This window comes from Pseudomonas sp. WS 5532, assembly GCF_012985445.1.
In the GTDB taxonomy this organism is placed as follows: domain Bacteria; phylum Pseudomonadota; class Gammaproteobacteria; order Pseudomonadales; family Pseudomonadaceae; genus Aquipseudomonas; species Aquipseudomonas edaphica.
Genome location: NZ_JAAQWK010000010.1, coordinates 1 through 57,671, shown reverse-complemented (window position 1 = coordinate 57,671; position 57,671 = coordinate 1). Strand labels below are relative to the sequence as shown.

Here is a 57,671-nt window from a genome sequence, read left to right as displayed (position 1 = left end):
GTGGCACCAGCGACGGTCACGCTTGAGTTCATCCAGCAGGTTCGGCGGCAGTTCTTCGTAGCTGCCCGGCAGGTCATAAGCAATCCACACGCCCCAGCCGGCACGGCGCATCAGCGCGGCTTCAACGAAGTCGTGGGAGAGGATCGCACCGGCAAACGCGCCTTTACCCGGCAACGGCGCCAGGGCGCAGTGCTCGATAAACGGCTTCATACGAATGATGGCGTTGTGACCCCAGTAGTGGGATTCACCCAACTGCCAGAAGTGCAGGCCAGCGGTAAACAGCGGGCCATAAACACGGGTGGCGAACTGCTGCATGCGCGCATACAGGGTGTCCATGCCCGACGCACGTGGCGCGGTCTGGATGATCCCGGCATCCGGCGTGGCTTCCATCAAGCGCACCAGGCTGGTGAGGCATTCACCACTCATCACGCTGTCGGCGTCGAGCACCACCATGTACTTGTATTCACCGCCCCAGCGACGGCAGAAGTCGTCGAGGTTGCCGCTCTTGCGCTTTACGCGACGGCGACGGCGGCGATAGAAGATCTTGCCGAAACCACCGGCTTCGCGGCACACATCAAGCCAGGCTTGCTGTTCAGCGATGCAGATATCGGCTTCGTTACTGTCGCTGAGCACGAAGAAATCGAAACGGTCCAGGTCGCCAGTGGCGGCTACCGATTCGAAAGTAGCGCGCAGGCCGGCAAATACCCGGGGCACGTCTTCGTTGCAGATCGGCATCACCAGCGCGGTGCGGGCATCCTTTGGAATCGGCTCGTCACCAGCACTTTTACCGGAGATCCGGTATTTATCGTGGCCGGTCAGCAGCTCCAGGAAGCCCATCAGCGCGGTCCAGAAACCGGCCGAGACCCAGCAGAACAGAATCCCGAACATGATCAGGATGCTGGTTTGCAAGGCGTAAGGCAGCACCTGGGTGGCCGTTTGCAGCAGGGTCTGGTTGCGGATTTCGTCGAAGTCGACCAGCGACCAGCCCTGGTACGGCATGATGCCTTTCATGTACCAGCCGGCCACAATGGTCTGGCCGAGCATCAGCACCAGCAGGATATAGCGACGGATCGAACCCACGGTACGCCAGCGTGCTGCCGGCAATACGCGCTCATCCTTCGGCGGGGCCGGAGGGTTGGTGCGACCGGTCATCCGGCGCCAACCACGCACCAGGATATTGGTACGCCATGGCTCCGGCACCACTTTGGTCCGACGGATCGGCGGCGTGGCCTTCAGGCAAACCCGGCCGTTGGCGTCAAGCGCCAGCATCTCGGCGTCTTGCAGCTCTTCGGCGGTATTGAGCGTCAACCGGCGGCCGACCGAGGCTTGGGCGGCCTCGGTGGGTGCGTCGAAAGTCTTTGACGACAAGCGTTCGTGCAGCTCGCTGAAGGAGGTGCAGCCCGCCAGTTCGGCGCGCTGCTCTGCGGTCATCGGGAGGTGCGCCAGGTACTCGGACAGGGTCTCTGGCGTGGCTTGAGAATTACTCATCGGCAGGCAACTGATAGCTCCAGGTTTCGGTCAGGACGTGTTCGGTCTTTTCCGGCTCCGGATTGGCGGGGGCAGCCTCTGGCTGCTTGGCGTCCTTGTCTTTCGCTTCCTTGGCGTCTTTCCTGGCCTGTTTTTCGTGTTGCTTGGCCAGCAGCTTGTCGGCCTTGAGCACCTGGGTCGAAACCTTCTCAGGCTCAGGCTTCACGATGTCCTCAACCAGCGCGGCACGCATTTCGGTGGGCTTGCCTGCGTCCTTGATCTTCATGCGCAGGGTCAGGCGCCAGCCTTTGGTGTGCTCGTTGTAGCGCACGCTGTTTTCAACGATTTCGGCGTTGTCGCCCACGCTCACCTGGCTACGTACTGGCGCATCCGGTGGCAGGTTCTTCAGGGACGGGCCTTCGAAGTCCACCAGGTAGGCCACACTGCCGTCAGGCTGGCGGATCAGGTTGGATTGCTTCACGTCACCGGTGGAGCGCAAGGTCTGCTTGACCCAGGCGCTGTCGGCCGGGTGCAGGTCTTTCTCGTCCATGGTCCAGTGCAGGCGGTAGCTGACGTCCAGCGGCTCGCCGACTTTCGGCAGCTCGGCCGGGCTCCAGAACGCAACGATGTTGTCGTTGGTTTCGTCGGCGGTCGGAATCTCTACCAGGTCGACAGAACCCTTGCCCCAGTCGCCTTCAGGTTCGATCCAGGCGCTTGGGCGCTTGTCGTAGTTGTCGTCCAGGTCTTCGTAGTGGCTGAAGTCGCGGCCACGTTGCAGCAGGCCGAAACCACGCGGGTTTTCAACGGCGAAGTTGCTGACCGACAGGTGTTTAGGGTTGTTCAGAGGGCGCCAGATCCACTCGCCATTGCCGGCATGGATCGACAGGCCGCTGGAATCGTGCAATTCACGACGGTAGTTGAGCACCTTGGACGGCTGGTTTGCGCCGAACAAGTACATGCTGGTCAGCGGGGCGATGCCCAGCTTGCTGACCTTGTCACGCAGGAACATCTGGGATTTGACGTCGACAATGGTGTCGGTGCCCGGGCGCAGGGTCAGGCGATAGGCGCCGGTTGCGCGTGGCGAGTCCAGCAGGGCGAAGATCACCAGCTGTTTCTCGCCCGGTTTTGGGCGCTCAATCCAGAACTCGGTGAAACGCGGGAATTCTTCACCGGACGGCAATGCAGTGTCGATCGCCATGCCACGGGCCGACAGGCCATAGGCCTGGCCTTTGCCGACGACGCGGAAGTAGCTGGCGCCGAGCATGGTCATGATTTCGTCTTGCTTGTCGGCCTTGTTGATCGGGTACAGCACACGGAAACCGGCATAACCCAGCTGTTCGGTGGCTTTAGGATCAAATTTCACGTCGCCGAAATCGAAACGATTTGGGTCGTACTTGATTTCCTGGACGCTGTCGGCGGTCACTTCGTTGATTTTCACCGGCGTGTCAAAGTGCATGCCCTGGTGATAGAAGGACAGCTTGAATGGCGTGTTCTGATCGGCCCACTCGGCTTTTTCGTTGCGGAAACGAATCTTCTGATAGTCCGCGAATTTCATTTCGCGAAATTCGTTCGGCAGATTGCTGCGCGGAGCTTCGTATTTCTGCCCGGCCAGCTCTTTTGCCTTGGCCGACACATCATCCAGACTGAATGCCCACAGTTGACCCGCCCCGAACAGGCAAAACAGGGCAGAGCCCGTTACCAGTGCGTTTCGTAACCGTTTGGCAGACAATTTTGGTGCATTACAGGGACTAACAATCACGAGCAACCCTCGCCGAAAACAGATCAAAAAACCAACGGCCAGCTATCTATATGCCAGGTTGGCGAGCATTGTTCCGACTCCTCTGGGTCAAAATGATTCCCCAAAGGCCGTCGGACAAGTCTCTACCTAAGTCAAAAATGGACCAATTTACGCTGATCCCCATAGCGCGCGATTATCTAGTAGCCCGCGAAACAACGCATCAGGGACAACGAAGTATTTGTAGCGAAACCCTGCGTTTTTAGGCATTAAAGTCGTTTTTAATACATTCATGTCTGTAAGAGGAAGGTCACAGGGCCATCATTGACCAAATGCACCTGCATATCAGCGCCAAAACGCCCCGATGCCACCTTGCCATGCAATTGTTGCGCTTGTAACAACAAGTGTTCAAAAAGCGCGGCTCCCAGGGCCGGTGGGGCCGCTGTGGAGAAGCTGGGCCGCAACCCGCTTTTGGTGTCCGCCGCCAGAGTGAACTGCGATACCAGCAGCAAACCACCGCCAATGTCCTTCAAGGACAGGTTCATCTTGCCCTCATCGTCGCTGAACACCCGATAGTTAAGCAGCTTGTGCAACAGTTTGTCGGCACTCTCGGGCGTATCTGAAGGTTCCACGGCGACCAGCACCAGTAATCCCTGGTCTATCGAGCCTACGACTTCACCCGCCACCTCGACCCGGGCGCCACGCACCCGTTGCAACAGGCCCTTCATGCTTCTTCTGGCGGCAGATCAAGCAGGCGCCGTGCCATCTCGCCGGTCGCACGCACCAACGCATCGGTGATGCCCGGCTCGGATGCCGCATGGCCAGCCTCGCGAATCACCTGCAGCTCACTGTTGGGCCAGGCCTGATGCAGCTCCCAGGCGTTGTCCAGCGGGCAGATCATATCGTAGCGGCCATGGATGATGACCCCAGGCAGATGGGCGATCTTGTGCATATCGCGAATCAGCTGGTTGGGCTCCAGGAAAGAGTTATTGGTGAAGTAGTGGCACTCGATACGCGCAATCGACAGGGCGCGCTGCGGCTCGGAAAAACGCTCGACGTGCTGCGGGCTCGGGCACAGGCCGAGCATGCGCCCTTCCCAACCGGACCAGGCTTTGGCTGCGTGCATCTGGGCGATCTGGTCGTTGCCGGTGAGGCGCTTGTGGTAGGCGGCAACCATGTCGTGGCGCTCGTCCGCCGGGATCGGGGCAAGGTAGTCCTGCCAGTAATCCGGGAACATGCGGCTCGCGCCTTCCTGGTAGAACCAGTGAATATCCTGCGGGCGGGCCAGGAAGATGCCGCGCAGGATCAAACCATGCACACGCTCAGGGTGGCTTTGCGCATAGGCCAGCGACAGGGTCGAGCCCCAGGAACCACCAAACAGCACCCATTTGTCGATGCCCAGGTGTTCGCGGATGCGCTCGAGGTCGGCGACCAGATCCCAGGTGGTGTTGTTTTCAAGACTCGCGCGCGGCGTGGAACGCCCGCAGCCACGCTGGTCGAAGGTAACGATGCGGTACAGGTTCGGGTCGAAATAGCAGCGGCTCTGGGCATCGCAACCGGAGCCGGGGCCGCCATGGATGAAGACGACAGGCAAACCTTCGGGGGAGCCACTTTCATCGACGTACAGCGTGTGGGTGTCATCGACTGCCAGATCGTGCCGGGCGTAGGGTTTGATCTGCGGGTACCAAGTCTGCATTGCGCGCTCCATAGGGTGTCGGGTTCATCCCTGAGGGGACGTCTATTATTCTTGCCGTCTGGCATCATAAACCCGAATTGTGCAATGAGCATGTCCTTGAATACTTAGACCTGTGTCAGCCCTTCGCTCCTGAGGTAATGCAGCAGATAGTTATAAAGCTGATCCACCTCCGGGGCTTGGCCGCGTGCGCGCAAGCAACCGTGAACCAGACCTTTGCCGGGATACAGCACGGCGGGCACACCGGCCTGTTGCAGCCGTTCGGCATAGAGCATGCCGTCATCGCGCAACGGGTCGAACTGGGCCACGGCGATCAACGCCTTGGGCAAGCCGCCGAAATACTCGGCCAACAAAGGCATGGCATAGGCCGATGGCGTGCCCGCAGCATGCAGGTACATTGCCAGGTAGCAGTCGGTGTCGGCAGTACTGAGCAGCGGTGCGTCCATGCAGTCACGCCGCGAGGGCAAATCGGCAGGCCCGCCCAGGCCGGGGTAAATCAGCACCTGGGCCACGGGCAGCGGCTGGCCGTCGTCGCGCAGCCCCAGGCACAGCGCCGCCGCCAGATTGCCGCCCGCGCTGTCGCCCATCACCACCAGGCGTTGCAGGTTGATGGCGTGCGGCCCCTGCGCGGCCTGGATTGCCTGCCATACGGCGCGACAGTCTTGGTAGGCTGCCGGGAACGGGTACTCCGGCGCCAGACGGTAGTCGATGGCGATCACCAGGACCTGCAACGCGCTCGCCAGTTCGAAACAGATAAAGTCGTGGGAGTCCAACCCGCCGACCACCCAGCCGCCACCGTGCATATAAAGGAGACAGGGCCAGCCCTCCGTCGGCGCTGGCGCCGTGGGTAGGTAACTGCGCACGCCTACACCGCCCAGGGAAAAGTCCGACAGTTGCAGCCCTTCAGGCTTCGGTGGCGTGAAGGCCTGGCACATACGGTCGTAGTTATGGCGCAAGCCCGCCAGCGAAGAGTCGTCACTGGTGAAGGATTCGGTTTTGGCGATGAAGGCGGCAAGCTGCGCTGAAATCGGATACATGCTCAATATCCCTGAGAATGGAGATCTAAACGTGGGAGCTGGCTTGCCTGCGATAGCAGTGTGTCAGTCACCTCTTCATTCACTGATACACCGCTATCGCAGGCCAGTCGAATCGTCGCACCGCAGCTCCCGCATTTTTTGCCCGGCGGTGTTTTCAGGGTTTGAGGCTGGCCTGCACTGCCGCCACGCCATCGCTGCCATCAAACGCCTTGACCCCGGCCAACCAGCGCTGCAAATCCTCTGGGTGGTCACGCAACCATTGCCTGGCCACCTCCTGCGGCGACTGGCGCTCCATGATCGGCACCATCAACTGGCTTTCCTGGGCGGCGGTGAAGGTCAGGTTTGCCAGCAGGCGGTTGGCGTTAGGGCAGCGTTCGCCAAAGTCCGGCGCGGTGACGGTGGAAACCGTGGCGCGACCTTCGTTCGGGCCGAACACATCTTCACTGCCGGTGAGGTAGGCCATTTTCATATTGATGTTCATCGGGTGCGGGGTCCAGCCGACGAACACCACGAACTCCTTGCGGTTCACCGCTCGCTGCACCGCTGCGAGCATGCCCGCTTCACCGGAAGCTACCAGTTTGAAGCCGCCCAGGCCGAAATGGTTGGTGTCGATCATCTTTTGGATATCGGTATTGGCGCCACTGCCCGGCTCGATGCCGTAGATCTTGCCGCCCAACTTGTCCTTGAAGCGGGCGATGTCGGCAAACGTCTTCAGCCCGGCATCCGCCACGTATTGCGGCACGGCCAGGGTGGCTTGGGCGTCGGCGAGGCTGGGCGTGTCGAACACCTTGACCTGCTTGGCGGCCAGGAACGGCGAGATGTTGTTATCCATCGCCGGTTTCCAGTAGCCGAGGAAGATATCCAGGCGTTTGTCGCGGATGCCGGCAAAAATGATCTGCTGCACCGCGCTGGTCTGCTTGCTGTCGTAGCCCAGGCCATTGAGCAGCACGTCGGCCATGCCTGAGGTAGCGATGACGTCGGTCCAGCTGACCACGCCCATGCGGATGGTTTTACAGGATGCAGGTTCTGCGGCCATGGCGTTGGCGCTGATCAAAGCCGCGCCGGTGAGGATCAACAACAGTCTTTTCATGGATGAGGTCTCACTGGGCAGCTTTTATTGTGGGAAGTGGCGTCTGGTGCGCCGTACCCACAACCTTACCCAGCGGAACCTGTGCTGACACGAACTGTGGCGACCGGCAGTTGCACTGGGGCGACCCGGAAGGCCCCATCGCAGGCAAGCCAGCTCCCACATTTTGATCTGTGAATACATCCAAATGTGGGAGCTGGCTTGCCTGCGATAGCGATATCAGCCGTAGCGCTTCTGCCCCCAGGCTAACAACCCTTCCAGCAACTGCTTCAACACAACCTGGGTCGGCGCAGCCAAATCAGGGCGATACCGGAACGGCTCAACCTCTTCCATATACGTGCTCTGGCACAGTTCCAACTGCACCGCATGAATATCCTGCGCCGGGTCGCCATAGTGGCGAGTGATATGCCCGCCCTTGAAGCGCCCGTTCAGCACATGGGTGAACTGCGGATGCTGAGCGCAGATGCCTTCCAGCTGGCTGGCCAGCTCGGGGTCACACGCCGCGCCGTTGAAGGTGCCGAGGTTGAAGTCCGGCAGCTTGCCGTCGAACAGGTGCGGGATTACCGAGCGGATCGAGTGCGCATCAAACAGCAAGGCGTAGCCGAACTCGGCCTTGAGGCGCGCCAGCTCTTCTTGCAGGGTGCGGTGGTACGGGCCCCAGATTTTTTGCAGGTAGGTTACGCGTTCTTCTTCGGACGGCACCTGCCCTTCACGGAACAACGGCACGCCATCGAACAGGGTCGCCGGGTACAGCCCGGTGGTGGCGCCGGCGTAGAGCGGTTTGTCGTCGGACGGCCGGTTCAGGTCAATCACAAACCGCGAGTACTCGGCCGACAAGGTGCTGGCGCCCAATGCCTCGGCAAAGTCATACAGCGTGGGGATGTGCCAGTCGGTGTCCGGCAGGCTTTGCGCCTCGGGGATCAGCCCGGCTTCGACCGCAGGCGTCAGGCGCAACCCCGCGTGGGGCATGCTGATCAGCAGCGGCACACGGCCTTGTTTGAAACTCAGAACCTTATCCACAACAACACTCCTCAGACGGTGACGTCGACGCCATGGCGCACGACGCGTTTATCCAGCTCGCCGCCCAGCCAGTAAGCCAGGTCGGCGGGGCGATCAATCTGCCAGGCGACGAAATCCGCGACCTTGCCCACTTCCAGCGAACCGTGGGTGTCACCCATGCCCAGCGCGGTGGCCGCATGTTGCGTGGCGCCGGCCAAGGCTTCTTCCGGGGTCATGCGGAACAGGGTGCAGGCCATGTTCAGCATCAGGCGTACCGACAGCGCCGGCGAGGTGCCGGGGTTGAGGTCACTGGCGATGGCGATTTTCACGCCGTGCTTGCGCAGCGCATCCATCGGCGGCAACTGGGTTTCACGCAGGAAGTAGAACGCGCCCGGCAGCAACACCGCGACAGTGCCGGACGCGGCCATGGCGATGGCGTCTTCTTCGGTCATGAACTCCAGGTGGTCCGCCGACAGTGCGTGGTAACGCGCCGCCAGGCTGGAGCCGTGCAAAGAGGACAACTGCTCGGCGTGCAGTTTCACCGGCAAGCCCAACTGCTGGGCGACCTTGAATACACGCTCCACTTGTTCGGTGGAAAACGCCAGGTACTCACAGAAGGCGTCTACCGCATCCACCAGCCCTTCGGCCGCGAGCGCCGGGAGCATCTCGGTGCAGATGTGGTCGATGTAGTCGTCAGCGCGATCCTTGTACTCCGGCGGCAGCGCGTGAGCCGCCAGGCACGTGGCGCGCACGCTCACCGGCAGCATCTGGCCAAGGCGCCGCGCAACCCGCAGCATCTTGCGCTCGTTGGCCAGGTCAAGGCCGTAGCCGGACTTGATCTCCACCGTGGTCACGCCGTCACGCAGCAAACTGCGCAGGCGCTTTTCAGCGCTGGCAAACAATTCATCTTCCGTGGCGGCACGGGTGGCGCGCACGGTGCTGGCAATACCGCCACCCTTGGCGGCGATTTCGGCGTAGCTCACGCCTTCAAGGCGCTGCTCGAATTCACCGCTGCGATTGCCGCCGAACACCGTGTGGGTGTGGCAGTCGATCAGCCCGGGGGTGACCCATGCGCCTTGCAGGTCATGCACCTGGGCGTAATCCGCCACTGGCGCCTGGCTGCGGGGGCCGATCCACTCGATCAGCGAACCCGCGGTGACCATGGCGGCATCCTCGATGATTGAGTATTTGCCCTGGGCCATAGTTGCGACGTGGCAGTGTTGCCAAAGCGTTTTCATCAACGCCTCCCTAAGTTATCGATGAGACAAAGCCGGGTCGTAATGGACCTTGGCCCCCTGCCCGGCAGCGGGCTTGACCCACAGCAGGTAGGCGAGGACCAGCAACACGATCCAGACGGCGCCGACCAGCAAAGCGGCCTGGGTGTCCGGGAAGTAACCCAGCACGCCAAACACGAACAGCATGAACACAATGGCGGCCGCTGGCGCGTAGGGCCAGAACGGTACCGGGAACTTCAGCTCAGCGACCTGCGCCTTGGTCATCGAACGACGCATCGCGACCTGAGTGAACAAAATCATCAACCACACCCACACGGTGGCGAAAGTGGCAATCGAGGCGATCAACAGGAACACGTTTTCCGGGATCAGGTAGTTGAGCACCACGCCGCCGAGCAACGACGCGCCCATTACCAGTACGGTCATCCACGGCACGCCTTGCTTGGACAGCTGCGCAAAACCCTTGGGCGCCTGCCCTTGCTGGGCCAGGCCATACATCATGCGGCCGGCGCCAAAAATGTCGCTGTTGATGGCCGAGACGGCGGCCGAGATCACCACGATATTGAGGATGGTCGCTGCCGAGCCGATGCCAAGGTTGCTGAAGATCTGCACGAACGGACTGCCCTGGCTGCCAATCTGTGGCCACGGGTAGATGGCCATCAGCACAAACAGGGTCAGCACGTAGAACAGCAGGATGCGCAGCGGCACCGCATTGATCGCCTTGGGGATCACGCGCTGCGGGTCTTTGGCTTCACCGGCGGTGATGCCGATGATTTCGATGCCGCCAAACGCAAACATCACCACCGCGAACGAGGCGATCAGGCCGCCAATGCCGTTAGGCATGAAGCCGCCGTGGGCCCACAGGTTGCTCAAGCCGCTGGCCTGGGTTTCGCCAGCAGAATGAATGCCAAACAGCATGATGCCAAAGCCGCCGAGGATCATCGCCACAATCGCGCCGACCTTGAGCAGCGACAGCCAGAACTCCATTTCGCCAAACACTTTGACGTTGCACAGGTTCAGGCCGCCGATCAAAAACACGATGCCGAGCACCCAGACCCAACGTGCGACCTCGGGAAACCAGAAGCCCATGTAGATGCCAAAGGCGGTGACGTCGGCGAGGCAGACGATGATCATTTCAAATGCGTAGGTCCAGCCGAGCACAAACCCGGCCATAGGCCCCAGGTAGGTGCTGGCGTACTGGCCGAAGGAGCCTGACACCGGGTTGTGCACGGCCATTTCACCGAGAGCACGCATCACCATGAACACGGCGGCGCCGCCGATCAGGTAGGCCAGCAGCACGGCAGGGCCGGCCATTTGGATGGCAGAGGCGGAACCATAGAACAACCCGGTGCCGATCGCGGAACCGAGTGCCATGAAGCGAATATGTCGGGCGCTCAGCCCGCGTTTCAAACCCTTTTCTTGCTGGTGCATTTCTCGCCCCTATTATTTTTATGAGGAGAAGATCGTTCCCACGCTCCGCGTGGGAACACATCCTGTGACGCTCCGCGTCACGACTCTTAAAGCGGACGCGGAGCGTCCAGGGCAACATTCCCACGCAGAGCGTGGGAACGATCGTATGTCAGTCACACATGTTTCAACTGACAGATAGCTATCGCAGGCAAGCCAGCTCCCACACTGGGTTGCGTTGCGGTTACAAGCTCGGCAGGAGCTTGGCCGGCACCAGCTCATTCAGGCAGCGGCTGGCGAGCAGTTCGCTGGCGGCATTGATGTCCGGGGCAAAGAAGCGGTCCTTCTCATAAAACGCCACTTTGTCGCGCAGGATCCCGCGGGCTTTTTCCAGCTTGGTCGAAGTCTTCAAGCCATCGCGCAGGTCCAGGCCCTGGCATGCCGCCAGCCACTCAACCGCGAGTACACCACGGGTATTTTCAGCCATTTCCCACAAACGCTTGCCCGCAGCCGGGGCCATGGACACGTGGTCTTCCTGGTTGGCCGACGTCGGCAGGCTGTCCACGCTATGGGGATGCGCCAGCGCCTTGTTCTCACTGGCGAGCGCCGCAGCGGTGACCTGGGCGATCATGAAACCGGAGTTCACCCCGCCATTGCCGACCAAAAACGGCGGCAGTTGCGACATGTGCTTGTCCATCATCAACGAGATACGACGCTCGCTCAGCGAGCCGATTTCGGCGATGGCCAGCGCCATGTTGTCGGCAGCCATGGCCACCGGCTCGGCGTGGAAGTTACCGCCGGAAATCACGTCGCCCTCGGCAGCAAATACCAGCGGGTTATCCGACACGGCGTTGGCCTCTACCACCAGCACTTCGGCAGCCTGGCGGAACTGGGTCAGGCAGGCGCCCATGACTTGCGGCTGGCAACGCAGGGAATACGGGTCTTGCACCTTGTCGCAGTTCTGGTGCGACTGGGACACCTGGCTGCTCTCGCCGAGCAGGTCGCGATAAGCCGCGGCCGCGTCGATCTGACCACGCTGGCCACGGGCGGCATGGATACGTGCATCAAACGGCGAGCGCGAGCCCAATACCGCTTCCACGGTGAGGGCACCGCACGCCAGCGCACCGGCGAACAGGTCTTCGCCTTCGAACAGGCCGCGCAAGGCATAAGCGGTGGATACCTGGGTGCCGTTCAGCAGCGCCAGGCCTTCTTTGGCCGCCAGCGTCAGCGGCGTCAGGCCGGCAACTTTCAGCGCTTCGGTGGCTTCCAGCCATTCGCCCTTGTAGCGCGCCTTGCCTTCGCCCAGCAGCACCAGCGACATATGCGCCAATGGCGCCAAGTCGCCGGAAGCACCGACCGAACCTTTGAGCGGAATGTGCGGGTACACCTCGGCGTTGATCAGTGCGATCAGCGCGTCGATCACCTGGCGACGAATGCCGGAGAACCCACGGCTCAGGCTGTTGACCTTAAGCACCATGACCAGCCGCACCAGCGCATCGCTGATCGGCTCACCGACGCCGGCGGCGTGGGACAGCACCAGGGAACGCTGGAGGTTTTCCAGGTCTTCACTGGCAATGCGGGTCGAGGCCAGCAGGCCAAAACCGGTGTTGATGCCGTAGGCGGTGCGGTTCTCGGCGAGAATCTGCTCCACGCAGGCCACACTGGCTTCGATCTGCGCCGTGGCGCTGTCATCCAGAGTGAGGGTTACCGGCTGCTGGTAGATGGCTCGCAGTTGGGCAAGGCTCAGTTGGCCTGGAATCAAATTTAGCGCAGTCACATTCATGCTCCTTTGAATTGTTCTTTTGAATAAGTGTTTAGTGCAAATGGGGAATTGCTGAGCGCAGCAAAGCGGTGTCTTTGAGCAGCGCGGCGGTGGCGGCAATATCTGGCGCCAACCAACGGTCTTGTTCGTAAGGTGCGACCTTTTCGCGTAGCAGACGCCAGGCGCTGTCAGTACCCGCGCCGAAACGCTGGTCCTTCAAAAACTCGAACGCCTGGGCTGCCAGCAGGTACTCGATGGCGAGAATCTGCGTGACGTTGGCCAACAGCTGATGCAGCTTGAGCGCGGCATTGGTGCCCATGCTCAGGTGGTCTTCCTGCAGGCCCGAGGTAACGAAATTGTCGAGCACCGCCGGTTGCGCCAGCTGACGGTTTTGCCCGCACAGCGAGGCGGCGACGTACTGCACGATCATCATCCCGGAGTTGACCCCAGGGTTGCTGACCAGGAACGCCGGCAAACCACTGACGTGCGGGTTGATCAGGCGGTCCAGGCGACGCTCGGCCACCGAGCCGATTTCGGCCATGGCGATGGCGAGCATGTCGGCCGCCAGCGCCACAGACTGCCCATGCGGGTTGGCCTGGGACACCACGCGGTAGTTGTCCGGCGTGCCGAGCACCAGCGGGTTGTCGGTGGCGCTGTTGAGTTCGGTCTCGATCTGGCGTGTGGCGTGTTCCACCTGATCACGCGCCGCACCGTGAATCTGCGGGATCGAGCGGATGCTCAGCGCGTCCTGGGTGCGGATGCCTTTGCTGCTGGCGATCACTTCACTGCCGTCAAGCAAGGCACGCAGGTTGATGCCGACTTGCTGCATGCCTGGGTGTGGCTTGAGGGCGATGATGGCTTCGTCAAAGGCGTCGATCTGACCACGCTGGGCTTCGAAACTCATGGCGCCGATCACGTCGGCCCATTGCAGCAGGTGATGCGCGTCGGCCAGGGCCAGGCAGCTCAGGCCGGTCATGCACGGCGTACCATTGACCAGGCACAGGCCGTCTTTGGCGCCGAGCACCACAGGTTGTAAACCTTCGGCTTTTAAGGCGGCTTGCGCCGTCACGATCTGGCCGCGATAGCTCACATCGCCAACCCCGAGCAAGGCCACGCCAATGTGGGCCATGTGAGTCAGGTAGCCCACCGAGCCCTGGGACGGCACTTGCGGCGTGATGCCATGGTTGAGCAGCGCCAGCAACGAATGCACCACCTGCGGGTGCAGGCCGGATTTGCCGTGGCTGTAGTTGATGATGGCTGCGCAGATGATCGCGCGGGTCTGTTCGTCGCTCAGCAGCGGGCCGACGCCACAGGCGTGGCTCAGCAGTGTGTTGCGCGACAACTGGCTGAGTTGTTCACCCTTGAGCGACACATTGCACAGCGCGCCCAGGCCGGTATTCACACCATAGGCGCGTTCGCCGCTGGTGACGATGCGTTGCACGATAGCCTGGGCATTGTCGATACGCGCCCAGGCGTGGCCCGAGAGTTCGAGCACGGCGCCGTGGCGGGCGACGGCGACCACGTCCTGCCAACGCAGGGGAGCGTCGGCGATGATGATTTTTGTTGCCTGGGACATCTTCATACCTTCTTCAATGCTTGTGCAGCTTCACTGACCCTATCGCAGGCAAGCCAGCTCCCACATTTGAAATGCATTCCCCTGTGGGAGCTGGCTTGCCTGCGATGGCGCCAGCCGGTTCGCCACAAGATCCGGATCAGACCACCGCCGCCCGGCGCTGAACAAACCGGTCCACATACTCATCCGCCGGCGAATGCAGAATCTCGCGCGGCGTGCCGACCTGGATCAGCTTGCCGTCCTTGAGAATCGCAATGCGGTTGCCAATGCGCACCGCCTCGTCGAGGTCGTGGGTGATGAACACGATGGTCTTGTGCAGGGTCTTTTGCAGCTCCAGCAACTGGTCCTGCATCTCGGCGCGGATCAGCGGGTCGAGGGCGCTGAAGGCTTCGTCCATCAGGATGATGTCGGTATCGGCTGCCAAGGCGCGGGCCAGGCCTACACGTTGGCGCATGCCACCGGAAAGCTGGTGCGGGTATTTGTTTTCGTAGCCTTTGAGGCCCACGGTTTCGATCCAGTGCAACGCACGTTCGGCGCACACCTGCTTGGTTTCGCCGCGCACCTTGAGGCCGTAGGCGACGTTGTCGAGCACGCTCTTGTGGGGCAGCAGGCCGAAGCTCTGGAACACCATGCTGATCTTGTGGCGACGGAATTGGCGCAGGGCTTCCATGTCCAGTTGCAGGATGTCTTCGCCGTCCACCAGGATCGCGCCGCTGGTTGGATCGATCAGGCGGTTGAAGTGACGCACCAACGTGGACTTGCCCGAACCCGAAAGACCCATGATCACAAAGATCTCGCCCGTGCCGATGCTCAGTGACAGGTCGTTCACGCCGACCACGCAACCGGTCTCGGCCAGCACCTGGTCCTTGGTCTTGCCCTGACCAACCAGCGCCAGGGCTTCCTTGGAGCGGTTGCCAAAAATCTTGAAGACGTTTTTAACTTCAATTTTGCTGACAGTAGTCATTTGCTCGCCTCATGCCGTGGACGACCATAGGCCTGGGTAATGCGGTCGATGACCACTGCAAGAATCACAATCGCCAGCCCGGCTTCGAGGCCACGGCCGACGTTGAGGGTCTGGATGCCGACGAGCACGTCTTCACCCAGGCCACGGGCGCCGATCATCGAGGCGATCACCACCATCGACAACGCCATCATGGTGGTCTGGTTGATACCGGCCATGATGCTCGGCAGCGCCAACGGCAGTTGTACGCCAAACAGTTGCTGCCAGCGGTTGGCACCGAAGGCATTGATGGCTTCCATGACTTCGCCGTCGACCTGGCGAATGCCCAAGTCGGTGAGGCGAATCAACGGTGGCGCGGCGTAGATCACCGTGGCGAAAATCGCCGGCACCTTGCCCAGGCCAAACAGCATCAGCACCGGGATCAGGTACACAAAGCTGGGCATGGTTTGCATGATGTCGAGCAGCGGCATCAATACCGACCGCAGGCGATTGCTGCGTGCAGACAAAATGCCCAACGGAATGCCGATCAGCACCGAGATCACCGTGGCGACCATCATCAGTGCCAGGGTTTGCATGAGCTTGTCCCACAGGCCAACCGCACCCACCAGGAACAGCAGACCGACGATCACCGCCGTGGTCACCACCTTGCGGGTGGCATGCCAGGCGATGCCGCCGACAATGGCGAGCATCAGCCACCAGGGCGCTGCACGCAGCAAGCCTTCCAGGTTGACGATGGCCCATAACAGCGTGTCGGAGATGTGCCGGAACACATCGCCGTAGTTGGTGACCAGTGAGTCCACCCAACCGTTGACCCAGTCGGCGATGGAAAACGTAAAACTCTCAGGAAACATAGCGTGCTCTCGATCCAGTGGGTTGTGGCCGGGTGCCCGGCTGGCCCTTGAGGGTAGCCGGACACGCTTGACCTACAAGGCCGCGTCGATTTTCTTGGCTGCGTCGTCGCTCACCCATGCGTGCCAGACTTCAGGATGTTCCTTGAGGAAAATTTTCGCCAGTTTTGGCGACTCAATCCGCTCTTTGGCCATGCGACCGAGGTTCTGGTTAAGCAGGTCGATGGGCAGGTTGACCTTCTCCAGCACCGCCACGAGTTCAGGCGCTTGCTCGTGGAAGGTTTTGGACAGGCCGACCTTGATGCTCACGCTTTTATCCACACCGGGCTTTTCCTGCAGCTTGACCAGATCGACCTGGCCCATCAGCGGGGTTGGCGACCAGTAGTAGAACAGGATCGGCTCGCCACGCTTGTAGCTCGACAGCACGGCGGCATCCAGCGCCGGGCCGGTGCCAGGGCGGAAGTTGGTGTAGGTGCTTTCCAGGCCATAGCTTTTCAGCATTTCGCTGTTATCCAGCTCACAGGTCCAGCCGGCCGGGCAGTTGTAGAAGCGGCCCTTGGAGGGCTCTTCCTGGTCCTTGAATACCGAGGCGTATTTGGCCAGGTCGGCGATATTTTTCAGGTCTGGTGCCTTGGGTTCCAGCTTGCGCTTGGCGTCGCCTTCGATCACATAACGCGGCACATACCAGCCTTCCACGGCGCCGACCACCGGCGCACCAACACCGACAACTTTGCCGGCCTTCTCGGCCTTGTTCCAGACCTCGCTGCGGCCTACCCACTCTTCGGCGAAAACCTGGATGTCGTTGCTGCTCAGGGCGTTTTCCATGGTGATGGAGTTACCCGGCAAGCTATCGGTTTTGCAGCCGTAGCCTTTCTCCAGCACGGTTTGCAGGATGTCGGTGAGCAACATGCCGCTTTCCCAGTTCAGCCCGGCGAATTTCACCGGTTTGCCGGACTCGCACCAACCCGCCGCCTGGGCGCCGGCAGAGGCCAGCAAGCCTGCAGATAACACGGTGGCCAGCAAGGTTTTATTCATCTTCATTGTTGTGACGCTCCCAATCTTGAAATGGATTACGGCAGTCAGTAGGCGTCCTGCCCTGTCCACGTCCCATCAGGCTTGTGCAGCCAGCCCGTTTGTCGTTGGTGCAGCGCCCTGCTCTATTGGCAGGATCAGTTGATCGGGCACCGTGCCGTGCCATTTTTTCGCACATACGTAGTACAAGGCCGCTGGCAGTACCAGGCCGATGATCCAGGAGATATCCACATCACCCAGCGCGGCAACCAAAGGGCCGGTGTAGAACTTGGTGGAGATGAACGGCAACTGCACCAGCACACCGAACACATAGACGCTGATACCGAGCAGGTTCCAGCGACCGTAGCGGCCATTCGGGTCGGCCAAGGCCGGGACGTCATAGCGCTCGCGGGTGATGCAGTAGTAATCCACCAGGTTGATTGCACTCCACGGCGTAAAGAACGCCAGCAGAAACAGGATGAAAGACTTGAACGCACCGAGGAACGAGTGCTGGCCGAGCAACGCGATCAGGGTTGCAGTGCCGACAATCACCAGCACGAACACCAGACGCTGCAGGCGGGTGACCTCAAGGCGACCACGGAAGCCGCTGACGATGGTCGCAATGCACATGAAGCTGCCGTAGGAGTTCAGGGTAGAGATGGTGACCTTGCCGAACGCGATGCTGAAGTACAGCAGCGCAGCGGTGGCGCCTGTACCACTCAACCCAACGATGTAGGCGACTTCGTGACCGGCAAATTGCCCGTTGGACATGGCCGCGGCAAACACGCCAAGGACCATCGCCACCTGAGCGCCAATGACCGAACCTGCACCGGCGGCGAGAAAGGTTTTCAGCGAAGATGTCTTGCTTGGCAGGTAACGTGAATAGTCCGCCACGTAAGGGCCGAAGGCGATCTGCCAGGAGGCCGCGAGCGACACCGCCAGCAGGAAACTGCTCCAGCTGAAGTGGCGGATCTGCAAAAGCGCGCCAACGTCGGTCTGGCTCATCAAACGACTGAACAGATAGACAAAGGCAATCACGCCAATGACGCTGGCGACACGCCCAATAAAGTGGATCACCCGGTAGCCCAGCACGGTGACCAGTACGATGACGCTGGCAAAAATCAGGATACCGACGCTGTCGCTGACCCCGAACAACTGGCCCAGTGCCTGCCCCGACAGCACGGTCCCGGTCGCGGTGAAACCGAGGTACATCAAACAGACCAGCACAATCGGGATGGCTGCACCGTAAACGCCGAACTGCACCCGGCTGGAGATCATCTGTGGCAGGCCAAGCTTTGGCCCTTGCGCCGCATGCAACGCCATGACGCCGCCGCCGATGAGTTGGCCGATCAACAGACCGATCAACGACCAGAACACATCACCGCCGAGCACCACGGCCAAGGCCCCGGTGACAATCGCGGTGATTTGCAGGTTGGCACCCATCCACAGGGTGAACTGGCTCAATAGACGACCGTGTCTTTCCGCTTCCGGGATGTAGTCGATCGAACGCCTTTCGATCAACGGTGTGGTGTCATTTGCAGCCATGTTGGTCAACCTCTGATGGATTGTTCTGGGTGTGCAGATTGCGGGTTCTACTGTGGGAGCTGGCTCCCACAGGAACCAGGCCAGCCGTTATTTGATCATCGGCAGGTTCAGGCCCTGCTCCTTGGCGCAATCGATGGCGATCTGGTAACCGGCATCGGCGTGACGCATCACCCCGGTGGCCGGGTCGTTGTGCAGTACGCGGGCGATCCGCTCAGCCGCTTCATCGGTGCCGTCGCAGACGATCACCATGCCCGAGTGCTGGGAGAAGCCCATGCCCACGCCGCCGCCGTGGTGCAGCGAAACCCAGGTCGCGCCGCTCGCGGTGTTGAGCAAGGCGTTGAGCAGTGGCCAGTCGGACACGGCGTCGGAGCCGTCCTGCATGGCTTCGGTTTCGCGGTTCGGGCTTGCGACCGAGCCGGAGTCGAGGTGGTCACGGCCGATCACTACGGGTGCCGACAGCTCACCGCTGCGCACCATTTCGTTGAATGCCAGGCCGAGCTTGGCGCGTTGGCCCAGGCCAACCCAGCAGATACGTGCTGGCAGGCCCTGGAAGCTGATGCGTTCGCGCGCCATGTCCAGCCAGTTGTGCAGGTGCGCGTCGTCCGGGATCAGCTCTTTGACTTTGGCGTCGGTCTTGTAGATGTCTTGCGGGTCACCCGACAGCGCAGCCCAGCGGAACGGGCCGATGCCACGGCAGAACAGCGGGCGGATGTAGGCCGGTACGAAGCCTGGGAAGTCGAAGGCGTTTTCTACGCCTTCTTCCTGGGCCATCTGGCGGATATTGTTGCCGTAGTCGAAAGTCGGGATGCCTTGTTTCTGGAATTCCAGCATGGCTTTGACGTGCACGGCCATCGACTGCTTGGCGGCCTTGATCACGGCAGCCGGCTCGGTTTTGGCGCGGGCGCGGTATTCGTCCCAGGTCCAGCCGGCAGGCAGGTAACCATTGAGTGGGTCGTGGGCGCTGGTCTGGTCGGTGACCATGTCCGGGCGCACGCCGCGCTTGATCAGTTCCGGCAGGATTTCGGCCGCGTTGCCCAGCAAGGCAATGGAGATGGCCTTGCCTTCCTTAGTGTATTTGGCGATGCGGGCCAGGGCATCGTCGAGGTCGGTGGCTTGCTCGTCGACATAACGGCTGGCCAGGCGGAAATCGATGCTGACCTGCTGGCACTCGATGTTCAGCGAGCAGGCGCCAGCCAGCGTCGCGGCCAACGGCTGAGCGCCGCCCATGCCGCCGAGGCCGGCGGTAAGTACCCAACGGCCGGTCAGGTCGCTGTTGTAATGCTGGCGGCCGGCTTCTACGAAGGTTTCGTAGGTGCCCTGCACGATGCCCTGGCTACCGATGTAGATCCAGCTGCCGGCGGTCATCTGGCCGTACATGGCCAGGCCCTTGGCATCCAGTTCGTTGAAGTGTTCCCAACTGGCCCAGTGCGGCACCAGGTTGGAGTTGGCGATCAGCACGCGCGGGGCGTTGCTGTGGGTCTTGAACACGCCGACCGGCTTGCCGGATTGCACCAGCAGGGTCTCGTCGTCATTCAGGTTGGTGAGGCTCTCGACGATCTGGTCGTAGCACTCCCAGTTGCGCGCCGCACGGCCGATACCGCCGTACACCACCAATTCTTTCGGGTTCTCGGCCACTTGCGGGTCGAGGTTGTTCATCAGCATGCGCAGCGGTGCTTCAGTCAGCCAGCTTTTGGCGGTGAGCTTGTTACCGCGGGCGGCACGGATTTCGACGTCACGGTATTTTGTAGGCTTAGCTTTCGAAAAATCGGTCACAGCTGGACTCCTCGGCATGGTGCGCGAACATTGATGGTGCGAAGGAGAGTCTTACGCACACATCTTTACTTGTATGTACAAGCATATGCAATCAAGCGGCCAACTTGGTGAGAGAGCGGGTGAGATTTTTTTGGGAGGTGCGTGAAAGCCTCAGAAATTAAGGCTTTGAGGCTTGGTGAATTTTCTTACAGAGGGAGTTTGCGGACGAGGACATTGTTCAGGACGGCCTGGCATCGCGCCAAGCTGGGGCGTTCGGTAACAAATTGGTGCGCGGCTGGAAACAGCTCTTATGAGCAATGAAAAGCAAATGTGGGAGCTGGCTTGCCTGCTCCCACAGTTTTTTAACCGCGTGCGGTCAGTTCGATTACGCAGCAGCGGCCGGTGACAGAAATATCCAGCAGGTCATTGTTACCGTCGATTTGCAGGCAATCGTGATGGCCGAGCTTTTCACCCAGCACCTTCACTTCATCCGCCACACTGAACACCAACACCGTGTGCGCCGTGCTGAAAAACCGCTGCACACCATCCATCCACTGCAACCGTGCGTGGTAACGCTCGGGCGAATAAATCAGGTTGAAATCGCGGATCGGCCCGGTGATCAAGCGGCAGGACACTTCACTTTCACCCTTGAACGCAAACGGCTGCAGCGGTAACAGCCCGCGCTGTTCCTCGCCATCCACGGTCAGAACCATGCCCGCACCTTTGATCACGGTGATCACACGCTGGTAGCCGGCAAAGGTAGAAAACCCACCCGATTCGGCTATATCGGCAATCGACAAGCGCCAGCCAAAGCCATCCAGGCCAATGCCTGCGTCACGGGTGATTTCTTCGGTGCTGCCGCCGCCGTTTTTCCATGGCATGCGGATGTAGTCGGCGGCGCGCCAGACTTTCACTTCACTCATTTACTGAAACGTCCTTCCAGGCTATGACGGGAACCGGGGTGGATCAAACGCGCGGCGGTCACCGGCTGGCGGCCGGACCAGGTGCGGCGGCGAATCAACAGGCAAGGCTCGCTTGGCTCGATCTGCAACAGCTTGCACTCGGCAGCGTCGGCGAGGATGGCTTCAACCACATGCTCGCCCTCGGTCAGTGGTGCGACCTGGTTGAGGTAGGCGTACGGCGTTTGCTGGGTGAAATCCTGTTGCAAGTATTCCGGCGCGACCAGAGCGTTGACGAAGCGGTCTTCGATTTGTACGGGAATGTCGTTTTCAAAGTGCACGATCAACGAGTGAAACACGCGGCCGCCTTCGCGCATTTCCAGGGCCACAGCACGTTCGGAGCCGGCGGCCTCTTCGCCCAGGTGAATAACCTGGCAGGTATGCCGATGACCGCGGGAGGCGATCTCATCGGCAATGTTGTGCACTTCAAACAGCGCCGATTGGCTCTTGGGCTCGGCGACGAAAGTGCCAACGCCCTGCATGCGCACCAGCAACCCTTCGGCGGTGAGCTCACGCAGGGCGCGGTTGATGGTCATGCGGCTGAAGCCTAACTGGCTGACCAGTTCGCTCTCGGACGGCACGCGGTAATGGGGCGGCCAGTTGCCGTTGAGAATCTGCTGGCTGATCATCTGTTTGACGCGGGCATACAAGGGCGCCGGACTTTCGTCCATGTGGGCAGCCAGCGAAGACTTGGCGGGCGGAGTCGGCACAGGGAATCCTTGCAGGGGGAAAAGATGCATAGATTGCCGGAGTTTACCGAGCAGGCAAACGTCTGTATATGTATATACAAATAAACACACGACCGGGGTGCCTTGATCATGTCCGCTTTCTTTGCCGAACGCGCGCTGCTGCCTAATGGATGGGCCAACGATGTACGCTTTGAAGTCAGCGCCGATGGCGTGCTGACCCAGGTTGAGCCCAATGCCAGCGCAGACAACGCCGAACGGCTCAGAGGCCCGGTTTTGGCGGGCATGCCCAACCTGCACTCCCATGCGTTCCAGCGCGCCATGGCCGGGTTGGCCGAAATGGCCGGCAACCCGAATGACAGCTTCTGGACCTGGCGCGACTTGATGTACCGCATGGTCGGCAAGATCACCCCGGAACAACTGCAGGTCATCGCCCGCCAGCTTTATATCGAGATGCTCAAGGCCGGTTACACCTCGGTGGCCGAGTTTCATTATGTGCACCACGACGTCAGCGGCCAGGCGTATGCCGATCGCACGGAGCTGTCGCGGCAGATCAGCCAGGCGGCCGCCAACAGTGGGATTGGCCTGACATTGCTGCCAGTGCTCTACACCCATTCCGGCTTTGGTGGCCAGGCGCCGAATGAAGGCCAGCGGCGCTTTATCAACAGCACCGAAGATTACCTGGACCTGCAAGCACGCCTGAAGCCCATTCTGGCGGCGCAGCCAGCGCAGCAACTGGGCCTGTGTTTCCACTCATTGCGTGCCGTCACACCCGAACAGATCAATGAGGTGCTGGCCGCCAGCGACAAGGCATGCCCGGTACACATCCACATCGCCGAGCAGCAAAAAGAAGTCGATGATTGCCTGGCCTGGAGCGGCAAACGCCCGCTGCAATGGCTGTATGACAATGTTGAAGTGGATGAACGTTGGTGCCTGGTACACGCCACCCATGCTGACGCCGATGAAGTCACGCGTATGGCCAAGAGCCGGGCAATCGCCGGCTTGTGCCTGACCACCGAAGCCAACCTGGGCGACGGGATTTTCCCGGCGGTGGATTTCCTCGCTCAAGGCGGGCGTATGGGTATCGGTTCCGACAGCAATGTGTCACTGAGCGTGGTGGAGGAGTTGCGTTGGCTCGAATATGGCCAGCGCCTGCGGGACCAGCGACGCAACCGCCTGTATCGCAGTGATCAACCGATGGTTGGCCGCACATTGTTCGATGCTGCGCTGGACGGCGGCGCCCAAGCGTTGGGGCAGCCGATTGGTCGATTGGAAGTCGGCAAGCGGGCAGATTGGATTGTGCTGGATGGCAATGACCCGTACCTGGCGACGGCGACCGAGGATGGCATTCTCAACCGTTGGTTGTTCGCCGGTGGTGATCGCCAAGTGCGCGATGTGCTGGTCAACGGCAAATGGGTGGTGCGCGATGGGCATCATGCTGGCGAAGAAGAAAGCAGCCGGGCGTTCACCCACGTTCTGAGAGACTTGCTGGGCTAACAGCCGACACAAAACAAATGTGGGAGCTGGCTTGCCTGCGATAGCATCACCTGGGTGTAACGGATACACCCAGGTGTCTGCATCGCAGGCAAGCCAGCTCCCACACAAGCCAGCTCCCAATTCAAGCCAGCTCCCACATTAGATTGAGGGTGACCTCAGGTTACTGCGAGGTCTTCGCCATCTGCTTGTCCGACGTGCGGAAGATCAGTCGCGTCGTGTCATACCCTTGCTGGCGCGCCCTGCTCAGCAGGTCTTCGCGGGTGTCGGCGCTCACCGTCGGTGTGCGCGACAAGATCCACATATAACGCCGGCTCGGGCTACCGACGATGGCGGTCTTGTAATCATCACTCACGTACAGCACCCAATAATCGCCCTTGGCGACGCCTGGCAGCAGCGCGGTGAACCAGTTATTGAATTCCACCCAGAGCTTGTCGGTCTTGCCCGGCACTTGCGGCGTGGCCGTGCCCTTGGCTTCTTCCCACTTCCACTCTGTGGTCAGGCAGCGGTTAAACACCGACATATCGCCATCCGGCAGCAGGGTGTAGCGAGCCTCGGACTGCGCGCAGTTACGCTGGAAGTACATCGGCAATCGGGCCAACTCATACCAGGTGCCCTGGTAACGCTTGAGGTTGACGTTGCTCGCGGTCTTGGGTTGCAGATCATCGCCAGAATGGCTGGCGCAGCCCGCCAAAAACAGACTGGCGCAAAGAAACAAAACAAAACGCATCATTCTTCTTCTCCCGCAGGCTCGCGCCCCGGTTTACTTCAGGCCTTGCCCGGAAAACATCAGAACTTTGTCACCGGCGTACTGCACGCTGATAAAGCTGTTTTTATCGCCCCACGTGCAACTGGACATGCCCAGCGCACCGGAACAATCGGTCGGCTTACCCAGCAACGACTCCACCTCGGCCTTGGCCATGCCAGCCGACAGCTTCGCGTAGTTTTCTTGATTGACCTTGCTGCACGCGGCTAACAGCACGCAAAAAGCCAGCAGGGAGAGACGGCGTAAAGACATGGAAAAGCTCCTGGAGAGACAAAGCAGCTGGGGTATCTGCCAGAAGCTTAGAAGGGAAAAGAGGTGTCTGGTTCCCGATGGGCAAAAACAAAAAAACCCCGAAAACGCTGAAACGTTTCGGGGCTTCTTCTCATTCAAAACTTCAAGTCTTGAATGCTTCTGTGGCGAGGGAGCTTGCTCCCGTTCGGGTGCGCAGCGCCCGCAAGCTTTTTGGGGCCGCTTCGCAGCCCAACGGGAGCAAGCTCCCTCGCCACAGAGGTTTACTTCTTGTGATAAGCCGTCACACGCTCAACTTCTTCCTTCGAGCCCAGGAACACTGCCACACGCTGGTGCAGGCCTTCCGGCTGGATGTCGAGGATGCGCTGGTGGCCGTCAGTGGACGCGCCGCCTGCTTGCTCAACCAGGAACGACATCGGGTTGGCTTCGTACATCAAGCGCAGCTTGCCCGGTTTGGAAGGTTCTCGGCTGTCACGTGGGTACATGAACAGGCCACCACGGGTCAGGATGCGGTGCACGTCGGCAACCATCGCAGCGACCCAGCGCATGTTGAAGTTCTTCTTCAACGGGCCTTCTTCGCCGGCCATCAACTCGCCCACGTAGCGGGTCACAGGCTCTTCCCAGTGACGCTGGTTGGACATGTTGATCGCAAATTCCTGGGTGGAAGCAGGAATGGTGATGTCTTCGTGGGTCAGTACGAAGCTGCCCATTTCGCGGTCCAGGGTAAAGCCTTTGACGCCGTCACCCAGGGTCAGCACCAGCATGGTCTGCGGGCCGTAGATGGCGTAACCGGCAGCAACCTGTTCGGTGCCTGGCTGCAGGAAGGCCTTTTCGTTCAGGGCTTCGTTCTGGCTCAGGTATTCGTTAGGGCAACGCAGTACCGAGAAGATAGTGCCGACCGGTGCGTTGATGTCGATGTTGGACGAGCCGTCGAGTGGGTCGAACACCAGCAGGTACGCGCCTTTCGGGTATTTGCCCGGGATCTGGTAGGCATTGTCCATTTCTTCGGACGCCATGCCGGCCAGGTGGCCACCCCATTCGTTGGCTTCGAGCAGGATTTCGTTGGAAATCACGTCGAGCTTCTTCTGCACTTCGCCTTGGACGTTTTCAGTGCCCATGCTGCCCAGAACACCACCCAGTGCGCCTTTGGACACGGCGTGGCTGATTTCCTTGCAAGCACGCGCCACCACTTCGATAAGGAAGCGCAGATCGGCAGGCGTGTTGTTGCTGCGGGTCTGCTCGATCAAATAGCGACTCAGGGTAACGCGGGACATGGAAGGCTCCGGAAAATGGGGGGCTTAAAAACCCGCGCAGTTTAACGCGAGTCGAGGGTTATTTCCTCTAATCAGAGGATTTAACCCCAATAGAGTTCACGGCTTGGCCGCCGGTGCACGCAACAAACTGTAGGCCATCGCCCCTAGCGCCGCTACACCCAGCAGGAGCACGGCCCACAGGCCGAGTTTCTTCCAGTCGGTGCCCGCTTCGGGTGAAACGGCAATCGCAGGCGATTTGACCGTCACGTCGCCTGTGACCGTGGCCTGCCCCAAGGTCTTGATACGCTCGGCGCTGTAGTCGGGAATCAGCGTCGACAGCGGCAAGTTAGCGGCCTTTACCGACGGGTTGCCCAACGCCAGGGTAAACGGCGGCTCGCCCCGCGCCAGGAACACCAACTGCGTGGCGCGCACAGCAAAACGCAATGCCGGCGCTTCCACGCCCAGGCCGCCGCCGCGCTCGTCCACCTGCAACTTGAGTTCGCCCACGGCCACGCCTGGCAATTGCAATTCATCCTGCACCACGTCCTGGCCGTTCTGGGCCAGGCGATACAACAAGCCATTGCTCAAAGGCTGCCAAGCTTGATTGGCTTCCCGCCGCCCCGCCAACGTCACGGGCGCCAGCGTGTTGGGCTGCTTGAGCTCGACGCGCAAGCGCTCCACATGCAGCCCCGTCGGCAACTGCCAGCTGTATTCACCCGCCTTGAGCCGCGTACCCGCCAACGGCTGCGACCACACCAAGGGCATTGGCAGGCTGCTGCTGGTGGCGCTCACAAGCTTGGCCGAGGTCAGCGTCGGCGCGGCCTGGCCTTGCCACAGCAGGCGCAGGTAACGCGCCGATTGCCCCGGCAGGCTCACGTCATGTTGCTCAACCCGCTCATCGGCAAACGATAGGCGCGCCACCTGGCCATCGCCCCAGGGTTCCCAGTGCTGCAGGTCATCGCTGGCTTCAATGCTGAAACGCTGGAAGCCATCCTGTTCGCGACTCCAGTCCAGGCTCAGTTGCTGCAGCGGCGCCTTGATCGCGCTGGCGTCCAGTACCCAGCCACGCAGCACCTGTTTGCCGGCCTTGGACGGGCGCACTTCCAGCAGCGTGCCTTCGGCGGTGGATTTCATCACCACGTCCGGCACACTTTGGCGGGTGTCGGCGGCGTACAACGGGAACCACTTCACGTCGGCCACCGTGCGGCTTTCGGTGCGTTGCGCTGATTGGCGCGACAACGCGTAAGCCTGGGGCTCGCCGGCGGCGTTGAACACGCGCACATCACCAAGATCTGCCTGGCGCGCGCTCAATTGCACCGACAGCGGCAACTCCAGGCGATACCAAGGCCCGTTGCCACTTACCGCCAACGGCACCTGTGTGGTGAAGTCGGCGGGCGTTTCTTGCGCCCACGCCGACAACGTCGAACACATGCCCAACGCGATCACGCTCAACTTACCGATCAAGAGGATGCTCCTTCAGTTTCCAACACCGGCTCGGCGCGTTTGGGCGGCAGCGGTGCGAAGTAACCCACCACCAGCAACAGCCCGCCCACACCAATAAACGATACGATCCGCGCCAGCCCGCCACGGTTGCTCAGCTCGACAAAGAACAGCTTGGCGACCACCACCGCAATCAACGCCGCGCCGATCAGCCACACTTCGCGACGAAGGCGCAGGTGGCCGCCGATCATCAGGCCCAGGGCGATCAGGGTCCAGACCAGCGACAGGCCAGCCTGCACCCACATGGACGCCAGCAAGGCATCCAGTTGGAACGGCACGCCCGCCCAATGGTGGGCGGTGCGCATCACCAAGGCCGTGAAGAAGGCAAACAGCGAAGCACCTGCGACACCTTGGGCGATCAGTTCAGCACGCGGCCCGCGCTGCGGCGCCACGCTGCGCGACCACAGGTAAATACCCAGCAATGCGAACAGCAGGCCCACGTCCAACGGGTTGAGCAATGGCACGTACGGCAGTGGTTTCGCCGTGCCGTCGCTGAAGATGTTCGCCAACCAGAACCAGCCGAGCATCAATACCGCCAGCGGCAACGCGGCCAGCACACGGTATTCACGCGGGTTTGCCGACACCGGCCACGGCCAACTGCGCGGTGCCGCCGCCAGCACCAGGTACAGGCTTGGCAGAATCGCCCAACCCAGCCAACGCCAGGCGTTGTACTCACTCGACAGCAGCAACAGGCCGTAACGCAGCTCCAGCGCCAACACACCGATCAACATCCAGCAGCCGAACACATGAGCGATGCTCAATACCTTGCCCGGCACCACCGCCGCCAAACGGCGCAGCGCGATAAAATGCACCACAAACACCGCCAACCACGCCAGCCAGCCGTAATGCGCTGCCGGGTGATAGTAATCATGGGCAGACACCAGCAACACCACGCCCGCCGCCGGCATCAGCAAGGCGCACAGCATGCCCAGAGATGCCCAGCGTAAACGTGCGGCCAACAGCGCCCAGATCGCCACGCTCACCGCAGCGATGCCAAGCAAAAATGCGCCTTGCAGCGCTTGCGGGATAAACCGCAGCACTTCGCCGATCAACGCCAATGCCCACCAGGCCGCGCCCCACACCAGCAGCAGGTCGGACAGGCGTTGCAATTTCAACACGGCAAACACCGGCGCCTGCGGCTCACGTTGCAAGCGCCAGGCGCCCACCATTGCCGCCAGGCCCAGCACCATCGGCGTCCAGAAAGCGCTGTGCGCCAAGGGCCGCAAGCCCTCGCTGTTCAACGGCCCGAGCAACTGCGGCACCGCCAACAAGAACGAAGCACCACCGATCAGTTGCAGCAGCAAACCAAACACGAAACTCACGCGTTGTTGCAGGTACAGGCTCAACCAGATGATCAGCAAGCCACTGGCCGCCCACACGCCGCTGGCGCTTTCCCATGGCAGCACAAACAGCACCGCAAGGTTGATCAGCACCAGACCCGCGAGCAGCACCACCGACAAGCCGCGCAGTAGCCGCACATCGCTGCGCACCATGTCATCGCGCGCCGCCATCAGCATGCCGCCGACCAACGCCAGGCCGATCAGCGAGGCGGTCAACAAGCCGGTCCAACCGGCACTGAATACCGCGGCCCCATCACCGCCCTGCAAGCGCAGGAGGAACAACACCCCACCGAGCAATTGCACAGCAAAGGCAGTGAACAGGAAGGTGCGCGAGCCAATGCGCAGGCCGACAAACAGCGTCAGCAGCCCGGCGATTGCCCAACTGATGGCGGTGCCTTGGGTCAGCAACAACAAGGGTGCAAGCAGGTACAAAAAGGTCAATCCCAGGCTCGCCAGCACGGGCAGGCCGGTGCGCTCCCATTGCGCCGCTTGTTCGGTCGATGCCTTGCGCAACTGATCGAAGCTGAACAACAGGGCCGCGCCCAGCAACAGCGCGCCCAGTGGTGCACCGTTGAGCAAGGTCAACTCGCCAACGCGCAGTTCGCTGAGGAACGCCAGCGCTGACCCCAACTGTAACAACAGGCCAAACGCACGAGCCAACGGCCGCTGCTGACGCAAGCCAAGCCAGAAGATCCCGGCGCCCTCCACTGCCCAGGCCGCCGCCGTCCAGCGCGCGTCGAGGCCCAGCGGAATCGCCAGGCTGGCAAAGATCACGCCCAGCGCCAGGCAAGTTTCGGCCAGCAGCAAGGCGCGCCCGCCACTCAGCAGCCGCGCCAAGCCCATGTAGATAAGGCCTAAACCGAGTGCACTGAAGGCGGCGGCAAACTCCAGGTGCTGCACCACGGCGAACTGCAAGCCAAAGCCTACCAACGGCGGGCCGAACAGCATGCTGCCATCAACATAATCACCCTTGGCCGCCGACCAGCGCAGCAGTGCCTCACGGCCTTCAGGCGCATCGCCCACCTCCTGCAGCTTGCGGCGGGCGAACAACAGGCCGATGGCCAGGTACATCAGGAAAAACAGGATCAGGAACGGCTCGGTGCTCCACAGCAGTTCCGGTGTGTAGGAGCGCATGCCCCAGGCGAAGCCTATGCCGAAGGTGCCGACAAACCCGATCAGGTTGAGCAGACGCCAGGCCTTGAACCACGCGATGGCCAGAATGCCGGCGTTGAGCAATGCAAAGTAACTGAACAGCGCCACATGATTACCGGCGCCGGTTGAGGTCAGAATCGGCGCGGCAAACCCACCCAGCGCCGCTGCGCAGGCCAGGCCGAGGGCATCCTGGGTGATCGCCAGGATGGCCGAGAACACCGTGACCGCCACCAGCAGGCCGAGTGCCGCGCCTGGGTCGATCAACGGGTGCAGGCGCATCGCAGCAAACACCGTCAGGTACAACACGGCAATCCCGGTACCCTGCAGCATCAGCCCGTAATTGCTGTTGCGCAGCCGTAACCACCAACCCAGGCCCAGCAGGCCGATGGCGGCAGCGGCAACCCCGGCGTAACGCAGTTCAATCGGCACCACCACGCCTTCGGTGGCATAACGCAGCAAGAAGGCCAGGCCAAGGAACAGCAGCACCACGCCAACGCGCAGCACGGTGTTGCCGCCGAACAGCCAATTACGGGCGCCGCCGATGGCGCGCTCGATCAGGTTGGGGCCACGGGGGATGGCAGGTTCTTTCGGTTTTGGTGCTGGGGTCCAGACGTCCTCCGGCAGTGGCTGTCTCGCCTCGGCCATCACGGCGACGGGCGCCAGTTCGGCGGGCAGCTCCCAAACAAGTTCGGGCTTGGCAACGGCAGGTGCAGGTTCAGGGATGGGGGCTTCGACAATCACGCTGTTTGTAGGCGCGGGCACTTCCAGTTGCCGCAGGCGCTCACCCAGGGCTATCAATGCCTTCTGCGTGGTCTCTAACTGAAGCGCTTGCTGGTCTGCCTGGGCGGACAGCCTCGACAGGCGAATCGCCTGACCAATGCCCAAGCCCAATAGCGCACCGAAGCCGGCATCGGTGAACGACTCATCGAGTGTCCAGCCGAGCACCAGGCCAATCAGCATGAAAATCCATTGCATGGTCGATATCCCTAAGCAGCCCGAGGCGGGCAAACCGAGGCCTAGTATATCGACGCAAAGCTAATGTGGGAGCTGCTTTTGTGGCGAGGGAGCTTGCTCCCGTTCGGGTGCGAAGCGCCCGCAATAGCCGGCGGCTGCTACGCAACCGAACGGGAGCAAGCTCCCTCGCCACAGAGGCCTGCTACCACTTGGAGGCCTGCGGTGTTTAGTCGAGGGCTTTCCAGATCTCGGTGGCGTATTCGCGGATGGTGCGGTCCGAGCTGAACCAGCCCATGCGCGCCGTATTGAGCACAGCCGAACGCCACCAGGCCTTGGAATCGTGCCAATGCGCTTCGACCCGCGCCTGGGCGTCCCAGTAGGCGTCAAAGTCGGCGCACACCAGGAAACGGTCGTAGTCGATCAACCCGTCGATCAAGCCCACATAGCGGCCCGGATCGTCCGGCGAGAACACCCCGCCACGGATCGCTTGCAACACATCGTTGAGACGATGGGAGGCTGCCACATCCGGCCCGGCGTGGAATTCACCGGCGTGCTTGCGGGCTTCCACTTGTTCGGCGCTGAGGCCGAAGATAAACATATGCTCGGCGCCCACGCGCTCGTGCATCTCCACGTTGGCGCCGTCCATGGTGCCGATGGTCAGCGCGCCATTGAGGCCGAACTTCATGTTGCTGGTGCCAGAGGCTTCAAAACCGGCCGTGGAAATCTGCTCGGACAAGTCCGCCGCCGGGATGATGCTTTCCGCCAGGCTCACGTTGTAGTTGGGCAGGAACACCACCTTGAGCAAGCCGCGCACGGTCGGGTCGTTGTTCACGGTGCGGGCGATGTCGTTGGTCAGCTTGATGATCAACTTGGCCTGGTGATAGCTGGCCGCCGCCTTGCCCGCGAAGATTTTCACGCGCGGCACCCAATCGGTGCCTGGCTCGGCGCGGATTGCCTGGTACAAGGCCACGGTGTGCAGCAGGTTGAGCAGTTGGCGTTTGTATTCGTGGATCCGCTTGACCTGCACGTCGAACATCGCCGCCGGGTTCACCGAAATGCCCAGGCGCTCGTGGATGATCTCGGCCAGTGCCCTCTTGCTGTGCAGGCGCTGTTCGGCGAAGGCTTTGCGGAACACCTGCTTCTCGGCGAAGGTCTCCAGCTCCGTCAGGCGGGTTTCCATGGTGTCGAGGATGTCCGGCCCCAGAGCCTCCACCAGCATCTCGGTGAGCTTGGGGTTGGCCTGGTACAGCCAGCGGCGGAAGGTGATGCCGTTGGTTTTGTTGTTGATGCGCTCCGGGTACAGCTTGTGCAGTTCGGAGAACACCGTGCTGCGCATCAGCTGGGTGTGCAAACCGGACACACCGTTAACGCTATGGGAGCCAAGGAACGCCAGGTTACCCATGCGCACGCGGCGGCCGTTGTCTTCTTCGATCAGCGACACGGCACGCAATACGTCGAAATCGTGGATGCCCTTGGCGCGCAGCGAGTCGATGTGCTGGGCGTTGATCAGATAGATGATCTGCATATGCCGAGGCAGCATGCGTTCCATCAAACCGACAGGCCAGGTTTCCAACGCCTCGGGCAACAAGGTGTGGTTGGTGTAGGAAAGGGTTTCGACGGTGACATCCCACGCGGCTTCCCACGGAATGTCATGCAGGTCCACCAGTTGGCGCATCAATTCAGCCACGGCGATGGACGGGTGGGTGTCGTTGAGCTGGATCGCGGCGTGTTCACCCAGGCTGAGTACCGAGCCGTGCATGTTCTTGTGGCGGCGTAGCAGGTCTTGCAGCGAGGCCGAAACAAAGAAGTATTCCTGGCGCAGACGCAATTCCTGCCCCGCTTCGGTGCTGTCGGCCGGGTAAAGCACTCGGGAGATGCTTTCGGCGCGAGCCACTTCGGCGACGGCACCCAAGTGGTCACCGGCGTTGAAGCGTTCCAGGTGCAGGTCTTCTACCGCTCGGGCACGCCACAGGCGCAAGGTGTTGACGCTGGCACCGCGCCAGCCGACCACCGGCGTGTCGTACGCCACCGCGCGCACGGTTTCGTTGGGCGTCCATACCTGGATCATCTTGCCGGAGGCATCCGCCAGGGTTTCGACGCTGCCGCCAAAGCCGATCGGGTAAATCACCTCGGCCCGCTCGAACTCCCACGGGTTGCCGAAATCCAGCCAACGTTCGGTCTGTTCCTGCTGCCAGCCGTCGACAATCGCCTGGCGAAACAGGCCGTGTTCATAGCGGATGCCATAGCCGTGGCCGGCAATGCCCAGGGTCGACATGCTTTCCATAAAGCACGCGGCCAGGCGGCCCAGGCCACCGTTGCCGAGCGCCGCGTCGGGCTCCAGCAGGCGGATGCGCTCCAGGTCCACGCCCAGTTCGGACAGGGCTTCGCGGGCAATCTCCAACACGCCGAGGTTGCTCAGGCTGTCGTAGAGCAAACGGCCGATCAGGAATTCCAGCGAGAGGTAATACACCCGCTTCTGGCCTTTGCGGTAGATGCGCCGCGTGTGGTTCATCCAGTGGTCGACCATCTGGTCGCGGGCGGCCAGGGCGATGGCTTCGAACCAGTCGTGGTCGAAGGCGTGATCCGGGTCCTTGCCCACCGCGTAGGTAAGTTTGGTCAAGACAGCATCGCGGAATGCGGCTACCTCTGCTTCTCGTGCAAGCGGTTCCTGAGACATCGGTGCGACCTCGGGCGAGATTGAAGGAGTTGCTAGAGCCTAGTCGGTCTGACAGACGGTAGACGTGCTGGTTCGGCAGTTTTTTAACTCATTCACCATTGCTGGAAATTGATGCAGGGGCCGTGCCTGCTTTTCTCCCCTGCACCGTTGGAGATGAAATCTGCAAAATATTGTTCAAAAAACCACCAATCCCGGTATGATCGCGCGCCCGGATACAGCCCCACCTTGGAACCTTGATGAAGCCTCAACTGATCGCCGCCGCTGAACTCGACCGTCTCGAGACCTGGCAGAAATATTCCGCCCACATGTGCGGTGGCTGCGTGTCCAGCTGCTGCACGCTGCCGGTCGAGGTGAAGATCAAGGACCTGATCCGCATTGGCATCGTCGATGAGTTCGAGCGCGGCGACCCGCCGAAGAACATCGCCAAGCGTTTGCAGAAGGAAGGCATCGTCGAGCGCTACAATTCCAAATCCGAAATTTTCACCCTGCAGCGCATGAGCAATAACGACTGCCTGTACCTGGATCGTAAGACGCGCTTCTGCACTATTTATGACAAGCGCCCGGATACCTGCCGCAACCATCCGAAAATCGGGCCGCGGCCGGGGTATTGTGCGTACAAGCCGAAGGAAGTGGTGCGCGAGACCAATTTCCGGACTCTCGACAAGTTCTGATGATCATGATGATCGTTCCCACGCTCCGCGTGGTAACGCAGCCCTGGACGCTCTGCGTCCGCCCTTAAAAGCGGGACGCGGAGCGTCCCAAGCGGCATTCCCACGCAGAGCGTGGGAACGATCAGGCATAAAAAAACGCCCCCGGCCTTTCGACCGGGGGCGTTTTTCATTCAGCCTGAGTTAACTCAGTTCTTGGCTTTCTTGGCAGCGCGGGTACGCTCGCCTTCGTCCAGGATCTTCTTACGCAGGCGGATCGACTTAGGCGTAACTTCGCACAGCTCGTCGTCCTGGATGAATTCCAGGGCCTGTTCCAGGGTGAAGCGAACAGGTGGGACCAGAGCGATGGTTTCGTCTTTGCCCGAAGCACGCATGTTGTCGAGCTTCTTGCCTTTGGTTGGGTTGACGCCCATGTCGTTGTCACGGCTGTTCAGACCAACGATCTGACCGTTGTAGATCTCTTGACCGTGTTCAACGAACAGCTTGCCACGCGCCTGCAGAGTTTCCAGGGAGTAGGTCAGCGCCTTGCCGGTTTCTACCGATACCAGAACACCGTTCTGACGGCCGGACATGTCGCCGGACTTCATGGTGTCGTAGCGATCGAAGATCGAGGTCAGGATGCCAGCACCGTTGGTCAGGGTCAGGAACTGGTTACGGAAACCGATCAGACCACGCGCAGGGATGTTGTATTCCAGACGTACACGGCCTTTGCCATCCGGCACCATGTTGGTCAGGTCGCCCTTACGCAGGCCCATCTCTTCCATGACCTTGCCCTGGGATTCTTCAGGGGTGTCGATGGTCACGTTTTCGAACGGTTCCTGCTTCACGCCGTCAACCTGACGGATGATCACTTCTGGACGACCAACGCCCATTTCGAAGCCTTCGCGACGCATGGTTTCGATCAGTACCGAGAGGTGCAGCTCACCACGGCCGGAAACCTTGAACTTGTCAGCCGAGTCGCCTTCTTCAACGCGCAGTGCAACGTTGTACAGCAGCTCTTTGTCCAGACGTTCCTTGATGTTACGGGAAGTCACGAACTTGCCTTCTTTACCGCAGAAAGGCGAGTCGTTTACCTGGAAGGTCATGGAAACGGTTGGCTCGTCAACGGTCAGAGGCTTCATCGCCTCAACGTTGTCTGGCTGGCACAGGGTGTCGGAGATGAACAGCGAGTCCATACCGCTCACGCACACGATGTCGCCGGCGAAAGCTTCTTCAACGTCGATGCGGTGCAGGCCGTGGTGACCCATCAGCTTCAGGATACGACCGTTACGCTTTTTGCCGTCGGCGCCGATGGCGACAACCGGAGTGTTCGGCTTGACGCTACCACGCGCGATACGGCCAACACCGATAACACCCAGGAAGCTGTTGTAGTCCAGTGCCGAGATTTGCATCTGGAACGGGCCTTCACGGTCAACTTTTGGTGCCGGTACGTTGTCGACGATCGACTGGTACAGCGGGGTCATGTCTTCAGCCATGTCGGTGTGTTCCAGACCGGCAATACCGTTCAGGGCCGAGGCGTAGACCACTTTGAAGTCCAGCTGTTCTTCGGTAGCACCCAGGTTGTCGAACAGGTCGAAGATCTGGTCCAGAACCCAGTCCGGACGCGCGCCTGGACGGTCAACCTTGTTGATGCACACGATCGGACGCAGGCCGGCTTCGAAAGCCTTCTTGGTCACGAAACGAGTTTGCGGCATAGGGCCGTCTTGAGCGTCAACCAGCAGCAGAACGGAGTCAACCATCGACATTACGCGTTCTACTTCGCCGCCGAAGTCGGCGTGGCCCGGGGTGTCCACGATGTTGATGTGGTAGCCGTTCCAGTTGATAGCGGTGTTTTTAGCCAGGATGGTAATACCGCGCTCTTTTTCCTGGTCGTTGGAGTCCATCACGCGCTCGTCGTTGAGCTCGTTGCGCTCCAGGGTGCCGGATTGACGCAGGAGTTTGTCTACCAGGGTGGTTTTACCATGGTCAACGTGAGCAATGATGGCGATGTTACGTAGATTTTCGATCACTTGTGTATCTCGATCAGAGGATTCGGTGTGCTGACAGGTCGTGGCAGCGATTAACAGTAGAGTCAGGCCTTGCCGTTACAGCTTGACGGCAGAGTCGGGGGGCCGGTGACGCAGGCCACAGGCAAACAGCCCCGGGCTCTTAGCTCGGTCGATAAACGCGCACATTGGCATACCCCTCACTGAGCAAATGGTGGGCATGCAGGCGACTCATCACGCCTTTGTCGCAATACAGCAGGTACTGACGGCTGTTATCCAGTTCCTTGAAGCGCGCGTTCAATGCGTAGAACGGCAGCGCTTGCACGTCGATGCCAGCGATTTCCAGCGGCTCATCCTCGGCGGCATCCGGGTGACGGATATCGACGACGATCTGGCCGGCCAGCGCTTCGCTGACTTCTTCGATTTGCACATCCTGGCCCAATTCATCGATGACACGATCGATCGGGACCAGCTTGGCGTTCTCGAGCGCACGCTCCAGAATCGCCATATCAAACTGTTGTTCTTCATACTCCACGCGGTTGCGCTTGGCGTGGGTCTTGGGGTTCACCGAAATGACCCCGCAATATTCAGGCATGTGCTTGGCAAAGTCGGCCGTGCCGATTTCTTCTGCCAGGTCGATGATGTCCTGTTTGTGGCTGGCGATCAGCGGGCGCAAGACCAGCTTCTCGGTGACGCAATCAATCAGCGACAGGTTGGGCAGCGTCTGGCTGGACACCTGGGAGATCGCCTCACCGGTCACCAACGCGTCGATCTGCAACTGATCGGCGATTCGCGACGCAGCGCGCAACATCATACGCTTCAATACTACGCCCATATGACTGTTATCGACTTTGCCGAGAATTTCGCCCAGCACTTCCTCGAACGGCACGCTTACAAATAGCACGCGCTGGGAGCTGCCGTACTTCTTCCAGATAAAGTGCGCGACTTCCATCACGCCCAATTCGTGTGCACGCCCGCCCAGGTTAAAGAAGCAGAAGTGGCTCATCAGGCCGCGACGCATGATCTGGTAGGCCGCCACCGTGGAATCGAAACCGCCGGACATGAGTACCAGGGTCTGTTCCAGTGCGCCCAGCGGGTAGCCGCCGATACTGTTGTGCTGGCTGTGGATCACAAACAACCGTTGGTCGCGAATTTCCATGCGCACTTCAATTTGCGGCGCTTTGAGGGAAATTCCGGCGGCGCCGCACTCGCGACGCAGCTTGCTGCCGACGTATTTCTCCACATCCATGGAGCTGAAGGTGTGCTTGCCGGCGCGCTTGCAGCGCACCGAAAAGATCTTGCCTTCAAGCGACTCGCCGTAGTGCTGCTTGCACTTTTCGGTGATGTCATCGAAGTCGCCCAACGGGTACTCATCGACCTGCAGGAAATGCGCGATGCCCGGCATGCAACTCAGGCGCTCGGTCATGTCCTTCAAGGCTTTGGCGTCGGTTATGCGGGTTTCCAGCTCGAGGTTGTCCCACACACCGTTCACCACCACAGCCGGGTCCAGGTCTCGGAGCACGGCACGGATGTTCTTGGCCAACTGACGGATGAAACGCGTCCGTACCGGTCGGCTTTTGATGGTGATCTCGGGGAAGACTTTTACGATTAATTTCATGGAAACAGCGCGCGCCGGGCCTGCTGAAAAAGGGGGGCGCGGATTATAGCGGAAATCGCTCAAGGTTTAACCAGTTAATATGCATCACAGACGCAACGCACCAAAACGGGTCATTTGCGCAAATTAACGCTACATTGCAGTGCGTTATTTATTCCGCTTCAGCGGATTGCACCGTTATAGGGGCCATTTTGAGGCAAAAAGGCCATGTTGGCGCACTGGCATGCAATTTGCTCTCTTGTGAGGCAGGTTGCCTTGGTCGAGTATTCGCGCCGGCATCACCCACATTCTAAGGGCTAACTCCACTACCCCAGCCCGAAGCCACCCGGAGGACACCATGTCGAAGTCGGTTCAACTCATCAAAGATCATGACGTTAAATGGATTGATCTGCGCTTCACGGACACTAAAGGTACTCAGCACCACGTGACCATGCCGGCTCGCGACGCGCTGGATGATGCGTTCTTCGAAGAAGGCAAAATGTTCGACGGTTCCTCCATTGCCGGCTGGAAAGGCATCGAAGCTTCCGACATGATCCTGATGCCGGACGACAGCACTGCCGTACTCGACCCGTTCACCGAAGACCCAACCCTGATCATCGTCTGCGACGTGATCGAGCCTTCGACCATGCAAGGCTACGACCGCGACCCACGTGCGATCGCCAAGCGCGCTGAGGAATACCTGAAGTCGACCGGTATCGGCGACACCGTATTCGTAGGCCCGGAGCCAGAGTTCTTCATCTTTGATTCGGTCAAGTTCAAGTCCGACATCTCCGGCTCCATGTTCAAGATCTTCTCCGAACAAGGTTCGTGGATGTCTGACCAGGACATCGAAGGCGGCAACAAAGGCCACCGTCCAGGTATCAAAGGTGGTTACTTCCCGGTTCCGCCGTTCGACCACGACCACGAAATCCGTACCTCCATGTGCAACGCCATGGAAGAGATGGGCCTGGTCATCGAAGTTCACCACCACGAAGTGGCGACTGCCGGCCAGAACGAAATCGGCGTGAAGTTCAACACCCTGGTAGCCAAGGCTGACGAAGTTCAGACCCTGAAGTACTGCGTACACAACGTGGCTGATGCCTACGGCCGTACCGCTACCTTCATGCCTAAGCCACTGTACGGCGATAACGGTTCGGGTATGCACGTTCACCTGTCCATCGCCAAAGATGGCAAGAACACCTTCGCTGGCGAAGGTTATGCCGGCCTGTCCGACACTGCCCTGTACTTCATCGGCGGTATCATCAAGCACGGTAAGGCCCTGAACGGCTTCACCAACCCGTCGACCAACTCCTACAAGCGTCTGGTGCCAGGTTTCGAAGCACCGGTAATGCTGGCCTACTCGGCGCGTAACCGTTCCGCTTCGATCCGTATTCCTTACGTGTCCAGCCCTCGCGCTCGCCGTATCGAAGCGCGCTTCCCGGACCCGGCAGCTAACCCATACCTGGCCTTCGCTGCGCTGGTAATGGCTGGCCTGGACGGTATCCAGAACAAGATCCACCCAGGCGACGCCGCCGACAAAAACTTGTACGACCTGCCGCCTGAAGAGGCCAAAGAGATCCCACAAGTGTGCGGCAGCCTGAAAGAAGCCCTGGAAGAGCTGGACAAGGGCCGTGCGTTCCTGACCAAAGGCGGCGTATTCAGCGACGACTTCATCGATGCCTACATCGAGCTGAAAAGCGAAGAAGAAATCAAAGTACGCACCTTCGTACACCCACTGGAATACGAGCTGTACTACAGCTGCTGATCCGGTAGCGCTGCTTAACGCGGCGTAACGAAAAAGACCTCCTTCGGGAGGTCTTTTTTTTGCCTGGCGTTTAGCGAGCCGGGGCGTGGCGGTCGAGCATGTTGCCCACCATCAAGGTGCCGAGGGCACTGAGCTGGTGAATGGCCAGGACGGTATCGCGGTGTTTGCCTTCCAGCGCCTCGGACAAATCAAGCAACAAGGTGCTGACCGAGGAGAAGGCTTCGAAGCTGTTGATCAGCAGGGATTCGTCGTCGCTGCCAGGGTCGATGGTGAAGACGGATGGAGGCGGATTTGGCGTTGGTTTGAACATTTTCTACATTCCTCTAATGAGGCCGCCTTCGCTTCGCTACTAAACGAAAGGGTGGCGGCTGTGCGCAGGTTAGTAGACCGGTGAATGTAGAAGCCCGGCGCATCCGAGGATGCCCTGCGCACAGCCACCATCAAGCACAGATTTGGGAAATCTGATTGATGGAGAATGCACGGCCTACAATTCGAATCCAGGCTACTAAACCTGATCGCTGATGAGCAGCGACCGAGCAACCTTAGAGACGACAAGCCAGCCGTACAAGCCGGCGGATTCTGGCGCACCTGTAGGCAAGCACGCAAGCTAAGGTAGCCTCTGGCTGACACTGCCCAAAATCTGCAAACCCAATCAAAATGTGGGAGCGGGCTTGCTCGCGAAGGCGGCGTATCAGTTAATGCATCGGGTGACTGACACACCGCCTTCGCGAGCAAGCCCGCTCCCACAAGGAGATCTACGTTGAAACATAGATTTGCATTCGCCCTGTTATTCGCCTGCGCCACAGCCAGCGCAGCGCCGCCCACTCTGGAGCCTTTGCTCAACAGCATCGCCGAGCGCCTGGAGATTGCCGATCAGGTAGCCCTGAGCAAATGGGACAGCCACAAGCCCGTAGAGGACAAAAAGCGCGAACAAGAGGTGATCGCCAGCGTCGCCGCCCAAGCGCCCAACTACAAACTCGACCCTTCTGCCGCCGAGCAGTTTTTCTCGGCGCAGATCGAGGCCAATAAGCTGGTGCAGTACACCCACCTGTCCGACTGGCAGTTCCAGGGCAAAGCCCCGGACGACCCGCGCCCGGACTTGGTAAAACAGATCCGACCACGGCTGGACCAACTGCAAAAAACCCTGCTGCAGCAACTGGCCGACTTCACCCCGCAGCGCACCGACCCGCAATGCCCGCAGTGGCTGGCCACCGCCGTGCATGAGCCGCTGAATGATCCGCTGCGCCAACTGGCAATGATCCGCGCCACCGCCGAGCTGTGCATCTTCAAAGGTTAAAGCCTGCAAACCCAATCAAAAACTTTGGGAGCTGGCTTGCCTGCGATAGCGGTGTTGAATGTGCCACCGCTATCGCAGGCAAGCCAGCTCCCACATTGACCCCGCTCCTCCAGACAATCTTTTCGCCAGCCATCACTTCCTGAACAACCTTCACAAAACCGCACTATATTGGTGCGACAGCCTGCACACTTCCCACCCTCCCAGCCCATTTTGGTTCGATTCTTCTCGATCAAGCTGGCAGAACGCCACAGTTTCGCGCCTAAAACCCTTATTTCAGGGGTTTAACGCTTCTTTTCGGAGCCTTGGTTTGGTTTTTGCATTTTCCTTGTATCAGCGTGTGCCTCAAGCCCGCGCCTTGCTCCAAAAGAGGTCCCGATGACCATCAGCGATGCACTGCACCGTTTGTTACTCGACAACCTGACCACCGCGACCATCCTGCTCAATGACGACCTGCGTCTTGAGTACATGAACCCGGCGGCGGAGATGCTCCTGGCCATCAGTGGTCAGCGCAGCCATGGGCAGTTCATCAGCGAATTGTTCACCGAGTCGGCCGAGGCCTTGAGTTCGTTGCGCCAGGCCGTGGAGCAGGCGCACCCGTTTACCAAGCGCGAAGCGATGCTCACCGCCCTCACCGGCCAGACCCTGACCGTCGACTACGCCGTGACCCCGATTTTGAGCAACGGCGCGACCCTGCTGTTGCTCGAAGTGCACCCGCGCGACCGTCTGCTGCGCATCACCAAAGAAGAAGCGCAGCTGTCCAAACAGGAAACCAGCAAAATGCTGGTGCGCGGCCTGGCCCACGAGATCAAGAACCCGCTCGGCGGCATTCGCGGCGCGGCGCAGTTGCTGGCCCGTGAGCTGCCGGAGGAACACCTCAAGGACTACACCAACGTCATCATCGAGGAGGCCGACCGCCTGCGTAACCTGGTGGACCGCATGCTCGGCTCCAACAAGCTGCCGTCCCTGGCGATGACCAACGTGCACGAAGTGCTGGAGCGCGTGTGCCAGCTGGTCGAGGCCGAGAGCCAGGGCTGCATCACCCTGGTGCGCGACTACGACCCAAGCATTCCCGACGTATTGATCGACCGCGAGCAGATGATCCAGGCGGTGCTCAATATCGTGCGCAACGCCATGCAGGCCATCAGCAGCCAGAACGAGCTGCGCCTGGGCCGCATCAGCCTGCGCACCCGCGCTCTGCGCCAGTTCACCATCGGCCATGTGCGCCACCGCCTGGTTACCAAGGTCGAGATCATCGACAACGGCCCCGGCATTCCTGCGGAACTGCAGGAAACCATCTTCTTTCCCATGGTCAGCGGCCGCCCGGACGGTACCGGGCTGGGCCTGGCCATTACCCAGAACATCATCAGCCAGCACCAGGGCCTGATCGAATGTGAAAGCCATCCCGGCCACACCACGTTCTCGATCTTCCTGCCATTGGAACAAGGAGCCCCCACGACATGAGCCGTAGTGAAACTGTCTGGATCGTCGATGACGACCGTTCTATCCGCTGGGTCCTCGAGAAAGCCTTGCAACAGGAAGGCATGACCACCCAGAGCTTCGACAGCGCCGACGGGGTGATGAGCCGCCTGGCGCGTCAGCAGCCGGACGTGATCATCTCCGACATCCGCATGCCCGGCGCCAGTGGCCTGGACTTGCTGGCGCGGATCCGCGAGCAGCACCCGCGTTTGCCGGTGATCATCATGACCGCGCACTCGGACCTGGACAGCGCTGTCGCGTCCTACCAGGGCGGCGCCTTTGAATACCTGCCTAAACCGTTCGATGTGGACGAGGCCGTGGCGCTGGTCAAGCGCGCCAACCAGCACGCCCAGGAACAACAAAGCCAGGAAGCCCCGCCAGCCCTGACCCGCACCCCGGAAATCATCGGTGAAGCACCGGCGATGCAGGAAGTGTTTCGCGCCATCGGGCGTTTGAGCCACTCCAACATCACCGTGTTGATCAACGGCGAGTCGGGCACCGGTAAAGAGTTGGTGGCCCACGCGCTGCACCGTCACAGCCCACGGGCGGCTTCGCCGTTTATCGCGCTGAACATGGCGGCGATTCCGAAGGACTTGATGGAGTCCGAGCTGTTTGGCCATGAAAAAGGCGCGTTCACCGGCGCGGCCAACCTGCGTCGCGGGCGCTTTGAACAGGCTGACGGCGGCACGCTGTTCCTGGATGAAATCGGCGATATGCCGGCCGATACTCAGACACGCTTGCTGCGTGTATTGGCAGATGGCGAGTTCTACCGCGTTGGCGGGCACACGCCGGTCAAGGTCGATGTGCGCATCATTGCGGCGACCCACCAGAACCTCGAAACCCTGGTACACGCGGGCAAGTTCCGTGAGGACTTGTTTCACCGCCTCAACGTAATCCGCATCCACATCCCACGCATGTCGGACCGCCGCGAAGACATCCCGACCCTCGCCCGCCACTTCCTCAGCCGCGCCGCGCAAGAATTGGCGGTGGAGCCGAAGCTGCTCAAAAGCGAGACCGAGGAATACCTCAAGAACCTGCCGTGGCCGGGCAACGTGCGTCAGTTGGAGAACACCTGCCGCTGGATCACGGTGATGGCGTCCGGGCGCGAAGTACACATCAGCGACCTACCGCCGGAGCTGTTGAGCCTGCCGCAGGATTCGGCTCCTGTGACCAACTGGGAGCAGGCGCTGCGCCAGTGGGCCGACCAGGCTTTGGCACGCGGCCAGTCGAACCTGCTGGACAGCGCCGTACCGGCCTTCGAGCGCATCATGATCGAAACCGCCTTGAAGCATACCGCCGGCCGCCGCCGCGATGCCGCCGTGTTGCTCGGCTGGGGCCGTAACACCTTGACGCGCAAGATCAAGGAGTTGGGGATGAAGGTCGATGGCGGGGATGATGATGAGGGAGATGAAGCCTAACTGCTGATCGTTCCCACGCTCGGCGTGGGAACGCCTCCCCGGACGCTCCGCGTCCGAGGCTCACCGCAAGTTCAGATCTGTGCACTGGTGACGCGGAGCGTCACACGATGCATTCCCACGCGGAGCGTGGGAACGATCAGGTGGAGTGCACCGCTTCAATGCACCATGAACTAGCATCGCGCACATCCAGCCAGCCTGAAACACCCGCCGAATCAAGAAAACATCAAACCGCAAAAACACCAAAGCCCCGTATTCCGGGGCTTTGCGCTTTCTGGCGAAATTTTTTGGCACACATTGCAACTTCTGGCACGCGCCCTGCAATAACCCTTACATCACCCAGTTTCGGGGACCTTGGTACAGGCAGGCCGAGAATCCCCTCTTTACACCCGGAGTGCTTGATGCGGATCGCGTCGCGCCCCACACCCGTTTCGGGAACCTCGGTACAGGCAGGCCGGGGATTCCCTCTTTAACACCGAAGCCTTGCAAGGCTTCACCCCGTTTTGGGAGCCCTGGTACAGGCAGGCCGGGAACTCCCTCTTTTATTCCTCGCGCAGATGGATCTGCAGCCGCCAGCGACCCTCGGCCTTCTCCCCTTTCCATTCCCCGCGCAACGGCCGAGCCGCCACCAGGTTCAGCAGCAGGCCGCCATCGGTCTTGCGAACGCGCCAATTCACGTCCTTGTCGTTGACCTTGAGTTGCCCGCTGGCAGCTTTGCCTTGCGCGCCGAACAGCAGCGCCACGGTGCCGTCGATATGTTCGCCGTGCAGCTTGGGTTCGCTGTTGAACCACACCACCACGCCGTCTGCCGCTGTTTCTACCTGCTGCAACTCAACCGGATCCGGCGTGGTCAGGCGACCGATCATCAGCCCGATCATCAAGCCAACAATCGCCAGTGAACCCATCACCCGTGGCAATAGCTTCGGCCTTGGGTCGTCTTCAGGGGTAGAATGCAACGCATCTTTGCCTTCGGAGCCGTGCATGTTTCACGTCATCCTTTTTCAACCAGAAATTCCGCCGAATACCGGCAACGTTATCAGGCTGTGCGCCAACAGTGGCTGCCACCTGCATTTGATCGAGCCGCTGGGCTTTGACATGGACGACAAACGCCTGCGCCGCGCCGGGCTGGACTACCACGAGTACGCCACGCTCAAGCGCCATGCCGACCTCGCAAGCTGCCTGGAAAGCCTGGGCCACCCACGGCTGTTCGCGTTCACCACCAAGGGCTCGCGACCGTTTCATGATGCCAGCTTTGCCGAAGGCGACGCCTTCCTGTTCGGCCCGGAAAGTCGTGGCCTGCCGGCGGAGGTGCTTGATGCTTTGCCCGATGGCCATCGTCTGCGTTTGCCGATGCGCGAGGGTTGCCGCAGCTTGAACTTGTCCAACACTGTAGCCGTCGCGGTTTACGAAGGCTGGCGCCAGCTCGGCTTCAAGTAACGCATAAACGAAATGTGGGAGGAGGTCTGTGTGGGAGCTGGCTTGCCTGCGATAGCATCACCTCGGTCATTCAGATAAACCGAGGTGATGCTATCGCAGGCAAGCCAGCTCCCACACAAGCCAGCTCCCACATTTTTTTACCGCATCGACTTATTGAACAGTCGACGAACCTTCCTGTTGCATGCGCTGCAGCTCTTGCGCGTACAGGGCATCGAAGTTCACCGGCGCCAGCATCAGCGCAGGGAACGAGCCACGGGTGACCAGGCTGTCCAGGGTCTCACGGGCATACGGGAACAGGATGTTCGGGCAGAACGCGCCCAGGGTGTGGCTCATGGACGCTTCGTCCAGGCCCTGGATCAGGAAGATACCAGCCTGTTGCACTTCAGCGATGAAGGCTACTTCTTCGCCGTTCTTAACAGTCACGGACAAGGTCAGCACGACTTCGTGGAAGTCGCCTTCCAAAGCCTTTTGACGGGTGTTCAGGTCCAGCGCAACGCTTGGGGTCCATTCCTGACGGAAGATGGCCGGGCTTTTCGGCGCTTCGAACGACAGGTCACGCACGTAGATCCGCTGCAGCGAAAACTGTGGGCCTTGAGCTTCTGCTGCTTCGGTGTTCTGTTGGTCAGTCATCGCAGATCCTTCTTGATCTTGGGGTCTTTTAGGGTTTAGGAGTCAGACGAGCAGCAGCGCATCGAGTTTACCGGCGCGCTCCAGAGCGAACAGGTCATCGCATCCACCGACATGCTTGTCACCGATCCAGATCTGCGGCACGGACGTGCGTCCCGCTTTCTTGGTCATTTCGGCGCGCACCTGGGGTTTGCCGTCGACCTTGATCTCTTCGAAGGCAATGCCCTTCTTCTCAAGCAGGGCCTTGGCCCGCATGCAGTAGGGGCACCAATCGCTGGAGTAAACGACAACCTGGCTCATATCACTTCACCAGCGGCAGGTTATCGGCCTTCCAGCTGCCAATACCGCCGGACAGTTTGGCGGCGGTGAAACCGGCTTTGAGCATCTCGCGGGCGTGGGTGCCGGCGTGCTGGCCTTGGGCGTCGACCAGAATAATGGTCTTGGCCTTGTGTTTTTCCAGCTCGGGCAAGCGTGCGATCAGCTTGTCCTGTGGAATGTTCAGGGCGCCGACGATATGGCCGGCGGCGAAATCCTTGGCCGGGCGAATATCCACGACAACGGCCTCATCCTTGTTGACCAGCGCGGTCAGCTCCGACGTGCTCAGGCTGCGGCCACCGCGGCTCATTTCATGAGCGATCAGCAGCGCCAGCAGGATGACGAAGGCACCCGCGAGCAGGTAGTGGGCAGTGGCAAATGCAATCAGGTGATCAACCATCAAGGAGGTTCCAGGGCGTTAAAATGGCGGTAAGTATACACAGCCGTCAGGGGCGGCCAACCCCCGTAAAGCGGTGACGTGGTCGGAACTTCGCTTTAAACTGCTACTCCCTTTTAGATTGCCTTCCTTTATTACCGCCGCGAGAGGATCTATGACTACTACGCCTAAACCTTTGGTCCTGATAATTCTCGATGGCTTCGGACACAGTGAAAGCCACCACGACAACGCCGTGTACTCGGCCAACAAGCCGGTACTCGACCGCCTGACCGCCACCGTGCCCAACGGCCTGATCTCCGGTTCCGGCATGGATGTAGGCTTGCCGGACGGCCAGATGGGCAACTCGGAAGTCGGCCACATGAACCTCGGCGCCGGACGAGTGGTATACCAAGACTTCACACGCGTGACCAAATCGATCCGCGACGGCGAGTTCTTCGAGAACCCGACCATCTGCGCGGCGGTGGATAAAGCCGTAGCCGCCGGCAAAGCCGTGCACTTCATGGGCCTGTTGTCCGACGGCGGCGTTCACAGCCACCAGGATCACTTGGTCGCCATGGCCGAACTGGCCTTCAAGCGCGGCGCCGACAAGATTTACCTGCACGCCTTCCTCGACGGCCGCGACACCCCACCTAAAAGCGCGCAGTCGTCCATCGAACTGCTCGACGCCACCTTCGCCGCGCTTGGCAAGGGCCGTATCGCCAGCCTGGTCGGCCGTTACTTCGCCATGGACCGCGACAACCGTTGGGACCGCGTCTCCCAGGCTTATAACCTGATCGTCGACGGCCAGGCCGAATTCAACGCCGCCACCGCCCAAGAAGGCCTGGAAGCCGCCTATGCGCGTGGCGAGAGCGATGAGTTCGTCAAAGCCACCACCATCGGCGAGCCGGTGAAAGTGGAAGACGGCGACGCCGTAGTGTTCATGAACTTCCGCGCCGACCGTGCCCGCGAACTGAGCCATGTATTCGTTGACGCCGGTTTCAAGGATTTCGAGCGCGCCCGCCAGCCGAAAGCCGAGTTCGTCATGCTCACCCAATACGCCGCCAACATCCCGGCCCCGGCAGCTTTTGCCCCGGGCAGCCTGGAAAACGTGCTGGGCGATTACCTGGCGAAAAACGGCAAGACCCAGCTGCGCATCGCCGAAACCGAGAAATACGCCCACGTGACCTTCTTCTTCTCCGGCGGCCGTGAAGAACCGTTCCCAGGCGAAGAACGCATCCTGATCCCGTCGCCCAAAGTCGCCACCTACGACCTGCAGCCGGAAATGAGCGCGCCTGAAGTCACCGACAAAATCGTCGATGCCATCGACAACCAGCGTTACGACGTGATCGTGGTCAACTACGCCAACGGCGACATGGTCGGCCACAGCGGCAACCTGGAAGCGGCCGTTAAAGCCGTGGAATGCCTGGACCTGTGCGTCGGCCGTATCGTCGACGCCCTGGAGAAAGTCGGCGGCGAGGCACTGATCACCGCCGACCACGGCAACTGCGAGCAGATGTCCGACGAATCCACCGGGCAAGCCCATACCGCCCACACCACCGAGCCGGTGCCGTTCATCTATGTCGGCAAGCGCGACCTGAAAATGCGTGAAGGCGGCGTGCTGGCGGACGTGGCGCCGACCATGCTGAAGCTGATGGGGTTGGAGAAGCCGAAAGAGATGACCGGTACTTCGATTCTGGTCTGAAACAGTTCGGGGGTTGCTCAAAGCGAGTAGCCCGTCAATAATGAAGGTGAGCGCGAAACCAGTTGCCTCCAGCGGCGATAACTGGCGTAGGAACCCCGTTGATGACTGGACATCAGCGTAGGGTGAGACCTCCACACCCCTGCTTGAGGGTGTGTATATGAATATCAAGCGCTCTAACTTAGGGCAGTTCGAGAGAACTGCCCTTTTCTTTGCCTGTTATAAAAGTTGGTAGCGTTTGTAAAGCAGCTCCCCATGGCGATGCTTATTCAGCGCCTTGGCATCGGTCTGCATGAAATTCCACAACACATTGCCTGCCTGGATATTCACCACCACCAGCATTTGTCGCTTGGTTTCATAAGCACCGATGAACGCCAGCCGAGCCGAGCCGTCGCTATAGGCGACACGCCAGATTTCCAGAGGCCCTGTCAGCGTATCCAGCGCGAATTTTACGTATCGTTCTCTGGCATCCTGCCGCTTTTCAACAATGTGCCCCAGCGTCGTGCGCTGGATCAACACCCTGCCCAGAGGGGAATCTATACAAACCTGAGGGCATGTCGAATCGGTAATCCCCAGATTTGAAGCTACGATATCGACAGCATCGGCAATGTCTTTGCCCGCCAACACCTCCTCGAGTGCGCAAGATCGTAGAGCCCGATCAAGGCTACGCAGGTCGGGCAATCCGTAATCGAGCCAGGTTTGCTGGCCTTTTGACTCATGAACACCGGACATTGCCGATCGCGCCAACTGACTGATTAGAGGGCTCGTGAGTCTATTCTCAGCAGCAAAAACCAGTGCAGGTGGAGCGTTTCAAAGCGTTTCTTCGATAGTGTTTAACCTTCAAACCGCCCAATTAAATCGCCCTGAAAGGCTTTTTATGACGAACGCCTCAAAGCAGATGGCGTTGAGGCGTTTTTTTTGCGGCGCTTGGCGGGCATACTAGGCCGTCCATTTCCCTGGTGTCGCCCGCCTCTATGCTTCGCGCCTTGATTTCCCTCGCTCTTGTCTGCCTGCTCCAACCGGCGTTTGCCGATGAGCGCGCACAAACCCAACAACAGTTGGACGCTACGCGTCAGGACATTACCGAGCTGAAAAAGCTGCTCGGCAAGCTCCAGGAAGAAAAATCCGGGGTGCAGAAAGACCTGCGCGGCACGGAAACCGAGATGGGCAAGCTCGAGAAGCAGGTCCAGGAGCTACAAAAAGAATTAAAGAAGAGCGAGTCGGAACTGGAGCGACTCGACGCTGAGAAAAAAAAACTCCAGAGCGCACGCGTTGAACAGCAACGCCTGATCGCGATCCAGGCCCGCGCCGCCTACCAGAGCGGCCGCCAGGAATACCTCAAGCTGCTGCTCAACCAGCAGAACCCGGAGAAATTCGCGCGCACCCTCACTTACTACGACTACCTGAGCAAGGCGCGCCTGGCACAATTAAAGGGTTTTAATGAAACCCTGCGCCAGTTGGCCAATGTCGAGCAGGAAATCGCCGACCAGCAGTCGCAACTGATGGATCAGAAAACCGCCCTCGACACTCAGCGCGACCAGTTGGACAAGGTGCGCAAGGAGCGCCAGCAAGCCCTGGCCAAGCTCAACAATGACGTGAAGGCCCGCGACGCCAAGCTGCAGGCCCGCGAACAAGACCAGGCCGACTTGGGCAAAGTGCTCAAAACCATCGAGGAAACCCTGGCTCGCCAGGCACGTGAGGCTGAAGAAGCGCGGCAAAAGGCGCTGATCGCCCAGCAGGAAGCGGAAAAAAAGCGCCAGCGTGAAGCCGAGCTGGCCGCTACCACTGACGCGCCAGCGCCGCGTAAACCGGCGCGCGCAGCGCCCGGGCCGCTGGTTTCCAGCTCCGGCGAGAACTTCGGCGGCCCTTTTGCTTCAGCCCGCGGCAAACTTCCATGGCCCGTTGATGGTCGACTGCTGGCACGCTTTGGTGAAACCCGTGGCGATGACACCCGCGCCAAGTGGGATGGGGTGATGATCAGCGCCGCCGCCGGCAGCCAGGTCCACGCCGTTCACGGTGGCCGTGTGGTGTTTGCCGATTGGCTGCGCGGGGCCGGTTTGTTGGTGATTCTTGACCACGGCAATGGCTATTTGAGCCTTTACGGCCACAATCAGACATTACTCAAGTCGGCAGGTGATGTTGTAAAAGCCGGTGAGTCCATCTCCACTGTCGGTAACAGTGGTGGCCAGGACACCCCGGCGCTGTACTTCGCTATTCGTCAGCAGGGCCGCCCGAGCGACCCTGCACAATGGTGCCGTTCCCAAGGATAGGGCTGCACCTACATTAGGAGTTCGTTCGACATGCTGCATTTGTCCCGCCTCACTTCGCTGGCCCTGACGATCGCCCTGGTGATCGGCGCGCCGCTGGCTTTTGCCGACCAGGCTGCACCGGCACCCGCCGCCACCGCAGCGACCACCAAGGCACCGCTGCCGCTGGACGAGCTGCGTACCTTTGCCGAGGTCATGGACCGGATCAAGGCAGCCTATGTCGAACCCGTAGACGACAAAACCCTGCTGGAAAATGCCATCAAGGGCATGCTCAGCAACCTCGACCCGCACTCCGCCTACCTGGGGCCGGAAGACTTCGCCGAGCTGCAGGAAAGCACCAGCGGTGAATTCGGCGGCCTGGGCATCGAAGTCGGCTCCGAAGATGGCCAGATCAAAGTGGTCTCGCCGATCGATGACACGCCTGCGTCCAAGGCGGGCATTCAGGCCGGCGACTTGATCGTGAAGATCAACGGCCAACCAACCCGTGGCCAGACCATGACCGAAGCCGTCGACAAGATGCGCGGCAAGCTCGGCCAGAAAATCACCCTGACCCTGGTACGCGACGGCGGCAACCCGTTTGACGTGACCCTGGCCCGCGCGACCATCACGGTCAAGAGCGTTAAGAGCCAGCTGCTGGAGTCGGGCTACGGTTACATCCGTATCACCCAGTTCCAGGTCAAGACCGGCGACGAAGTGGCCAAGGCCTTGGCCAAACTGCGCAAAGACAACGGCAAGAAACTCAACGGCATCGTGCTCGACCTGCGTAACAACCCAGGCGGCGTGCTGCAGTCGGCGGTTGAAGTGGTCGACCACTTCATCACCAAAGGCCTGATTGTTTACACCAAAGGCCGTATCGCCAACTCCGAGTTGCGCTTCTCGGCCACCGGCAACGACCTGAGCGAAGGCGTGCCACTGGCCGTGCTGATCAACGGCGGCAGCGCTTCGGCGTCGGAAATCGTCGCCGGTGCCCTGCAAGACCAGAAACGCGGCGTGCTGATGGGCACCACCAGCTTCGGCAAAGGCTCGGTGCAAACCGTATTGCCGCTGAACAACGACCGCGCCCTGAAGATCACTACGGCGCTGTACTACACGCCGAACGGTCGCTCGATCCAGGCCCAGGGCATCGTGCCGGACATCGAGGTACGCAGGGCCAAGATCACCAACGAGGTCGACAGCGAGTACTACAAAGAGGCCGACCTTCAAGGTCACTTGGGCAATGGCAACGGCGGCGCCGACCAGCCGACCGGCAGCGGCAGCAAAGCCAAGCCGATGCCGCAGGACGACGACTATCAACTGGCCCAGGCGCTGAGCCTGCTTAAAGGCCTGAGCATTACGCGCAGCCGTTGATATGCGTTTTGCCCTGATCATCGCTGTGCTGTGCAGCCTGGCCGGAATCGCCCATGCGACTCCGGCCGACGCGCCTCGCAAAGCCTACCTGACCCTTATCATCGACGACCTGGGACAAAACCTGCCCCGGGACCGTCGTGTGCTGGCCCTGCCTGGGCCGGTGACCACGGCGATCATGCCCGACACGCCCCACGCCGCCGAATTTGCCCGTGAGGCGCACAAGGCCGGCAAGATCGTGATCCTGCATATGCCTATGGACCCGGCCACTGGCCCGTTCGCCTGGCACCCCGACTTGCCTATCGAAGAACTCGGCAAACGCCTGGACGCCGCCTTCAAGGTTGTGCCCTATACCGCCGGCATCAACAACCATATGGGCAGCCGCATGACCGCCCAGCCAGCGGCGATGGCGTGGCTGATGGCCGAGCTGCAACGGCGCAACAAGTTCTTTGTCGACAGCCGCACCAGCGCACAGACCGTCGCCGCCGCCGAGGCGCAGAAGATCGGGCTGGCGCATGTGTCGCGGGATGTATTCCTGGATGACGAACGCACCGAAGCGGCGATTGCCACACAACTGCAAACCGCGATCAAGCTGGCGCACAAGCAGGGCTCGGTGGTGATGATCGGCCACCCTTACCCGCAAACGCTGGCGGTACTGGAGCGTGAGTTGCCCAAGCTCAAGGCCCAGGGCATCGACTGGATTGATATCAAGTTGATGATCAGCGTGCGAAGCAACCTAGCCATGGCTGCACACGGTAAAAACGGGACGTATCTTCCGGCGCGTAGATAGTTACCGCTCGGCGCCGAGTGCACTGCTCGATAGTTGATGCTCCCATCAACTGGAGAGCCCTCCATGAAGCTTCTGCAATTCAATGACCTGCTCATCAGCTTTACCAGCGAGTTTCTGCCGCTGTGGAACGACAAGGGGTCGGGCGCGCACAAAGCCGTCGGCCTCTGGCGGCCGAGCACCGCCTCCGATGCACTGAGACCGTTTTTTACCTTGGGTGATATTGCGGTCGACCACTATCGCAATATCAACCACGGCAACGTTGTCGCTGTCGTCAGCGACGCGAACAACGTCGACGGCACGGCCCTGCGTGCGCCCGTCGATTATCAATTGGTGTGGCAGGATGAAGGCACCGGAGCGCTGAGCAATGCATCTATCTGGCGCCCGCTGCCGCCAGAGGGCTATGTGGCGATGGGGCTGGTGTACGGCGTGGACTACGACAAACCTTCACGCCATGCCGTGCGGTGCGTGCGAAAAGACCTGGTGATGGCCGCTCAAACGGGCGAATTGATCTGGGACGATAAAGGCAGCGGCGCCACCAACGACTTAAGCCTCTGGTCGGTGACACCTCCCAATGCTCCCGCCGGCGAAATATACCTCGCCCCCGGCACCTTCATAGGCCATGGCGACTATGCCAAGCCAAGCCTTGAGGCCTATTCACTGCGCCTGACATTGACAGCGCAACTGCACGACCTGCCGCCACCGCCCGCGCTCAGCGGGTACGAAAGCCCGGGCAATGATGAATCCGTCCACGCGCCTCAGGTGTGTGAGCTGCCATGGTTCTGTGTCAAAGACCCGGAGTTGGCCGTGATCGAACAGTTTCAGGCATCGCCCACCTACCGCCTGGAGCGCACGGACCGCCACCTGTGTGTCGGCTTTGGGCACAACACCGAAGCTACCAGTCAGCCATTCATGTGGACGGCCGCGAAAGGTGAAGTAAGCGGGACTGCCAAGGCACTGGCGGCCAACACCAGTATCGGTCTGGGTAAAGAGTGGCCGGTGGGCGAACACGTCTTCGAATTGAGTTTTTCGGCGCACCTGGATCGCGACTTCACACACACGCAGCGCTCGGCGAAAGGCTGGGACCAGGCTTCGTCGCTGGAAATCATCACTTATGTTCCGCCGAAAAAAGCCGTTGCGGCGTACCTTGTCCAAAGCGAATACCGCCTGCTGCGACAGGACGGCAGTCAGGTTTCAAGCACCGCCAGCTATACCAATGGTGACAACATCTACATGAGCGATTATCCAAACGCCGAGGTGCTGCCTGATGAGCAGCCTCCACTGGTAGAAGCGCCTCAAGCAGAGCCCGAACTAGAGGTAACGGGCCATGATCTGATCGACACCACCCTCACCCCGTAACTGCTCGAGTGCCGCCTGAAGCTTGGCCACCACCTCATCCGGCACGTCTTTGTTCAGCGCCAGGTACAACTGGGCACTGTTGAAGCGCAGCACGGTTTTCAGTTGGGTCACCCCCACTTGGCGAGCCAGGTAACGGCCCGCCGGATCGCCGGTGGCCCACAGGTCGATCTGCCCATCCACCAGTTTTTGCGCGTTGTCCTGGTCACGCAGCGCAACGATGGGGTTAAGGCCCTGTTTTTCCAGGGTCTGCGCAATGGCGTCACCTTTGTAGGCGCCGACCTTGTATCGACGAGCCTGTTCAAGGTCTGTCAGCTCAATCTTGCTGTCGGCCTTGGCCAGCATCACCCAATCATCCGGGCCGATGGGGCCGACCCATTTGAACAGCGCTTCGCGGTCTGGCAGACGCGCCATCACAAAGACACCGTAGCCGGGCTTTTCCAGGGCGAGTTTGTAGATGCGCTCCCAAGGGAAACGCAGAGTCAGGTTGTAGGAAATGCCCGCACGCTTGAACGTCTCGCGCACGATATCGACGGCGATGCCCTCGATGTTTTCTTCCTTGGCGAAGTTCTTGCCGTTTTTCGCCATGTTGTAAGGCGGGAAGTTTTCCGTCAGCAACACCAGGGAGGCGTCAGACGGTTCTTCGGCGTGAGCCGAGCCCGTCAACAGAATGGACGTACTGGCGAGAGCAAGCAGAAGGGTCTTGAACATGAAGGCTACCGGAATCCATGGCAAGCGCAGAGAGTGCCCCGCGCCTGCCAGGGTGTCCAGCAGCGTTTAGCGAACGACGATACCGCGTGCGGCCATATAGGCTTTGGCCTCAGGCACGGTGTATTCGCCAAAGTGGAAAATGCTCGCTGCCAGCACCGCACTGGCGTGGCCTTCGATCACGCCGTCGGCCAGGTGCTGCAGGTTTCCAACGCCGCCGGAGGCGATCACCGGAATACCCAGCGCATCGCTGATGGCGCGGGTTACGCCCAGGTCGAAACCGTTTTTCATGCCGTCCTGGTCCATGCTGGTCAGCAGGATTTCACCGGCGCCCAGGGCTTCCATCTTCATCGCCCATTCCACCGCGTCCAGGCCGGTAGGTTTGCGACCGCCATGGGTGAAGATCTCCCAGCGCGGGGTTTCGCCCGGGCCGGAGACCTTCTTGGCGTCGATGGCGACCACGATGCATTGCGAGCCGAAGTGCTGCGCGGCTTCGCCGACGAACTCCGGGTTGAACACGGCGGCGGTGTTGATCGAGACCTTGTCCGCACCGGCGTTGAGCAGGTTGCGGATGTCTTGCACGGTACGCACGCCACCGCCCACGGTCAGCGGGATAAACACCTGGCTGGCCATGCGCTCGACGGTATGCAGGGTGGTGTCGCGGCCGTCGACGCTGGCGGTGATGTCGAGAAAGGTAATCTCGTCGGCACCTTGCTCATCGTAGCGACGGGCGATTTCCACCGGGTCACCGGCATCGCGGATGTTCTCGAACTTGACGCCCTTGACCACGCGACCGTTGTCGACGTCCAGGCAAGGGATGATGCGTTTGGCCAGCGCCATGGTCAGTCCTCAGCCGTTGTAGGCGTCGCAGTAAGCCTGGGCTTCGGCGACGTCCAAAGTACCTTCGTAGATCGCGCGACCAGTGATGGCGCCGATGATGCCGGGCGCCTTGGCGTCCAGCAGCGACTTGATATCGCCCAGGTTGTGAATGCCACCGGAGGCGATCACCGGGATCCTGGTTGCAGCGGCCAGCGCAGCGGTGAACGGCACGTTGCAGCCCTGCATCATGCCGTCTTTGGCGATGTCGGTATAAACAATGGCGGACACGCCGTCGGCTTCGAACTGCTTGGCCAGGTCGATGACCTGCACGGTGCTGATTTCAGCCCAGCCGTCGGTGGCGACGAAACCGTCTTTGGCGTCCAGGCCCACGATGACTTTGCCCGGAAACGCGCGGCAGGCTTCGGCGACAAAGGCCGGGTCTTTCACGGCCTTGGTGCCGATGATCACGTAGCTCACGCCAGCCCTGACGTAGTGCTCGATGGTTTCCAGGGAGCGAATGCCGCCGCCGATCTGGATCGGCAGGTTCGGGTAGCGCTTGGCGATGGCGGTAACCACTTCGCCATTGACGGGCTGGCCTTCGAAGGCGCCGTTCAAGTCCACCAGATGCAGACGACGGCAGCCCCCTTCTACCCATTTGGCGGCCATGCTCACCGGGTCATCGGAGAACACGGTGGAGTCTTCCATGCGGCCTTGGCGCAGGCGTACACAAGCGCCGTCCTTAAGATCGATAGCGGGGATAATCAGCATCTGGCAAACCTTATTCGATATTCAGCAATGCTTGGGAAATCAGGGTTTCTCAAGCGACCACAGGTCGCTTTCGATGCTTTCGAACCTTTCTTTAAGGAGCGTCTGCGTGTCGAAAATCGCCCTGTTGTAATAGTGCGGCGCCACTTCGGTGGTGAACAGCTCAAGAATCTCGGCGACCTCGAACGAGCCCAACTTGAGCTCGAAGCGGTCCTCCATGAAACGCTTGATCTTGTCGGTCGCCTCACGCTCCTGTTCGGGCGTGAGGTTCAAGATCGGCGGCTTCGGCTTCTTGGCCATTACCAGCGACCATCCCACGCGGCGAAGTTCTGCAGCAATTGCAGGCCATGGGTATGGCTCTTCTCCGGATGGAACTGCACGGCAAAGCGCGAACCGTCGGCCAGCGCTGCGGCGAAGTCGACGCCATAATGCCCGCCACCCACCACTTGGCGCGGGTTGCCAGCATTGATGTAGTAGCTGTGCACAAAGTAGAAACGCGCCAGGTCCGGAATGTCGTGCCACAGCGGGTGATCGACGGTCTGGCTGACTTCATTCCAGCCCATATGCGGCACCTTCAAGTGCGCGCCGTCTTCGTGCAGGTCTTTGCCGAAGAACTTCACCTGGCCGGGGAACAGGCCGATGCAGTCGACGCCGCCGTTCTCTTCACTGCTGTCGAGCAAGGCTTGCATGCCCACGCAGATGCCGAGGAACGGGCGGTCCTGGCTGACTTCGCGCACCAGGCTGTCAAAGCCCAGGCGGCGGATCTCGGCCATGCAATCGCGAATCGCGCCGACGCCGGGGAACACCACGCGGTCGGCTTCGCGAATCACATTGGCGTCGCTGGTGATCAGCACCTTGCCGGCGCCCACGTGCTCGAGCGCCTTGGCCACCGAGTGCAGGTTACCCATGCCGTAATCGATAACCGCGACCGTCTGCATTACAGAACGCCCTTGGTCGACGGCATTTGCCCGGCCATGCGGTCATCCAGCTCTACGGCCATGCGCAGTGCGCGGCCGAATGCCTTGAACACGGTTTCGATCTGGTGGTGGGTGTTGGTGCCGCGCAGGTTGTCGATGTGCAGGCTGACGAGTGCGTGATTGACGAAGCCCTGGAAGAATTCCTGGAACAGGTCGACATCGAAGCCGCCCACGGTGGCGCGGGTATACGGCACATGCATCTGCAGGCCTGGGCGGCCGGAGAAGTCGATGACCACACGCGACAGCGCTTCATCCAACGGGACATAGGCGTGGCCGTAGCGACGGATGCCTTTTTTGTCGCCGATGGCCTTGGCAAACGCCTGGCCGAGGGTGATGCCTACGTCTTCCACCGTGTGGTGGTCGTCGATATGCAGGTCGCCCTTGCTGACGATATCCAGGTCGATCAGCCCATGACGGGCGATCTGGTCCAGCATGTGCTCAAGAAAAGGTACACCGATATCAAATCGGGCCTTTCCGGTGCCATCCAGGTTGATCGAGGCTTTGATCTGGGTTTCCAGAGTGTCGCGCTCGACGGATACCTTACGTTCGGCCATCACCAGCTCCGCAAAATCATTGGGCGAAAAAGGCAGCCATTATAGGGGCGCGGGCGCTAAACAGAAACATCGAAGGGGATAAGACTGATGGAGTGTCGGGGATAGACATGTGCATACAAGCAGGCGCTCCAGGATGGTGCGCCCCGCCGCTGTCTTGAAACAAGTAGAGATCCAGTGTGGGAGCTGGCTTGTGTGGGAGCTGGCTTGTGTGGGAGCTGGCTTGTGTGGGAGCTGGCTTGTGTGGGAGCTGGCTTGTGTGGGAGCTGGCTTGTGTGGGAGCTGGCTTGTGTGGGAGCTGGCT

General features: G+C 60.5%; 49 protein-coding genes and 1 pseudogene (1 of these 50 running past the window's edge). 12 read left to right on the top strand and 38 right to left on the bottom strand.

The window, feature by feature from the left end; all coding sequences use genetic code 11:
• The 18 genes and pseudogenes from mdoH to hutC form a co-directional block, all read right to left on the bottom strand.
• Nucleotides 1-1,488: pseudogene (gene mdoH, locus HBO23_RS18190) on the bottom strand (glucans biosynthesis glucosyltransferase MdoH); it reaches 1,157 nt to the left of the window's first position.
• Nucleotides 1,481-3,226, bottom strand: a complete 1,746-nt coding sequence (locus HBO23_RS18185) for a glucan biosynthesis protein G (RefSeq protein WP_026013804.1) — start codon at nt 3,224-3,226, stop codon at nt 1,481-1,483. The pseudogene mdoH and the gene HBO23_RS18185 overlap by 8 nt, the downstream one beginning before the upstream one ends.
• 266 nt (nt 3,227-3,492) lie before the next feature.
• On the bottom strand, nt 3,493-3,930 hold the full coding sequence (gene dtd / locus HBO23_RS18180; RefSeq protein ID WP_017138603.1) for a D-aminoacyl-tRNA deacylase: 438 nt from the start codon (nt 3,928-3,930) through the stop codon (nt 3,493-3,495).
• Nucleotides 3,927-4,898 (bottom strand): prolyl aminopeptidase, encoded by a 972-nt coding sequence (gene pip / locus HBO23_RS18175; RefSeq protein WP_017138604.1) that lies wholly within the window; start codon nt 4,896-4,898, stop codon nt 3,927-3,929. Before pip ends, dtd begins: the two co-directional genes overlap by 4 nt.
• A gap of 104 nt (nt 4,899-5,002) precedes the next feature.
• The gene (locus tag HBO23_RS18170) at nt 5,003-5,932 is read right to left on the bottom strand and encodes an alpha/beta hydrolase (protein WP_170039047.1); all 930 of its coding nucleotides are present in this window, start codon (nt 5,930-5,932) and stop codon (nt 5,003-5,005) included.
• Between the two features lie 154 nt (nt 5,933-6,086).
• Nucleotides 6,087-7,022 (bottom strand): choline ABC transporter substrate-binding protein, encoded by a 936-nt coding sequence (locus tag HBO23_RS18165; RefSeq protein WP_170039045.1) that lies wholly within the window; start codon nt 7,020-7,022, stop codon nt 6,087-6,089.
• A gap of 216 nt (nt 7,023-7,238) precedes the next feature.
• On the bottom strand, nt 7,239-8,039 hold the full coding sequence (gene hutG, locus HBO23_RS18160) for an N-formylglutamate deformylase (protein WP_017138607.1): 801 nt from the start codon (nt 8,037-8,039) through the stop codon (nt 7,239-7,241).
• A gap of 11 nt (nt 8,040-8,050) precedes the next feature.
• On the bottom strand, nt 8,051-9,256 hold the full coding sequence (gene hutI / locus HBO23_RS18155) for an imidazolonepropionase (protein ID WP_170039043.1): 1,206 nt from the start codon (nt 9,254-9,256) through the stop codon (nt 8,051-8,053).
• A gap of 15 nt (nt 9,257-9,271) precedes the next feature.
• On the bottom strand, nt 9,272-10,681 hold the full coding sequence (locus HBO23_RS18150) for an amino acid permease (protein WP_169986613.1): 1,410 nt from the start codon (nt 10,679-10,681) through the stop codon (nt 9,272-9,274).
• 220 nt (nt 10,682-10,901) lie between these two features.
• The gene (gene hutH / locus HBO23_RS18145; protein ID WP_099549489.1) at nt 10,902-12,440 is read right to left on the bottom strand and encodes a histidine ammonia-lyase; all 1,539 of its coding nucleotides are present in this window, start codon (nt 12,438-12,440) and stop codon (nt 10,902-10,904) included.
• 31 nt (nt 12,441-12,471) lie between these two features.
• Nucleotides 12,472-13,995, bottom strand: coding sequence for a histidine ammonia-lyase (gene hutH, locus HBO23_RS18140; RefSeq protein WP_170039042.1), 1,524 nt, complete (start codon nt 13,993-13,995; stop codon nt 12,472-12,474).
• A gap of 136 nt (nt 13,996-14,131) precedes the next feature.
• Nucleotides 14,132-14,956, bottom strand: a complete 825-nt coding sequence (locus tag HBO23_RS18135; RefSeq protein WP_046034013.1) for a glycine betaine/L-proline ABC transporter ATP-binding protein — start codon at nt 14,954-14,956, stop codon at nt 14,132-14,134.
• Nucleotides 14,953-15,804: a proline/glycine betaine ABC transporter permease gene (locus tag HBO23_RS18130; protein WP_017138613.1), complete on the bottom strand. Its 852-nt coding sequence runs from the start codon at nt 15,802-15,804 to the stop codon at nt 14,953-14,955. Before HBO23_RS18130 ends, HBO23_RS18135 begins: the two co-directional genes overlap by 4 nt.
• A 72-nt stretch (nt 15,805-15,876) precedes the next feature.
• Complete coding sequence (locus HBO23_RS18125; RefSeq protein WP_017138614.1) at nt 15,877-16,842, bottom strand: ABC transporter substrate-binding protein; 966 nt, start codon at nt 16,840-16,842, stop codon at nt 15,877-15,879.
• 69 nt (nt 16,843-16,911) lie between these two features.
• Nucleotides 16,912-18,357: a cytosine permease gene (locus HBO23_RS18120; protein WP_099549490.1), complete on the bottom strand. Its 1,446-nt coding sequence runs from the start codon at nt 18,355-18,357 to the stop codon at nt 16,912-16,914.
• 87 nt (nt 18,358-18,444) lie between these two features.
• Nucleotides 18,445-20,148 (bottom strand): urocanate hydratase, encoded by a 1,704-nt coding sequence (hutU, locus tag HBO23_RS18115; protein WP_050547752.1) that lies wholly within the window; start codon nt 20,146-20,148, stop codon nt 18,445-18,447.
• 323 nt (nt 20,149-20,471) lie between these two features.
• On the bottom strand, nt 20,472-21,032 hold the full coding sequence (locus HBO23_RS18110) for a HutD family protein (protein WP_170039041.1): 561 nt from the start codon (nt 21,030-21,032) through the stop codon (nt 20,472-20,474).
• A complete protein-coding gene (gene hutC, locus HBO23_RS18105) occupies nt 21,029-21,808 on the bottom strand; it encodes a histidine utilization repressor (RefSeq protein ID WP_169986618.1) in 780 nt (259 codons plus the stop codon). The genes HBO23_RS18110 and hutC overlap by 4 nt, the downstream gene beginning before the upstream one ends.
• Nucleotides 21,809-21,886: 78 nt before the next feature.
• Here hutC and HBO23_RS18100 point away from each other — a divergent pair, with 78 nt between their 5' ends.
• A complete protein-coding gene (locus tag HBO23_RS18100) occupies nt 21,887-23,251 on the top strand; it encodes a formimidoylglutamate deiminase (protein WP_170039040.1) in 1,365 nt (454 codons plus the stop codon).
• 160 nt (nt 23,252-23,411) lie between these two features.
• On the opposite strand, the gene HBO23_RS18095 is transcribed toward HBO23_RS18100, so the two are convergent.
• The 6 genes from HBO23_RS18095 to HBO23_RS18070 all read right to left on the bottom strand — a co-directional run bounded on the left by HBO23_RS18095 (nt 23,412) and on the right by HBO23_RS18070 (nt 33,139).
• Nucleotides 23,412-23,981 (bottom strand): lipocalin family protein, encoded by a 570-nt coding sequence (locus tag HBO23_RS18095; RefSeq protein WP_017138620.1) that lies wholly within the window; start codon nt 23,979-23,981, stop codon nt 23,412-23,414.
• 30 nt (nt 23,982-24,011) lie between these two features.
• Nucleotides 24,012-24,266 (bottom strand): hypothetical protein, encoded by a 255-nt coding sequence (locus tag HBO23_RS18090; RefSeq protein WP_017138621.1) that lies wholly within the window; start codon nt 24,264-24,266, stop codon nt 24,012-24,014.
• A gap of 260 nt (nt 24,267-24,526) precedes the next feature.
• On the bottom strand, nt 24,527-25,537 hold the full coding sequence (locus HBO23_RS18085) for a class 1 fructose-bisphosphatase (RefSeq protein ID WP_003237460.1): 1,011 nt from the start codon (nt 25,535-25,537) through the stop codon (nt 24,527-24,529).
• Between the two features lie 96 nt (nt 25,538-25,633).
• On the bottom strand, nt 25,634-26,977 hold the full coding sequence (locus tag HBO23_RS18080; protein WP_170039137.1) for a DUF3999 domain-containing protein: 1,344 nt from the start codon (nt 26,975-26,977) through the stop codon (nt 25,634-25,636).
• Nucleotides 26,977-30,483: a DUF2339 domain-containing protein gene (locus HBO23_RS18075; protein ID WP_170039039.1), complete on the bottom strand. Its 3,507-nt coding sequence runs from the start codon at nt 30,481-30,483 to the stop codon at nt 26,977-26,979. Before HBO23_RS18075 ends, HBO23_RS18080 begins: the two co-directional genes overlap by 1 nt.
• A gap of 205 nt (nt 30,484-30,688) precedes the next feature.
• Nucleotides 30,689-33,139 carry a glycogen/starch/alpha-glucan phosphorylase gene (locus HBO23_RS18070; protein ID WP_017138624.1) on the bottom strand — a complete coding sequence of 817 codons (2,451 nt, stop codon included), beginning with the start codon at nt 33,137-33,139 and terminating at the stop codon, nt 30,689-30,691.
• Nucleotides 33,140-33,375: 236 nt separating this feature from the next.
• Here HBO23_RS18070 and HBO23_RS18065 point away from each other — a divergent pair, with 236 nt between their 5' ends.
• Entirely contained in the window at nt 33,376-33,810 is a 435-nt protein-coding gene (locus tag HBO23_RS18065; RefSeq protein WP_053253906.1) for a YkgJ family cysteine cluster protein, read from the top strand.
• Between the two features lie 185 nt (nt 33,811-33,995).
• Here the strand turns inward: HBO23_RS18065 and typA are convergent, their stop codons facing one another.
• Nucleotides 33,996-35,816 carry a translational GTPase TypA gene (typA, locus tag HBO23_RS18055; RefSeq protein WP_003217997.1) on the bottom strand — a complete coding sequence of 607 codons (1,821 nt, stop codon included), beginning with the start codon at nt 35,814-35,816 and terminating at the stop codon, nt 33,996-33,998.
• Nucleotides 35,817-35,955: 139 nt separating this feature from the next.
• Entirely contained in the window at nt 35,956-37,410 is a 1,455-nt protein-coding gene (gene thiI / locus HBO23_RS18050; RefSeq protein WP_065930794.1) for a tRNA uracil 4-sulfurtransferase ThiI, read from the bottom strand.
• A 334-nt stretch (nt 37,411-37,744) separates the two neighbouring features.
• Between thiI and glnA the strand changes: the two genes are divergently transcribed.
• Nucleotides 37,745-39,151, top strand: a complete 1,407-nt coding sequence (glnA, locus tag HBO23_RS18045) for a glutamate--ammonia ligase (RefSeq protein ID WP_017138628.1) — start codon at nt 37,745-37,747, stop codon at nt 39,149-39,151.
• Between the two features lie 70 nt (nt 39,152-39,221).
• Here glnA and HBO23_RS18040 read toward each other — a convergent pair whose 3' ends face one another.
• Entirely contained in the window at nt 39,222-39,461 is a 240-nt protein-coding gene (locus tag HBO23_RS18040; protein ID WP_017138629.1) for a DUF6124 family protein, read from the bottom strand.
• A gap of 450 nt (nt 39,462-39,911) precedes the next feature.
• Between HBO23_RS18040 and HBO23_RS18035 the strand changes: the two genes are divergently transcribed.
• The 3 genes from HBO23_RS18035 to ntrC all read left to right on the top strand — a co-directional run bounded on the left by HBO23_RS18035 (nt 39,912) and on the right by ntrC (nt 43,342).
• Nucleotides 39,912-40,448 (top strand): chorismate mutase, encoded by a 537-nt coding sequence (locus HBO23_RS18035; RefSeq protein WP_170039037.1) that lies wholly within the window; start codon nt 39,912-39,914, stop codon nt 40,446-40,448.
• A gap of 375 nt (nt 40,449-40,823) precedes the next feature.
• Nucleotides 40,824-41,909 (top strand): nitrogen regulation protein NR(II), encoded by a 1,086-nt coding sequence (gene glnL / locus HBO23_RS18030; protein WP_017138631.1) that lies wholly within the window; start codon nt 40,824-40,826, stop codon nt 41,907-41,909.
• Entirely contained in the window at nt 41,906-43,342 is a 1,437-nt protein-coding gene (gene ntrC, locus HBO23_RS18025) for a nitrogen regulation protein NR(I) (RefSeq protein ID WP_017138632.1), read from the top strand. The genes glnL and ntrC overlap by 4 nt, the downstream gene beginning before the upstream one ends.
• Nucleotides 43,343-43,881: 539 nt before the next feature.
• Here the strand turns inward: ntrC and HBO23_RS18020 are convergent.
• The gene (locus HBO23_RS18020; RefSeq protein ID WP_017138633.1) at nt 43,882-44,322 is read right to left on the bottom strand and encodes a hypothetical protein; all 441 of its coding nucleotides are present in this window, start codon (nt 44,320-44,322) and stop codon (nt 43,882-43,884) included.
• Between HBO23_RS18020 and HBO23_RS18015 the strand changes: the two genes are divergently transcribed.
• Nucleotides 44,321-44,776 carry a tRNA (cytidine(34)-2'-O)-methyltransferase gene (locus tag HBO23_RS18015; RefSeq protein ID WP_003171120.1) on the top strand — a complete coding sequence of 152 codons (456 nt, stop codon included), beginning with the start codon at nt 44,321-44,323 and terminating at the stop codon, nt 44,774-44,776. The two genes, HBO23_RS18020 and HBO23_RS18015, sit on opposite strands and share 2 nt — an antisense overlap.
• Nucleotides 44,777-44,926: 150 nt before the next feature.
• Here HBO23_RS18015 and secB read toward each other — a convergent pair whose 3' ends face one another.
• From secB to HBO23_RS18000, 3 genes are read right to left on the bottom strand one after another with little or no spacing between them, the layout of a single operon-like run.
• Complete coding sequence (gene secB / locus HBO23_RS18010; protein WP_012721755.1) at nt 44,927-45,406, bottom strand: protein-export chaperone SecB; 480 nt, start codon at nt 45,404-45,406, stop codon at nt 44,927-44,929.
• A gap of 42 nt (nt 45,407-45,448) precedes the next feature.
• Nucleotides 45,449-45,703 (bottom strand): glutaredoxin 3, encoded by a 255-nt coding sequence (gene grxC / locus HBO23_RS18005; protein ID WP_017138634.1) that lies wholly within the window; start codon nt 45,701-45,703, stop codon nt 45,449-45,451.
• A 1-nt stretch (nt 45,704) separates the two neighbouring features.
• Nucleotides 45,705-46,118, bottom strand: coding sequence for a rhodanese-like domain-containing protein (locus HBO23_RS18000; RefSeq protein ID WP_017138635.1), 414 nt, complete (start codon nt 46,116-46,118; stop codon nt 45,705-45,707).
• A gap of 151 nt (nt 46,119-46,269) precedes the next feature.
• Here HBO23_RS18000 and gpmI point away from each other — a divergent pair, with 151 nt between their 5' ends.
• Nucleotides 46,270-47,796 carry a 2,3-bisphosphoglycerate-independent phosphoglycerate mutase gene (gpmI, locus tag HBO23_RS17995; RefSeq protein WP_170039036.1) on the top strand — a complete coding sequence of 509 codons (1,527 nt, stop codon included), beginning with the start codon at nt 46,270-46,272 and terminating at the stop codon, nt 47,794-47,796.
• Nucleotides 47,797-48,012: 216 nt separating this feature from the next.
• Here the strand turns inward: gpmI and HBO23_RS17990 are convergent, their stop codons facing one another.
• Nucleotides 48,013-48,525, bottom strand: a complete 513-nt coding sequence (locus HBO23_RS17990; RefSeq protein WP_099549497.1) for a PBECR2 nuclease fold domain-containing protein — start codon at nt 48,523-48,525, stop codon at nt 48,013-48,015.
• A 242-nt stretch (nt 48,526-48,767) separates the two neighbouring features.
• Between HBO23_RS17990 and HBO23_RS17985 the strand changes: the two genes are divergently transcribed.
• Genes HBO23_RS17985 through HBO23_RS17970 form a run of 4 tightly spaced genes read left to right on the top strand, consistent with a single transcriptional unit; the run spans nt 48,768 to nt 53,550 of the window.
• Complete coding sequence (locus HBO23_RS17985) at nt 48,768-50,063, top strand: murein hydrolase activator EnvC (protein WP_017138638.1); 1,296 nt, start codon at nt 48,768-48,770, stop codon at nt 50,061-50,063.
• Nucleotides 50,064-50,093: 30 nt separating this feature from the next.
• Nucleotides 50,094-51,407, top strand: coding sequence for a S41 family peptidase (locus tag HBO23_RS17980; protein WP_170039035.1), 1,314 nt, complete (start codon nt 50,094-50,096; stop codon nt 51,405-51,407).
• A 1-nt stretch (nt 51,408) separates the two neighbouring features.
• Entirely contained in the window at nt 51,409-52,194 is a 786-nt protein-coding gene (locus tag HBO23_RS17975) for a divergent polysaccharide deacetylase family protein (protein ID WP_099549498.1), read from the top strand.
• Between the two features lie 36 nt (nt 52,195-52,230).
• Entirely contained in the window at nt 52,231-53,550 is a 1,320-nt protein-coding gene (locus HBO23_RS17970) for a Vps62-related protein (protein ID WP_262378198.1), read from the top strand.
• On the opposite strand, the gene HBO23_RS17965 is transcribed toward HBO23_RS17970, so the two are convergent.
• The 6 genes from HBO23_RS17965 to hisB form a co-directional block, all read right to left on the bottom strand.
• A complete protein-coding gene (locus tag HBO23_RS17965; protein ID WP_170039034.1) occupies nt 53,503-54,258 on the bottom strand; it encodes an ABC transporter substrate-binding protein in 756 nt (251 codons plus the stop codon). The genes HBO23_RS17970 and HBO23_RS17965 overlap by 48 nt on opposite strands.
• Before the next feature lie 66 nt (nt 54,259-54,324).
• The gene (hisF, locus tag HBO23_RS17960) at nt 54,325-55,095 is read right to left on the bottom strand and encodes an imidazole glycerol phosphate synthase subunit HisF (protein ID WP_017138643.1); all 771 of its coding nucleotides are present in this window, start codon (nt 55,093-55,095) and stop codon (nt 54,325-54,327) included.
• A gap of 9 nt (nt 55,096-55,104) precedes the next feature.
• Nucleotides 55,105-55,842, bottom strand: a complete 738-nt coding sequence (gene hisA / locus HBO23_RS17955) for a 1-(5-phosphoribosyl)-5-[(5-phosphoribosylamino)methylideneamino]imidazole-4-carboxamide isomerase (RefSeq protein ID WP_170039033.1) — start codon at nt 55,840-55,842, stop codon at nt 55,105-55,107.
• 39 nt (nt 55,843-55,881) lie between these two features.
• Nucleotides 55,882-56,139, bottom strand: coding sequence for a DUF2164 domain-containing protein (locus HBO23_RS17950; protein ID WP_005783916.1), 258 nt, complete (start codon nt 56,137-56,139; stop codon nt 55,882-55,884).
• A complete protein-coding gene (gene hisH / locus HBO23_RS17945) occupies nt 56,139-56,777 on the bottom strand; it encodes an imidazole glycerol phosphate synthase subunit HisH (RefSeq protein WP_017138644.1) in 639 nt (212 codons plus the stop codon). Before hisH ends, HBO23_RS17950 begins: the two co-directional genes overlap by 1 nt.
• A complete protein-coding gene (gene hisB, locus HBO23_RS17940; RefSeq protein WP_017138645.1) occupies nt 56,777-57,370 on the bottom strand; it encodes an imidazoleglycerol-phosphate dehydratase HisB in 594 nt (197 codons plus the stop codon). Before hisB ends, hisH begins: the two co-directional genes overlap by 1 nt.
• Nucleotides 57,371-57,671: the final 301 nt, after the last annotated feature.

Excerpts from the sequence above, each read along its gene's own strand:
- HBO23_RS18075 (WP_170039039.1), bottom strand. The coding sequence starts at position 30,483 with ATGCAATGGATTTTCATGCTGATTGGCCTGGTGCTCGGCTGGACACTC.
- gpmI (WP_170039036.1), top strand. The coding sequence starts at position 46,270 with ATGACTACTACGCCTAAACCTTTGGTCCTGATAATTCTCGATGGCTTC.
- HBO23_RS18065 (WP_053253906.1), top strand. The coding sequence starts at position 33,376 with ATGAAGCCTCAACTGATCGCCGCCGCTGAACTCGACCGTCTCGAGACC.
- HBO23_RS18020 (WP_017138633.1), bottom strand. The coding sequence starts at position 44,322 with ATGCACGGCTCCGAAGGCAAAGATGCGTTGCATTCTACCCCTGAAGAC.
- hisA (WP_170039033.1), bottom strand. The coding sequence starts at position 55,842 with ATGCTGATTATCCCCGCTATCGATCTTAAGGACGGCGCTTGTGTACGC.
- HBO23_RS17965 (WP_170039034.1), bottom strand. The coding sequence starts at position 54,258 with ATGTTCAAGACCCTTCTGCTTGCTCTCGCCAGTACGTCCATTCTGTTG.
- grxC (WP_017138634.1), bottom strand. The coding sequence starts at position 45,703 with ATGAGCCAGGTTGTCGTTTACTCCAGCGATTGGTGCCCCTACTGCATG.
- HBO23_RS18120 (WP_099549490.1), bottom strand. The coding sequence starts at position 18,357 with ATGGCTGCAAATGACACCACACCGTTGATCGAAAGGCGTTCGATCGAC.
- HBO23_RS17970 (WP_262378198.1), top strand. The coding sequence starts at position 52,231 with ATGCTCCCATCAACTGGAGAGCCCTCCATGAAGCTTCTGCAATTCAAT.
- HBO23_RS18165 (WP_170039045.1), bottom strand. The coding sequence starts at position 7,022 with ATGAAAAGACTGTTGTTGATCCTCACCGGCGCGGCTTTGATCAGCGCC.
- HBO23_RS18090 (WP_017138621.1), bottom strand. The coding sequence starts at position 24,266 with ATGTCTTTACGCCGTCTCTCCCTGCTGGCTTTTTGCGTGCTGTTAGCC.
- secB (WP_012721755.1), bottom strand. The coding sequence starts at position 45,406 with ATGACTGACCAACAGAACACCGAAGCAGCAGAAGCTCAAGGCCCACAG.
- glnL (WP_017138631.1), top strand. The coding sequence starts at position 40,824 with ATGACCATCAGCGATGCACTGCACCGTTTGTTACTCGACAACCTGACC.
- pip (WP_017138604.1), bottom strand. The coding sequence starts at position 4,898 with ATGCAGACTTGGTACCCGCAGATCAAACCCTACGCCCGGCACGATCTG.
- HBO23_RS18125 (WP_017138614.1), bottom strand. The coding sequence starts at position 16,842 with ATGAAGATGAATAAAACCTTGCTGGCCACCGTGTTATCTGCAGGCTTG.
- HBO23_RS18040 (WP_017138629.1), bottom strand. The coding sequence starts at position 39,461 with ATGTTCAAACCAACGCCAAATCCGCCTCCATCCGTCTTCACCATCGAC.
- hisF (WP_017138643.1), bottom strand. The coding sequence starts at position 55,095 with ATGGCGCTGGCCAAACGCATCATCCCTTGCCTGGACGTCGACAACGGT.
- HBO23_RS18100 (WP_170039040.1), top strand. The coding sequence starts at position 21,887 with ATGTCCGCTTTCTTTGCCGAACGCGCGCTGCTGCCTAATGGATGGGCC.
- HBO23_RS17950 (WP_005783916.1), bottom strand. The coding sequence starts at position 56,139 with ATGGCCAAGAAGCCGAAGCCGCCGATCTTGAACCTCACGCCCGAACAG.
- HBO23_RS18000 (WP_017138635.1), bottom strand. The coding sequence starts at position 46,118 with ATGGTTGATCACCTGATTGCATTTGCCACTGCCCACTACCTGCTCGCG.
- HBO23_RS17975 (WP_099549498.1), top strand. The coding sequence starts at position 51,409 with ATGCGTTTTGCCCTGATCATCGCTGTGCTGTGCAGCCTGGCCGGAATC.
- HBO23_RS18110 (WP_170039041.1), bottom strand. The coding sequence starts at position 21,032 with ATGAGTGAAGTGAAAGTCTGGCGCGCCGCCGACTACATCCGCATGCCA.
- HBO23_RS18135 (WP_046034013.1), bottom strand. The coding sequence starts at position 14,956 with ATGACTACTGTCAGCAAAATTGAAGTTAAAAACGTCTTCAAGATTTTT.
- hutH (WP_099549489.1), bottom strand. The coding sequence starts at position 12,440 with ATGAATGTGACTGCGCTAAATTTGATTCCAGGCCAACTGAGCCTTGCC.
- HBO23_RS18085 (WP_003237460.1), bottom strand. The coding sequence starts at position 25,537 with ATGTCCCGCGTTACCCTGAGTCGCTATTTGATCGAGCAGACCCGCAGC.
- HBO23_RS18015 (WP_003171120.1), top strand. The coding sequence starts at position 44,321 with ATGTTTCACGTCATCCTTTTTCAACCAGAAATTCCGCCGAATACCGGC.
- ntrC (WP_017138632.1), top strand. The coding sequence starts at position 41,906 with ATGAGCCGTAGTGAAACTGTCTGGATCGTCGATGACGACCGTTCTATC.
- HBO23_RS18130 (WP_017138613.1), bottom strand. The coding sequence starts at position 15,804 with ATGTTTCCTGAGAGTTTTACGTTTTCCATCGCCGACTGGGTCAACGGT.
- HBO23_RS17985 (WP_017138638.1), top strand. The coding sequence starts at position 48,768 with ATGCTTCGCGCCTTGATTTCCCTCGCTCTTGTCTGCCTGCTCCAACCG.
- HBO23_RS17990 (WP_099549497.1), bottom strand. The coding sequence starts at position 48,525 with ATGTCCGGTGTTCATGAGTCAAAAGGCCAGCAAACCTGGCTCGATTAC.
- HBO23_RS18070 (WP_017138624.1), bottom strand. The coding sequence starts at position 33,139 with ATGTCTCAGGAACCGCTTGCACGAGAAGCAGAGGTAGCCGCATTCCGC.
- hisB (WP_017138645.1), bottom strand. The coding sequence starts at position 57,370 with ATGGCCGAACGTAAGGTATCCGTCGAGCGCGACACTCTGGAAACCCAG.
- hutC (WP_169986618.1), bottom strand. The coding sequence starts at position 21,808 with ATGCATCTTTTCCCCCTGCAAGGATTCCCTGTGCCGACTCCGCCCGCC.
- hisH (WP_017138644.1), bottom strand. The coding sequence starts at position 56,777 with ATGCAGACGGTCGCGGTTATCGATTACGGCATGGGTAACCTGCACTCG.
- hutU (WP_050547752.1), bottom strand. The coding sequence starts at position 20,148 with ATGCCGAGGAGTCCAGCTGTGACCGATTTTTCGAAAGCTAAGCCTACA.
- dtd (WP_017138603.1), bottom strand. The coding sequence starts at position 3,930 with ATGAAGGGCCTGTTGCAACGGGTGCGTGGCGCCCGGGTCGAGGTGGCG.
- HBO23_RS18095 (WP_017138620.1), bottom strand. The coding sequence starts at position 23,981 with ATGATGCGTTTTGTTTTGTTTCTTTGCGCCAGTCTGTTTTTGGCGGGC.
- hutI (WP_170039043.1), bottom strand. The coding sequence starts at position 9,256 with ATGAAAACGCTTTGGCAACACTGCCACGTCGCAACTATGGCCCAGGGC.
- hutH (WP_170039042.1), bottom strand. The coding sequence starts at position 13,995 with ATGTCCCAGGCAACAAAAATCATCATCGCCGACGCTCCCCTGCGTTGG.
- glnA (WP_017138628.1), top strand. The coding sequence starts at position 37,745 with ATGTCGAAGTCGGTTCAACTCATCAAAGATCATGACGTTAAATGGATT.
- HBO23_RS18170 (WP_170039047.1), bottom strand. The coding sequence starts at position 5,932 with ATGTATCCGATTTCAGCGCAGCTTGCCGCCTTCATCGCCAAAACCGAA.
- thiI (WP_065930794.1), bottom strand. The coding sequence starts at position 37,410 with ATGAAATTAATCGTAAAAGTCTTCCCCGAGATCACCATCAAAAGCCGA.
- HBO23_RS17980 (WP_170039035.1), top strand. The coding sequence starts at position 50,094 with ATGCTGCATTTGTCCCGCCTCACTTCGCTGGCCCTGACGATCGCCCTG.
- HBO23_RS18150 (WP_169986613.1), bottom strand. The coding sequence starts at position 10,681 with ATGCACCAGCAAGAAAAGGGTTTGAAACGCGGGCTGAGCGCCCGACAT.